Genomic DNA, 54,538 nt, shown 5'->3' on the forward strand with positions numbered 1-54,538 from the left:
CCCCCCCCCCCCCCCCCCCCCCCCCCCCCCCCCCCCCCCCCCCCCCCCCCCCCCCCCCCCCCCCCCCCCCCCCCCCCTCCGGGGGCGACGGCTGCGGAGGGGCGCGCCCTTCGGGCGGCGCGGTGAAGAGTCCGGGTTTCAGGGACCAGAGGTGGTCGCGAACCTCGGTGGTCAGGAGTGGAAGCGGACCTCGTCGCCCGGGGTCAGGTGGGCCAGGGCGTCGAGGGACGTCGAGGCGACGACGGCGAGGACGGGGTAGCCGCCCGTTGTGGGGTGGTCGGGGCCGAAGAGGACGGGGAGGCCCGAGGGCGGGAGCTGGATCGCGCCGTGGACCAGGGCCTCGCTGGGGAGCTCGGGGGCGTCGCCTGTGGGGAGGGGGGTGCCGGTGAGGCGGAGGCCGATGCGGTCGGCGGAGGGGCTGAGGTGCCAGGGGCCGGTGAGCAGGCGCTGCCACGTGCCGGGGGGCAGGAGGTCGAGGCGGGGGCCGGGGTGCACGCGCAGGACCGGGTCTCGGGGCGGGTCGAAGGGCCACCAGTCGGGGAGGAGGACCTCGCCGGCGTGGGTGCCGAACGCGAGCAGGTCGCGGGGGCGGAGGGGGGCCGGGCCGAGGGCGGAGAGGGTGTCGCGGGAGCGGGAGCCGAGGACGGGTGGCGCGGCGATGCCGCCGCGGACGCCGAGGGTGCGGCGCAGGCCCGTCGTCAGGGGGCCGAGTCGCAGGACCGAGCCCTCGGGGGCGAGCGTCGGCAGGACGCGGGCGAGGGCGGCGCCGTCGAGGGTCGCGGCTCCGGCGGCTCCGGTCAGGCTGATCCAGGCGGAGGTCTCGAAGCGGGCGGTGAAGCCGGCGCCGAGCAGTTCGAGCGCAGCCGCGTCCGGGGCGTTGCCGAGCAGGCGGTTCGCGAGGCGGAGAGCGCCGCGGTCCATCGCGCCGGAGCGTCCGACGCCGACGGCGGCGTGGCCGGGGCGGCCGTGGTCCTCGACGAGGGCCAGGGGGCCGGGGTCGAGGATGCGCAGGCTCACGGCAGTGCCCGGAAGCGGACCTCGTCGCCGGGGGCGAGCAGGGCGGGCGGCAGGCGCTCGATGTCCCAGAGCTCCGCGTCGGTCGAGCCGATCAGCTGCCAGCCGCCGGGGGAGGAGCGCGGGTAGACGCCGGAGTAGCCAGCTGCGAGGGCGACCGCGCCGGCGGGGACGCGGGTGCGCGGCTCGGCGCGGCGGGCGACCTCCGGCCAGGGGGTGAGCGCGACGAGGTAGGCGAAGCCGGGGGCGAAGCCGCCGAAGGCCGCGCGCCACGGGGTCGCCGTGTGGCGGCGGATCAGCTCGGCGGTCGTCCAGCCCAGGGCGTCCGCCGCCTCGGCGAGGTCGACGCCGTCGTAGCGGACGGCGATCTCGTGCCGGCGGCCGACGGTGCCCGGCACGTTCGGCTCCGTCGCCTCCGCGGTCCGCAGGATCCACGGGGACGCGGTCGCGACCGGCAGTGACTCGTCCAGCACGACGAGGACCGTCCGGGCGGCAGGGACCAGGTCGAGGACGCCCGCGGGCCGGGAGCGGTCGAGCGCCGCCGCGAGGGCGAGCGCCTCGTCGAGGCCGTCGACCTCGGCCAGCACGGCGCGGTCGCCGGAGGGCAGCAGCCGCACCGGGATCACGGCGCAGCGCTCACCAGGGTGACGCCCGCCTCGGAGAGGGCCGCGCGCACCGCCTCCGCCATCGCGACGGCGCCGGGGGTGTCGCCGTGGACGCAGAGGGAGTCGACGTCGAGCTGCAGGTCCTCGCCCGAGGCGGCCGTCACGGCGCCCTCGAGGACCATCCGCACGGCCCGGGCGGCGACGACCGCCGGGTCGGTCAGCAGGTCGCCCGGCTCGCCGCGGGGCACCAGCGTGCCGTCGGCGCGGTAGCCGCGGTCGACGAACGCCTCGCGGAGGAACGGCAGGCCGGCGCTCGCCGCCGCGCGCTCGACGGCGGAGGACCCGAGGCCGAGCAGGGGCAGTGCGGGAGCGGTGTCCCGGACGGCGGCGACCACCGCCTCCGCCTGCCGCTCGTCGTGCACGATGCGGTTGTAGAGAGCCCCGTGCGGCTTGACGTAGCGCACCTCCGTGCCCGCGGCTCGCGCGATCGCCTGCAGGGCGCCGAGCTGGTAGACGACGTCGGCGTGCAGCTCGGCCGGGTCGACGGGGAGGTCGCGGCGGCCGAAGCCGGCGAGATCCCGGTAGGCGACGTGGGCGCCGATCGCCACACCGCGCTCGGCGGCGGTGCGGCAGGTGGCGAGCATGATCGAGGGGTCGCCGGCGTGGAAGCCGCAGGCGACGTTGGCGCTCGTGACGATCCGGAGCATCGCGTCGTCGTCGCCGAGCGACCACACACCGAAGCCCTCGCCGAGGTCGGCGTTCAGATCGATCGTCCTCCGCATCCTCCGAGCCTACGGGCGGCGTCCAGCCGGGGCTCGCTAGCGTGGGTAGACGCGCTCGCGTTCCCACCCCCTCCGGACCACCGCTCGAGCGCGCCCCCACGAAGGAGAAAACATGCTGACCGTCAACGCCTACGCCGCCCCCTCCGCCACCGAGCCGCTCGTCCCCACCACGATCGAGCGCCGCGACGTCGGAGCGCACGACGTGCTCATCGAGATCGCCTACGCGGGCATCTGCCACTCCGACATCCACACCGTCCGCGGCGAGTGGGGCCCCGTCCAGTACCCCCTCACCGTCGGCCACGAGATCGTCGGCGTCGTCGCCGAGGTCGGCTCCGAGGTGACCAAGCACAAGGTCGGCGACCGCGTCGGCGTCGGCTGCATGGTCAACTCCTGCCGCGAGTGCGAGAACTGCCTCGCCGGCGAGGAGCAGTACTGCCTGAAGGGCAACACCGGCACCTACGCCTCCGTCGACCGCGACGGCACCGTCACCCAGGGCGGCTACTCCACCCACGTCGTCGTCGTCGAGGACTTCGTGCTCCGCGTCCCGGAGTCGATCCCCTACGAGGCCGCCGCGCCGCTGCTCTGCGCCGGCATCACCACCTACTCGCCGCTCTCGCACTGGGAGGCGGGCCCCGGCAAGCGGGTCGCCGTCGTCGGTCTCGGCGGGCTCGGCCACATGGCCGTCAAGTTCGCGCACGCGATGGGCGCCGAGGTCACCGTGCTCTCGCAGTCGCTGAGCAAGAAGGAGGACGGCCTCCGTCTGGGCGCCGACCACTACTACGCGACGAAGGACGAGGAGACGTTCTCCACGCTCAAGAACACCTTCGACATCATCATCAACACGGTCAGCGCGCCGCTCGACCTGGACGCCTACCTCGGCCTCCTGCGCCGCAACGGCACGATGGTGAACGTCGGCGCTCCGGCCGAGGCGCTGCCGCTGCACGTCTTCACCCTGTTCGCCGCGCGCCGCTCCTTCGCGGGCTCGGGCATCGGCGGCATCCGCGAGACCCAGGAGATGCTCGACTTCTGCGCGGAGAAGGGCATCGCGAGCGAGGTCGAGGTCGTCTCGGCGTCGCAGATCAACGAGGCCTACGAGCGCGTGCTCGCCTCGGACGTGCGCTACCGCTTCGTCATCGACATCGCGACGCTCACGAAGTAGCGGTTCCACCGGTCGCGGGGTCGGCTACGGTCGTTCGCATGAGCGAGCGCAGCCACCCCGCGGTCGACCGCGTCCTGGCCGATCTCGAGGCGCACGGGATGCGGCCGCCGGTCCGCTGGCTCGACGAGGCGGCGTCGACGGCGGCGCTCGCCGCGGCCGCCCTCGGCATCGAGGTCGGCCAGATCGCGAACTCGCTGGTCTTCCTCCTCGACGGGTCGCCGCTGCTGATCCTCACCAGCGGCGCGCACCGCGTCGACACCGACTGGCTGGGCGCTGAGCTCGGCGGGGAGATCACCCGCGCCTCGGCCGCGGTCGTCAAGGCCGCGACGGGCCAGACCATCGGCGGCGTCGCGCCGGTCGGTCACCCGACCCCGCTGCCCACCGTGGTCGACTCCGCCCTGGCCGAGTTCGACACCGTCTGGGCGGCCGCCGGCCACGCCCACACCGTCTACCCGACCAGCGCCGCGGAGCTCGTCCGCGTCACCGGAGGCGCTCTGCGCTCGGTCGTCCCGCCGGCGCCGGCCGAGTAGCCCGCTCCGCGTTTCGTGGTGAGGAAAAGGACGCGCCGCGCCCCTTCTCATGCTGGTCGAGTAGCCCCGCAGGGGCGTATCGAGACCCACCGCCCTCGACAGGGCGGGTCTGCAGACTCGCGTTCTGACGGTGGTGGATCTCGATACGCCGCGCTCCGCGGGCTACTCGATCAGCATGGTTCGCCCATGCCTACCAGGTGATCTCTCCTAGGAGATCGGAGGATCAGCGGACGCGGCCCGCGCCGTCGGCCGCGGTCACGAGGAAGAGCTCGGGCGTGCGGAAGCCCTTGTCGGCGAAGGCGGCGAGGACCGCCGCGCGGACCTCCTGCTCCTTCTCGACCGGGGTGAGCGCGATGGCGGAGCCGCCGAAGCCGCCGCCCGTCATCCGCGCACCGATCGCGCCGGCGCCGCGGGAGGCCTCGACGGCGGTGTCGAGCTCCGGGATCGAGATCTCGAAGTCGTCGCGGAGCGAGACGTGGCCGGCGTCGAGGAGCTCGCCGATCGCGCGCGGCCCCTGCTCGCGGAGGGTGCGGACGGTGGTGAGGACGCGGGCGTCCTCGGTCACCACGTGCTTCACCCGGCGGTAGGTCACGTCGTCGAGGAGCTCCTCGGCGCGCGGCAGGTCGTCCACCGACAGCTCGCGCAGCGACTCCACCCCGAGCGTCGAGGCACCGAGCTCGCAGGACGCACGGCGCTCGGCGTAGCCGCCGGTGGCGTGCGCGTGCTCGACCCGGGTGTCGATGACGAGGAGTACCAGCCCGGCCTCCTCGAAGCCGAGCGGCACGACCTCGGTGTCCAGGCTCCGGCAGTCGAGGAAGACGGCCGCGTCGCGCTCGCCGAACAGCGAGGCGGACTCGTCCATGATCCCGGTCGGCGCGCCGACGGCCACGTTCTCGGCGCGACGGCCCACGCGGGCGAGCGTCGCTCGGTCGAGCCCGAGCTCCCAGAGCTCGTTCAGCGCCACGGCCATCGCGCACATCAGTGCGGCCGAGCTGGAGAGCCCCGCGCCGACCGGCACGTCGGAGTCGACGAACGCGTCGAAGCCCGAGCGCGCGCCGAGGTCGACGCCGTACTCGGTGAGCGCCCAGACGACACCGAGCGGGTAGGCAGACCAGCCGTCGAGCGCGTCCGGCCCGAGGTCGTCCAGCGAGATCTCGACGTGCTCGGGGGAGAAGGCGCTCGAGATCCGGACGACCCGGTCCTCCCTCGGCGCGACGGCCATCGCGGTGGCGCGGTCGATGGCGAACGGGAAGACGAAGCCGTCGTTGTAGTCGGTGTGCTCGCCGATCAGGTTGACCCGGCCGGGGCCGGCCCAGACGCCGACGGCCGGGTGGCCGTAGGCGCGCTCGAAGTCCTGCGCGGCGCGCTCGGCGACGGCGTCGAGGGAGGCGGAGGTGGTCATCGGTTCTCCTCGGGGGTGGTGTCGGCGGCGGGGAGCGACGCGTCGGGGTTCGCGGCCGTCTCGGCGGCCAGGGTCGCGGCGTCGGCGCGCTCGATCGCCTCGCGCAGGGCGGCGGCGCTCGTCTCGGGGGCGATGTCGCCGATCCAGGCGCCCATCGCCGCCTCGCTGCCCGCCAGGTACTTGAGCTTGGTGGCGGCGCGGCGCGGCGACGTGATCTGCAGCATGAGCCGCACCTCGTCGCGCCGCTCGTGCACCGGCGCCTGATGCCAGGCGGAGATGTAGGGGGTGGGCGAGTCGTAGAGCGCATCGATCCCGCGCAGGAGCCGCTGGTAGACCACGGCGAGCTCGTCGCGCTCCTCGGGCGTCGTCTCGCTGATGTCGGCCACGTGGCGGTGCGGCAGCACGTGCACCTCGATGGGCCAGCGCGCGGCGAAGGGCACGAAGGCGGTCCAGTGCTCGCCGCGGACGAGCACGCGCTCGCCGGCCTGCTCGAAGGCGAGGATGTCGGCGAACATCCCGGGGCCGTAGGCGTCGAGCGACGCGAGCAGCCGCGTCGTGCGCGGGGTGACGTACGGGTAGGAGTAGATCTGGCCGTGCGGGTGGTGCAGGGTGACCCCGATCGCCTCTCCGCGGTTCTCGAACGGGAAGACCTGCTGCACCCCGGGCAGAGCCGACAGCGCGGCGACGCGGTCGGCCCACGCCTCCACGACGGTGCGGGCCCGCGAGGCGGAGAGGGTCGCGAACGAGCCCTCGTGCTCGGGGCTGAAGCAGACGACCTCGCAGCGGCCGACGCTCGTCAGGGTCCGTCCGAGGCCGAGCGTGCGGAGGTCCTCGAGGGACGCGGGCGCGTCCTCGTCCTCGAGCAGCGGCCCGAAGGACGGCGAGCGGTTCTCGAAGACGGCGACGTCGTAGACGCTCGGCACCTCCGACGGGTTCGTCGGCGAGGCCGGGGCGAGCGGGTCGAGCTCGGCGGGCGGCAGGAAGACGCGGTTCTGCCGGGAGGCGGCGATCGACACCCACTCCCCGGTGAGGACGTCCTGACGCATGCGCGCGGTCGCGGGGCGGGGATCGAGCTCGCGGGCGTCCGCCGAGCGCTCGGGAGGGAGGGACGTGTCCGCGTCATCGAAGTAGATGAGGTCGCGGCCGTCGGCGAGGACGTGCGGGCGCTTGACGACGCCGGCGGAGAGGGGGATCGCTTCGTTCATGGCACCGCCCACGATAGACCGCGACCTTCGGAAAGGAAAGCGTGGTTTCTCTTTGACAAGTCGATGGCGCGAAGGACACGATGGAGCGATGAGGACGGACGGGGAGCAGGAGGGCCGCTCGGCGCCCGAGCGCCGCTTCGAGATGCGGCTGCTCGCCGAGAAGCAGGGCTTCGTCTCCGTCGCGGACCTCTCCGACCGCCTCGGCGTCTCCGTCGTCACCGTGCGCTCCGACCTCGATCGGCTCGCCGGCGAGGGGACCGTCCAGCGCGTCCGCGGGGGAGCCGTGCCGACCGGCGAGCGCTCGGGGGAGCGCTCGTTCGAGGAGGGCCTCGCCTCCGCCTCCGACGAGAAGGCCGCGATCGGCCGCGAGGCCGCCGCCTCGGTCGTCTCCGGCGAGAGCGTGATCCTCGACGTCGGCACCACGACGCTCGCGATCGCCCACGCACTCGTGGCCCGCGACGACCTCCGCGACGTCACCGTCGTCACCAACGGCCTCAGCATCGCCCTCGCCCTCGAGCCCGCCATCCCGCGCTTCACCGTCGTCGTCACCGGCGGCACCCTGCGCCCGCTGCAGCACTCCCTCGTCGAGCCGCTCGCCTCCGAGGTGCTCGAGCGGATCCGCGCCGACGTCGTCTTCGTCGGCTGCACGGGCGTCCACCCGGAGGCGGGCGTGACCAACGTGAACCTGCCCGAGGCGACGCTCAAGCGCCGCATGCTGCACGCGGCCACCCGCCGCGTCGTGGTCGCCGACTCGAGCAAGCTCGGCGTCGTCGACCTCGGCCGGGTCGCCGGCACCGAGGAGTTCGACCGCCTGCTCACCGGTGCGTCCGCGGGCGACGCCGTCGTGGAGCGGCTCGAGGCGGCGGGCCTCGCCGTCGCCCGCTGCGGCACGCTCCGGCCCGGTCCGCAGGCCGACGGCGGTGCCGGTCCGTAGGATTCAGGGATGGCCGACTTCACTCCCGCCCCCGCAACCGGGCGCCAGTTCGCCCTCGACCTCACCGCCGAGGGACGCATCCTGCACGCCGTCGTCACGGAGGTGGCCGCAGGGCTGCGCCACCTCTCCGTCGACGGCGTCGAGATCACCGCCGGATACCCCGAGACCGTCGTCCCGCCGTTCGGCTCGGGCATCGTCCTGATGCCCTGGCCCAACCGCGTGAAGGACGGCCGCTGGCACCACGCCGGGCGCACCCAGCAGCTCGACATCACCGAGCCCAAGTACCACAACGCGATCCACGGCCTGCTGCGCAGCGCCTCCTACCGCGTCGTCGAGCAGGGCCCGTCCTTCGTCGAGCTCGCCGCGCCCGTCGTCCCGCAGGCCGGCTACCCGTTCCACCTCGAGACCACGGTCCGCTACGAGCTGCAGGCCGACGGCCTGAAGGTCGTGCACCGCGTCGTCAACGTCGGCGCCGATGAGGCACCCGTCGCGATCGGCACGCACCCGTTCCTCGCGATCGGCGACGTCCCGACCGACGAGCTCGAGATCACGGTCGACGCGGCCGTGCACATCGAGGTCGACGAGCGGCTCAACCCCACGGGTCAGAGCCCGGTCGACGGCACCGAGTGGGACCTCCGCCGCGGCCGCCGGATCGGCGAGCTCGAGCTCGACGACGCCTGGGCCGACGTCACGATCGTCGACGGCGAGAGCGTCCACGGCCTCCTCGCCGACGACGGCCGCCGCGTGCTGCTCTGGGCCGACGCCTCGCACAACTTCATCCAGGTCTTCATCACCCGGATCTTCCCCGACGGCGACGACGTCAAGACCGCCATCGCGGTCGAGCCGATGACCGCGCCCGCCGAGGCGCTCAACTCCGGTCAGGGCCTGCGCTGGCTCGAGCCCGGCGAGGAGTGGAGCGTCGCCTGGGGCATCCGCCACGAGGGATTCCCCGCCTCGTCATGACGACGAGCAGCACGAGCGCCGTCAGCACCGCCACGGCCGGAACCTCCGCGGGCCGCGACGACGAGGCGAAGCGCGCCGCACTCGTCGCGATGAAGCGGCTCGCCACCGGACTGCTGGTGCTGATGGCGATCGTGTTCGCCGTGTCCTTCGCGCTCCAGGACCGCTACCCCTGGCTGCAGTGGGTGCGCGCGGCGAGCGAGGGCGGCATGGTCGGCGCGCTCGCGGACTGGTTCGCGGTGACGGCGCTCTTCCGGCGGCCGCTCGGGCTGCCGATCCCGCACACGGCGATCATCCCGACCAAGAAGGACGAGATCGGCGCGAGTCTCGCCCAGTTCGTGGAGGAGAACTTCCTCCGCGGCGCGATCGTCCGCGAGAAGCTCGACTCCTTCGGCATCGCCCGCCGTGCCGGGCTCTGGCTCGCCGAGCCCGAGAACGCGCATCGCGTCGGCGGCGAGAGCGCGGCGGCGGTCCGCTCCGCGATCGCGCTGCTCGACGACTCCGACGTGCAGCGCGTGATCGAGGCGCTCGCCCGGCGCCACCTGCTCGACCCGCAGTGGGGCCCGCCGCTGGGCTCGCTCGTCGGCAGCGTCGTCGAGGCCGGGCACCACCGCCGGCTCGTCGACACGCTGGTCGAGCAGGCCGAGGTCTGGCTGATCGCGAATCCCGAGAGCTTCACGAGGATGGTCAGCGGCCGGCTCCCCAGCTGGCTGCCCTCCGCGGTCAGCCGGGCGGTCGACGAGCGGCTCTACCGCGAGGCGCTCGTCCTCGTCGAGACGATCCGCGACGACCAGGGCCACCCGTTCCGGATCGCGGTGGACGGCTACCTCGCGACGCTCGCGAAGGACCTCGGCAGCGACCCCGACCTGATCCTGCGCGTCGAGGAGATCAAGAACCGCGCCTTCGACAGCCCCCGGGTGCGCGAGCTGGCCGGGGACGCCTGGGAGTCGACGAAGTCGTCGCTGCTCGGCGCGATGGACGACCCCGAGAGCCCGCTGCGCGCGAGCATCGAGTCGATCGTCGTCGACCTCGGCCGCCGGCTCTCGACCGATCAGGCGCTCGCCTCGACCGTCGACACCTGGATCGGCACCGTCGCGGCGAACCTCGTCGACCGCTACCGGGGCGACATCGCCAGCATCATCGGCGAGACGATCGGCCGCTGGGACCCGCAGGAGACCTCCGAGAAGCTCGAGCTGCAGGTCGGCAAGGACCTGCAGTTCATCCGGATCAACGGCACCGTCGTCGGCTCGCTGGCGGGCCTGGTGATCTTCACCGTCGCCCACGCTCTCCTGGGCTCCTGACGCGGGACGCCCGCCGGATCGGGCGCGCGATCGGAACGGGTCGCCCGGGCCCGCTCCGCAAGCCCTCGCCGGTGTCGGTGGTCGGGCGTACGGTCGCAGCATGAGCGACGACATCCCCAACACCACCGATCCCGACGTCAAGACCGAGGGCGACGTCCTCGGCGCCCGTGCCGATGACGGCAGCGACACCAGCGCCAGCAAGGACCCGTCCGACTGGGTCACCGGCGACGAGCCGATGACCGGCCCGCAGCGCAGCTACCTCGACACCCTCGCCCGCGAGGCCGGCGAGACCCTCCCGGCCGACATCACGAAGGCGGAGGCGTCCGAGCACATCGATCGCCTGCAGTCCGCGACCGGCCGCGGCGACGGCAGCAAGTAGTCACCCGCACCACTCGCACCCGGGCGCACGACGGCTGAGCATTGCTGCCGTCGTGCGCCCCCGTGTCGGGGCCGTCAGGGCGCGCCCACCCTCTCTAGGGTCACGGGCATGGCGATGTCCCGGACCACGCAGACGGCTCTCGATCTCATCGACGCGGTACGGATCCCGGAGGGGATCGACCCGCGTCTCGCCCGCCAGGTCTCGCTCTCGCTGAGACTCCTCCTCGAATCCGACAGCTTCGGTCCGAGCGACCGGACGCTGCGCCGCCGCTCCCGCAGGCTGCGCGCCGGTCGCCTGGTCTGAGGGCTGTGGCTGGAGCGCCTGCGTGACCTCGCAGGGGGCAGACAGCGCGCGCGCAGCGGTCTAGAGTTCGGGTCATCCGGTCCGCCGGACGCCCGCGGGGCCGAGCACGGGGACGACGTCGTCTCACGAGCCGGGCCCGCCGTCCGCTCGCACGACGAGCGACCGCTCCCTGCCGACGCCCAGCGCCGACGCCGTCTCGATGAGGAGACCGTCATGCCGTCCTTCCGCTCCACCCTGCTCGCCCTCGCCGCCTCTGTCGCCCTCGTGGGCGCCGCCGCCACCCCCGCCCTCGCCGATCACAACGCCGGGGCCAACCTCGACGGCTACGCCTCGACCGACATCTCGTCGAACGGCTCCTGCTACTACGGCGCCCTGCTACCCGCCGCGCCCGGCTACAGCCTCCAGACGAAGGACTACCGCTTCGTCCGGTCCGGGACGTCGCTGACGCTCGTCTGCGTCTTCACCGGCATCCCCGCCTTCGTGCCCGCCGACGACACGGTCACCGGTGACGACTACACGGCGCCGACCCGGCTGACCCGGTACGTCTCCCTCGGCTCGTGCCTCCCGCCCGGCGTCGACTCCGCCTCCGAGCTCTACCCGGACTACGAGCGCGAGGTGCCGAGGGTCGACGCGGTCACCTACTCCTACCGCTCGACCACCACGATGGTCTGCCACTGGCGCGTCGACCCCACGCGCTGACCCGCAGGGGCGGCCGGCGGTGTCCCCTTCCGCCGGTCGCCCCGCCCCCGCGGCCACCCCTGCTGATCGCTCAGCCGCCATCGCAGGGCGATGAGGAGACCGAGGTTCATGGGGAGGTGGGTCTCGATACGCCCCTGCGGGGCTACTCGACCAGCAAGCTCTGCGCCCTCTCTTCCCAGTCGACCCGACTCTCGAGCAGCCCCTCCCCGCCACCGACTCATGCTGGTCGAGTAGCCGCCGCAGGCGGCGTATCGAGACCCGCCCACCGCCCGAGCAGCTCCACCAGGCGCCCCGCCACGACCCCGCCCCGACAGGACACCCCCGATGACCCACCGCCTCCAGCCCCACCAGAGCACGACCGTCCGCCTGGTCCGCTGGTTCCGCACCGTGGACGGCTGGCAGTCCGAGATCGTCCGCGGCCGCCTCCTCGAGCACCACGACGGCGTCTGGCGCCTGCTCTCGACCGAGGACGGCGAGGAGCGCGACTACCCCGACGCCGCCTGGTCCCTCTGCCACGAGTGATCTCGGCCGTCGGCGGGAAGGGCGTCGAGCGCTGCTGCTCCGCCGCGTCCACCGACGCACGTTCGCGGCGGTCGTGCTCGGGAGACGGCGGGAGGAGTGGGCCCCGTCGGGCTCGAACCGACGACCCGCGGATTAAAAGTCCGCTGCTCTGCCAACTGAGCTAGAGGCCCGCGGCATCCAGGGTAGCGCCCCCGCGCGCCCGGACCGGCGTCGGGCATACCTGCCCAGGCGCAGGCGTTACCCTCCTCGAACCCCCACGAAGCAGGACGCGTCCGCGCGTCCCGCCCGACCGCGGAAGGCGGCCCCATGACAGACGGCTTCCACAAGCCGACCAAGTTCCCCTCCCGCGTCTTCGAGGCGTTCCAGGGCGGGGAGGACCCGGCGCAGATCAGCCGGGTCGCCCATGAGACGGCGATCGCACTGCTCAGCCGGGTGCGCGAGGACCCGAATCCGGTGGTCATCGACCGCCTGGTCGAGTACACCGACCACAACGGCATCGACGCGCTCGCCGAGCTGTGGGCCCGCTCCAGCCCGTCCAGCCTCCCCGGCGCCCTCTGGCGCATCTACCTGCTGCGGCTCGTCATCCGGCAGGACCCGGAGAGCACGAGCTTCCTCTACCAGCGCGGGGTCGAGCTCTCGGCGACCATCGACCCGGTCGTCGCCGGCGCGGTCACGCCGACCGGACCGGCCGAGATCACCGAGCTGGCCGACCGCATCCTCCGCGGAGTGTTCGACGGCGACTTCGCCGTCGCCCTCGACCGCGCCGCGGCTTTCTGCCGGGTGAGCGCCTCCGGTGCCGCCTCGGTGGCCGACGACGTCGAGCTGATCGATGGACCGCGGGCGAGCCAGCTGACCACTCGCGCCCTCCGCCTCTCGACCACCGCGGCCGAGCTGGTGAGCTGCGCACGCCTCTGGCGCAGCGACTCACTCGAGTAGGAGCGGACTCCGCTACCCGATCGCGGCGCCCTGCGGCACACCGCGTTCTCGCTCCGCGAACGCCCCTCGCGGGCGTGCGGGGGACAGCCGGTACACTGGTCGGAGCCGGATCGCAGTAACCCCGGGCTCCACTTATAGCCGCTTCGAGCGGCCTCGCGCCGAGAGGCGTTTCTGCGATCCGGCCCCTTCTCCTCTCGACAGCATCCCCAGCGGATCCCGGCGGCGAGCGAGGGCCCAGTGGCGGGCGGTCCGAGGCGCGAGTCCTCCCCTCCCGGCAGAGTCCCCGACAGACAGGCGACATCCGGAATGAAGAACCGCAGGGCACTCCGGATCGGCGCGCGGTGGTGGGCCGGGACCGCCCTCCTGGTGATCGCCGTCCTCCTCTTCCTCTCCGCCCCCGGCGTGGACGACGAGATCGGTGCCCTCCTCGGCAACGGCGTCGTCTTCTCGCAGGGTGCCCTGATGCGCACGCTCGCCGTGCTCGACACGGCCGCCGCGCTCTGGGTGCTCGTCCGTCCGCGCAGCTCCGCCGGTCTGACCGCGGCCCTCGCCGCCGTGATCGGACTGTGGCTCGCCCCGCGGATGGGCGCCGCGGCGCTGGTCGACGTGGGCGGCTTCGCTCTCGACGTCCGCTTCGTCGTCCTCCCCCTCGAAGTGTCGGTCGTGATCGCGGGACTCGCCGTGACAGCCTTCTGGATGACCCGGAATCTGAAGTCCCGGGCACGAGCAGGGCAGGGCGCATGAGCGACGACACCACCGCCGAGGGCACCGCCCCCGACCTCGGCGCTCTCCTCGAGCGCATCGCCGCGGGGGAGCAGGCCGCGTTCTCGCAGCTCTACGACCTCGTCGCCTCGCGCGTCCTCGGACTGATCACGCGGGTCCTGGTCGACCGCGCCCAATCGGAGGAGGTGGCCCAGGAGGTCTTCCTCGAGATCTGGCAAACCGCTGGACGCTTCGCTCCGAATAAGGGAAGTGCGACGACCTGGATCCTCACGATGGCACACCGCAGGGCCATCGATCGGGTTCGCGCGGCCCAAGCGGGCCGTGATCGGGACGTCCGCATAGGAATCCGCGACCTCGGTCGCGACTACGACCAGGTCGCCGAGCAGGCGGAGGTGTCCCTCGAGCACGAGAAGGTCACCGCCGCCCTGGAGCGGTTGACCGAGCTCCAGCGGCAAGCGCTGCAGCTCGCGTACTACGGCGGCTACTCGCACAGCGAGATCGCCGGGATCCTGAACTGCCCCGTCGGTACCATAAAAACGCGCCTGCGCGACGGGATGATACGACTGAGAGAAGAGATGGGGGTGGCCCTGTGAACGACGTGCAACTCCCCGAAGATCCGCGCGAACTCGCAGCAGGACACGCACTCGGCATCCTCACCCCGGACGAGACCGCCCGGTACGAGAGATTCCTGGACGAGAATCCGGAGGCGCGCGGCGAGGCCGACGCGTTCTCGACCGTGGCCGACGCGCTGGCCGCCGACGCTCCGGCGGTCGCACCGTCGCCGGCCCTCAAGGCCGATCTGATGGCGCTGATCGCGACCACGCCCCAGCTGCCCCGCGACGACACCTCCGATGCTCCGGCCGAGGACCTCGCCGACCGGCGCGAAGCGGTCCCGACCCTGCGCGCCGTCGAGCCTTCCGCGGCCGCCGCGAGCGGGCCGTCGGCCGTTGCGCCGTCCGCCACCGCGACCTCCGGCCGTCACGGCGCCGAGGCCCGCGCCCGCGGACGCTGGTTCACCCGCCCCGCCGTCTACCTCTCCGCCGCCGCCGCCGCGGCCGTCATCGTGGTCGGGGGAGTGGCGCTCCCGCCGCTGCTCACGCCCGATGCCGGGCAGAGCCAGCAGCTGACCGCGCTCGAGCAGATCCGCAGCGCTCCCGACGTGCAGGAGACGGCCGGAGCCGTCGCGACCGGCGAGACCGCGACCCTGGTCTGGTCGGCCTCGCTCGGCCGCTCGGCGCTCGTCGTCGACGACCTCGCGCCGCTGCCCGACGACAAGACCTACGAGCTCTGGTACATCGGCTCGTCCGGCCCGGTCTCGGCCGGCACGTTCGACGGGGGTGACGGCCGCACGGTCGCACCGCTCGAGGGCACGCTCGCCGAGGGCGCCGTCGTCGCGGTGACCGTCGAGGACGCGGGCGGTTCCGAGGCGCCGACCACGGACCCGATCCTGGCCATCGCGACCGCCTGACACCGCCACAGCATCGAGGAGAGAAGAGCCGCATTCCCCGAGGGGGTGCGGCTCTTCTGCGCTCCCCACCGGGGGCCGCCGGCTGCAGGCGGCTCTCACGGGCTCCCGGACAGCAGAAGAGCCGCACCCCCGGGGGAGTGCGGCTCTCGTGCGTGCCGGCCGGAGGCTCAGCCGAAGCGGCCCGAGACGTAGTCCTCGGTCGCCTGGACGGACGGCCGCGAGAAGATCGTGGCGGTGTCGTCGTACTCGATGAGCTTGCCGGGCTTGCCGGTGCCCGCGATGTTGAAGAACGCGGTGCGGTCCGAGACGCGCGAGGCCTGCTGCATGTTGTGGGTCACGATCACGATCGTGTACTCGTTCTTGAGCTCCTCGATCAGGTCCTCGATCGCGAGGGTCGAGATCGGGTCGAGGGCCGAGCACGGCTCGTCCATCAGCAGCACGTCGGGGGAGACGGCGATGGCGCGGGCGATGCAGAGCCGCTGCTGCTGGCCGCCGGAGAGGCCGGAGCCGGGCTTCTCGAGCCGGTCCTTGACCTCGTTCCAGAGGTTCGCGCCCTGCAGCGACTTCTCGACGAGGTCGTCCGCGTCGGACTTCGAGATGCGGCGGTTGTTGAGCTTGACGCCGGCCAGCACGTTGTCGCGGATGGACATCGTCGGGAACGGGTTGGGGCGCTGGAAGACCATGCCCACCTGGCGGCGCACGAGCACCGGGTCGACACCCGGGCCGTAGAGGTTGTTGCCGTCGATCAGCACCTCGCCGTCGACGTAGGCGCCGGGGATGACCTCGTGCATGCGGTTGAGCGTGCGGAGGAAGGTCGACTTGCCGCAGCCGGAGGGGCCGATGAACGCCGTGACGGTGCGGGGCTCGATGGTGAGACCGACTCCCTCGACCGCGAGGAACTTGCTGTAGTAGACGTTGAGGTCGTTGACTTCGATGCGCTTGGACAACGGAGATCCTTAGGGTTAGCGGCCGAGCTTGGGGGCGAAGATGCGCGCGACCAGGCGAGCGAGCAGGTTGAGCAGCATGACGATCAGGATGAGGACCAGCGCGCCGGTCCAGGCCCGATCGATGTAGGCGGCGGCGTCGGCCCCCTGGTCGGCGTACTGGCGGAACACGAAGACCGGGAGGGTCATCATCCGGTCGTCGAACGGGTTGTAGTTCATCGACTGGGTGAACCCGGCGACGATGAGCAGCGGGGCGGTCTCGCCGATGACGCGGGCGATCGAGAGCATGACGCCCGTGACGATGCCGGCGATCGAGGTCGGCAGGACGATCTTCACGACGGTCAGCCACTTCGGCACGCCGAGGGCGAAGGACGCCTCGCGCAGCTCGTTCGGGACCAGGCGCAGCATCTCCTCGGTGGAGCGCACGACGACCGGGATCATCAGCACCGACAGCGCGATCGCGCCGCCGAAGCCCATCCGGATGCCGTCGCCGAAGAGGAGCACCAGCAGGGCATAAGCGAAGAGGCCGGCGACGATCGAGGGGATGCCGGTCATGACGTCGACGAAGAAGGTGATGCCGCGGGCGAGCGCGCCCCGGCCGTACTCGACGAGGTAGATGGCCGTCATCAGGCCGATCGGGATCGAGATGACCGCGGCCAGCGCCGTGATGATCAGCGTGCCCATGATCGCGTGCAGCGCTCCGCCGCCCTCGCCGACGACGTTGCGCATCGAGGAGGTGAAGAAGAGGATGTCGAAGCGCGCGGCGCCCGCGGTGACCGCGGTGTACATCAGCGAGATCAGCGGGATCAGCGCGACGACGAACGCGGCGGTGACCAGCGTGGTGACGACCCGGTCGGTGGCGCGGCGGGGGCCCTCGACCAGGCGGGCGAGGACGAAGACGGCGACCGTGTAGAGCACGGCGCCGAAGAAGACGGTGCCGACCACGTCGAAGCCCTGGGTGGTGCCGGTGACGGCGAGGAGGGCGTAGACGAGCGCCATCACGGCGATGCTGCCGACCAGGAGGGCGACGGGCGCCCACTTGGGCAGCTGGCCGCTGGTGAGCGTGTTGACCGGCGCAGGGACCGCGTCCTCGACGCGGCGCTGGCGGGGCGGAGTCATCGTGACCATCAGTTCGCTCCCGAGAAGGCCTTGCGGCGGTTGATGATGTAGCGCGCGAGCATGTTGACGAGCAGCGTGATGACGAAGAGCATCAGGCCGGAGGCGACGAGCTCGTTGACCTTCAGGCCGTAGGCCTCGGGGAAGCTCAGCGCGATGTTCGCGGCGACGGTGTTCGAGTTCGTCGACTGCAGCAGCGCGAAGTTCACGACGAAGGACGGCGAGAGCACGATGGCGACCGCCATCGTCTCGCCGAGTGCGCGGCCGAGGCCGAGCATCGACGCGGAGATGATGCCGGGGCGGCCGAAGGGCAGGACCGCCGTGCGGACCATCTCCCAGCGGGTCGCGCCCAGGGCGAGCGCGGCCTCCTCGTGCAGCGTCGGCGTCTGGAGGAACACCTCGCGCGAGATCGCCGTGACGATCGGCAGGATCATGACCGCGAGCACGAGGGCGACGGTGAGGATCGTGCGGCCGGTGCCGGAGACCGGGCCGTTGAAGAGCGGGAACCAGCCGAAGGCGTCCGTGAGGAACGCGTAGAACGGCTGGACGAAGGGGGCGAGCACCGTGATGCCCCAGAGGCCGAAGACGACCGACGGCACGGCGGCCAGCAGGTCGATCACGTAGCCGAGGCCCTGCGCGAGCTTGCGCGGGGCGTAGTGCGAGATGAAGAGCGCGATGCCGATCGCGATGGGGACGGCGATCACCATCGCGAGCCCGGCGGCGTAGACGGTGCCGAACACGAGCGGGCCGACGTAGGACCAGAAGCCCGCTCCGCCGGAGATCGTGTCGGGGGACGCCGTGAGAGCCGGGATCGACTGGACGACCAGGAAGAGGGCGACGGCGGCGAGGATGACGAGGATCAGCGCGCCGGAGGCGACTGCCGTTCCGGAGAAGATCCGGTCTGCGGGCCGCTGCTTCGCCTTGATGGCGCCGACGGGCCGCTCTGCGGTGGTCATGTGGGTGTCCCTGCGTTCGGTGTGGGGGTGGGGGCCGCGCCGTGCCGCGGCCCCGGACCGGCTGGGGTCCGGGGCCGCGTCATGAGGGGGAGGTTACTTGATCGACTCGATGGCCGTCGCGACCTGGGTCGACAGCTCGGACGAGAGCGGCGCGGCGCCGGCGGAGGTGGCGGCCTCCTGCTGGCCCTCCTCGCTGGTCACGTAGCCGAGGTACGCCTTGACGAGCTCGCCCGTCGCGGCGTCCTGGTACTCCTGGCAGGCGATGAGGTAGCTCACCAGGACGACCGGGTAGACGCCGGACTCCTCGGAGGCGTAGTCGATCTCGTAGACGATGTCGTTCTCGGGACGGTCGGTCGCCTCGGGGGACGCGTCGACGATCGCGGCAGCGGCCTCGGGCGAGTAGGCGACGAAGTCGTCGCCGACCTTCACCTTGGCGGTGCCCAGGCTGCCGGCGCGCGAGGCGTCGGCGTAGCCGATGGTGTTCTGGCCGTTGGTGACGGTGTCGATGACGCCCGAGGTGCCCTGGGCCGCCTCGCCGCCCTCGTAGGGCCAGACTCCGTCGGGCTCGGCGTCCCACACGGTGGGCGCGGTCGCGTTGAGGTACGCGGCGAAGTTCTCGGTGGTGCCCGAGTCGTCCGAGCGGTGCACGGCGGTGATGTTCGAGGACGGGAGCGTCGCGTCGGGGTTCAGCGCGGCGATCTCGGGGGCGTTCCAGGTGGTGATGGTGCCCTTGAAGATGCCCGCGATGGTGGCGGCGTCGAGGTTCAGCTCGTCGAGGCCCTCCACGTTGAAGACGATCGCGATCGGCGAGATGTAGGCCGGGACGTCGATGGCGGAGGTGCCGTCGGCGCACTTGCCGAAGGAGCCGTCGAGCTCCTCGAGCTTCAGCGCGCGGTCCGAGCCGGCGAAGTCGGCGCCGCCGGCGATGAAGGCCTCACGGCCCGCGCCGGAGCCGTCGGGGGAGTAGTTGACGGTGACGCCGGTGTTCGCCTGCTGGAAGGCGGAGACCCAGGCCTCCTGGGCGGAGCCCTGCGAGGAGGCGCCGATGCCGTTGAGGGTGCCCTCGAGGGTGCTGGCGGAGCCGGAGGAGGACGAGTCGCCGGTGGCGGCGGGCCCCTCGTTGGCAGCACAGGAGGTCAGCGTGATGGCTGCGACGGCGGCGATGACGGCCGCCTGGCCGAGACGCGAGAAACGCACAAGTATCCCTTTCGGGTAGGAAAGCAGGGGGATGGACGGGCTTGGTGCGGCCCGCCAGCGAGAGTACGGAGGGGTCGTGTCCTGGCCCCGTCCGCTCGGTGAACGCGCGGTGAACGACGGGCCGCCCTCAGGCGCCGCCGAGCGCGGAGGAGCAGTATTCGCGCGGCAGGTCTGCGTCCCGCGCGCGGGCTCACTCGAGCGGTGCGTGCGTCTCGATCGCGACGATGCCGGAGCCCGGGTGCTCGACCGAGAGGTGCACGACCGCGAAGCCGCCGGTCGGCAGGTCGGAGGCCTCCTCGAGGTACGGGCCGATCGGGGTCGCGGTGGCCAGTGCCAGCTCGCGCAGGATCTCGGGGATCACCGGACCGTGGCTGCAGAGCACGGCGCTCTTGCGCGCGCGGACCCGCTTGCCGACGACGGAGCGGACGTCGGCGGTGCCGTGCTCGTGCGCGTCCTGGCTGAGGTCCTCCGAGAGGCGGACCGGCCGCTTGAGCAGCGCGGAGAGCGGAGTGATCGTGGTGCGGCAGCGCTTCGCGGTGCTCGAGACCAGCCGGCGGGGCCGCCACGCGGCGACGGCGCGGCCGGCCGCGGCCGCCTCCTCCTCGCCGCGGCGGTTGAGGCGCCGGGTCGAGTCGCGACCGTCCCAGGAGGACGCGGGGACCGCCTTCGCGTGCCGGAGCACCACGACCGCGAAGGTGTCGTGGGTGCCGCGCGAGACGATCCGCGAGAACTCGTCGACGATCTCGATGTCGTGCGGGTAGGTCAGGTAGCTGCGGGCGCGCTTGATCGTGACCCACTCGAGGGCCTCGACCTCGCGGTTCGGCACGAAGTCCGAGGCGAGCACCGCCTTCTCGGTCACCCGTGCCGCCCAGTAGTGCACGGTCTTCGGTCGCCCGTTCGGCAGCGCGTACTGCACGGTGCCGAGCGGCACTCCGAGCGCGACCGCGAACCCGGTCTCCTCGCGGATCTCGCGCACCGCGGTCTCCGGCAGCGACTCGCCCGGATCGACCTTCCCCTTGGGCAGGCTGACGTCCTTGCGGTGCGGCCGGTGGATCACCAGGACGTGCAGACGCCCCTCGATGATCCGCCAGCACACGGCGCCGGCCGCGTAGACGGTCCCCGTCACGGCGTCAGCGGGTGGAGGCTCGGGAGCCGGTCCGCGTCGCCGTGCGCTTGCGATGCGTGATGTGCGCCATCAGCCGGTTCTGCAGATCGGAGAGGGGTGCGCCGTCCTCGTCGAGGTGGTGCCGCGTCCAGATCCCGTCCGGGCCGAGCCACCAGGAGGCCGTCTTCTCGTCCATCGCGCGGTCGAACATGTCGGCGATCTCGCTGAGGTGCGCGGGCTCGACGATCCGCACCAGCGCCTCGACGCGGCGGTCGAGGTTGCGGTGCATCATGTCGGCGCTGCCGATGAAGACCTCGGGCTCGCCGCCGTTGACGAAGCTGAAGATGCGGGAGTGCTCGAGGTAGCGCCCGAGGATGGAGCGGACGCGGATGTTCTCCGAGAGTCCCTCCTGCCCGGGCTTCAGACCGCAGATGCCGCGGACCCAGACGTCCACGGGCACACCGGCCTGGCTCGCCCGGTAGAGCGCGTCGATCACGGACTCGTCCACGATCGAGTTCATCTTGACCCGGATGCCCGAGGGGCGGCCGGCGCGGGCGTACTCGGTCTCGGCCGCGATCCGCTTCAGCAGTCCCTTGCGCAGGTGGCGCGGCGCGACCAGCAGGCGCTTGAACTTCTTCTCGATCGCGTAGCCGGAGAGCTCGTTGAAGAGGCGGGTGAGGTCCTTGCCGACCTCGGGGTCGGCGGTCAGGAGGCCGAGGTCCTCGTAGATCCGCGAGGTCTTCGGGTTGTAGTTGCCGGTGCCGATGTGGGAGTAGTGCCGCAGCACTCCGCCCTTCTCCTGGCGGATGACCAGCGCGAGCTTGCAGTGGGTCTTCAGCCCGACGAGGCCGTAGACCACGTGGACGCCGGCCTTCTCGAGCTTGCGGGCCCACGAGATGTTGGCCTTCTCGTCGAAGCGCGCCTTGATCTCGACGAGCGCGAGCACCTGCTTGCCGGACTCCGCGGCGTCGATCAGCGCCTCGACGATGGGGGAGTCGCCCGAGGTGCGGTACAGCGTCTGCTTGATCGCCAGCACGTCGGGGTCGGCCGCGGCCTGCTCGAGGAACGCCTGGACGCTCGTCGCGAAGGACTCGTAGGGGTGGTGCAGCAGCACGTCGCCGCGCGAGACCGCCTTGAAGATGTCCTGGCGCTGGTTCGGCTCGCTCGGCGAGAGCTGCACGGCCGTCGTCGGGACGTGGTTGGGGTACTTGAGGTCCGGTCGGTCGATCTTCTGCAGGCTGAACAGGCCACCGAGGTCGAGCGGCGCGGGGAGCTTGTAGACCTCCTGCGTGGTGATGTCGAGCTCGCGGACGAGGAGCCCGAGGGTCTCGTCGTCCATGTCGTCGGTCACCTCGAGGCGGATGGGCGGGCCGAACCGGCGGCGGAGGAGCTCCTTCTCGAGCGCCTTGATCAGGTTCTCGGTCTCGTCCTCGTCGACCTCGACGTCCTCGTTGCGGGTGACCCGGAAGACGTGGTGGTCGAGGATCTCCATGCCCGGGAAGAGGTCGTCGAGCTGGTTCGCGATCAGGTCCTCGAGCGAGATGAAGCGCATCGGCTCACCGGGAGCGGCGACGCCGGCGATCCGCACGAAGCGCGGCAGCATCTGCGGCACCTTGAGGCGGGCGAACTCGGTCTTCTGGGTCTTCGGGTTGCGCACGCGCACCGAGAGGTTGAGCGAGAGCCCCGAGATGTAGGGGAACGGGTGCGCCGGGTCGACGGCCAGCGGCATCAGCACGGGGAAGACCTGCGCCGAGAAGTAGTCGTCGAGCACCTCGCGCTCGGCGTCGCTGAGCTCGCTCCAGCGGACGATGTCGATCCCGGCGTCGCGGAGGGCCGGCTCGACGAGCTCCTTGAAGGCGCGCGAGTGCCGCTGCTGCAGCAGGTGCGCCTTCTCGGAGATGTCGGTCAGCACGTCGACCGGCACCCGGCCGATGTTGGTGGGCAGTGCGAGGCCGGTGAGGATGCGGCGCTTCAGCCCGGCGACGCGGACCATGAAGAACTCGTCGAGGTTGGACGAGAAGATCGCGAGGAAGTTGGCCCGCTCGAGCGCCGGGACCAGCGGGTCCTCGGCTAGCTCGAGCACGCGCTGGTTGAACGCCAGCCAGCTCAGCTCGCGGTCGAGGTAGCGGTCGTCCGGGAGCAGGGGGTCGGAGTGACCCTCCTCCTCCTCGTCGAAGTCGTCGTCGAGCTCGTCGCTCAGGCCGTCTTCGAGAATCAGGTTGTCGCCGTCCATGCGACCATCCTGGCACCGCGCCGGACGCGCCCGCGCCGCCCGTGGTGAATGCCGGGTGAACCCGCCCTGGGGAGGAGCCGCGGAGCCGGTGCGCCGCTCAGCGCACCGCGGGGCGGCGGTGCAGGTACTGCACGTCGACGGCCGCGTCGGTGAAGCCGAGCGAGCGGTACAGCGCCACGGCGGAGCGGTTCTCCGCCTCGACGTAGAGGTCCGCGACGGTGCAGCCGCGCTCGAGCATCCGGGCGAGTCCCGCCCCGAGGAGCGTCCGCCCCAGCCCGCGACCGGCGGTCTCGGGGGCCACGCCGAGGACGTAGATCTCGCCCGTCGTCGACTCCGGCTCGATCTTCAGCCAGTCGTATCCGACGAGCGCGCCGTCGGCGTCGCGGAGCAGGAGGAAGTCCCCGTCGTCGTACCAGGGCTCGGCCCGGCGCGCGGCCAGGTCGTCCTCGGTGATCCGGCCCTGCTCCGGGTGCGCGGCGAAGACCCGGGCGTTGAGGGCGACCCACTCGGCCGGGTCGAGGTCGCGGCCGTCGGAGAGCGCGAAGCCCTCGGGGACGCTCACCTCGGGGGCGACGAGCGGATCGAGCGCGAGGTGCAGCAGCGTCCGCACCGGCGCGAAGTCGTGCGAGGCGGCGAGGGCCCTGGCCGCCGGGTGGTCGCCGTGCGCCCAGGCCAGGAGCCCGGTGCGCCCGCTCGCGAGCACCTGATCGAGGACGGCGCGGCCGAACCCGACGCCGCGCCACTCCGGGTCGACGACGAACTCGAGCTCGCCCTGGCCGAGCACGGCGGCCGCCACCACGACGTCGGCGCGCAGGCCGACGACGAGCGTGCGCGACCCGGCCCGCGCGTCGATCAGGGTCTGATCGCTGAACGGGGGCCGGCCGTCGAACCAGGCGGCCCGGCCGATCAGGTGCTCGAGCCCCGCGGCGACGGCGGGATCGGCCAGGTTCTCAACCGAGAGATTGAGCGACTCGTTCATTGTCCTCTTCGTACACGTTGAAGCGGTATCCGACGTTGCGGACCGTCCCGATGAGCGATTCCAGATCGCCGAGCTTGGCGCGCAGGCGCCGCACGTGCACGTCGACCGTGCGGGTGCCGCCGAAGTAGTCGTACCCCCAGACCTCGCTGAGCAGCTGCTCGCGGGTGAAGACGCGCGACGGGTGCGTCGCGAAGAACCGCAGCAGCTCGAACTCCTTGAAGGTGAGGTCGAGCGGGCGCCCGTGCACCTTCGCGGAGTAGCTGGCCTCGTCGATCACGACGCCGGACGCCTGGATCCGCGACGTCGACTGCTCCTGCGCGAGCCGGCCGATGACCAGCCGGATGCGGGCGTCGACCTCGGCGGGGCCGGCAGAGTCGAGGATGACGTCGTTCACGCCCCAGTCCGCGGAGACCGCGGTGAGACCGCCCTCGGTGAGGATGAGGATGAGCGGGACGTTGATCCCGGTGGTGGTCAGGATCTTGCAGAGCGACTTCGCGCTGGCCAGGTCCTGCCGGGCGTCGACGAAGATGAGGTCGCAGCTCGGGGCGTTCACGAGGTGCGCCGGCTCCGCCGGGATCTGCCGGGTCTTGTGGCTGAGCAGGCCCAGTGCGGGGAGGACCTCCGAGCCACCGGCTGAGGTCAGTATCAACAACTGCGCCACGGATCCTCCAGGATTGGTCTCCGGCAATACTAGCGGCGGGTCGGAGAGGCCGATTCCCTGGGGCACAATTGAGGGATGGGCAGGGATCGCGCGGGAGTGGCAGCGGTCTGGGTGCTCGCGCTCCTCGGCTCCGTCGTCACCCTGGTGATCGCCCCGGCCGTCTCGCAGCAGCTCTGGCTGGCGCTGACCTTCGGCGGCTGCGTCCTCGCGACCTTCGCCGTCCAGCTCGCCGTGGCGAAGGCGGACGGCTATCTGGTGCGCACGATGACGAGCGTCGTCGGCGCGATGGTCGTCGTCGCGGTCGCCAGCGGCATCGCCGCCCTCACCTCGCTCTGATCGGGCCTCCTCCACCCCGTCGCGTCGGTGCCGCCGGATAGGATGGGGTCATGCTTCTCGCCCTCGAACTCTTCTATCTCGGACTGCTCGGGCTCGCCTCCCTCGCGATCGCGTGGGTCTCCGGCGTGGTCGTCTACAAGCTCTACCGCGGCCAGCGCTAGCCGCCGCCGGAGCAGGTTTGATCTCCCTCCCCTCGGGCCTCCCGCCCGAACTCGTCCCGCTCTCCTGGCTGCTCGGCGTCTGGGAGGGATCGGGTGTCATCGACTACGCCGTCGGCGACGACTCCGTGCAGGCCGAGTTCGGCCACCGCGTGAGCTTCAGCTACGACGGCCTGCCCTACCTCAACTACAGCTCGTACACCTGGCTGCTCGAGGACGACAGCGAGGTGGGCCACCGGCCGCTCGTGAGCGAGATGGGCTACTGGCGGCTCAGCCGCCCGCTCACCGACGCCGACGCCGGTCCCGCCATGCTGCCGGGCCGCGGTGCGCCCGCGTTCCCCGACGCCGAGTCGGTCGAGACGCTGCGCAACGGCGCGGGCGGATTCGACATCGAGGTGTCGCTGGTGCACCCCGACGGCGTCAGCGAGCTGTACCTCGGCCAGGTCAAGGGCCCGCGGATCGACCTCGCGACCGACGCCGTCATGCGCACCGCCGCCGCGAAGGACTACGCGGCCGCCACCCGCCTCTACGGCCTCGTCGACGACCACCTGCTCTGGGCCTGGGACATCGCCGCGCTCGGCCAGGGGCTCCGCACCCACTCCTCCGGAAGGCTCGCCCGTGTCGAATGAGACCGCGTCCTCGGAGCGCCTGCCGATCTCCCCGCTCCTGTCGGTCTCGGGCGCCGTCGTCGGGACCAGTGCGGCCGAGCCCGGCGTCGCCGCTCACTACGGCGAGCCGTTCCGCGAGCAGCGGGCGCTCGCCGCGGGCACCGCGATCGTCGACCTCTCGGGCCGCGGCGTCGTCACCGTCACCGGCCCGGACCGCCTCACCTGGCTCGACTCGCTGACCAGCCAGGCGCTCGCCCGCCTCGCCCCCGGAGACTCGGCCGAGACCCTGCTGCTGGACCCGTCCGGCCGGATCGAGCACCTCATCCGAGTCGTCGACGACGGCGAGACCGCCTGGCTCCTCCTCGACCGCGACGAGACGCCGGGGCTCGCGGCCTGGCTCGATCGGATGCGCTTCATGCTCCGCGTCGAGATCGCCGACCGGACCGCCGAGTTCGCAACCCTCGCGACCCTCGGCGACGGCCCTGCGACCGCGCTCGCCCTCCAGCAAGCGGGGGAGTCCGGCATCAGCTGGCTCGACCCGTGGGCGCAGGTCCAGCCCGGCGGCTGGCAGTACGCCACCGCTCCCACGCATCCCGCGGCCGGCTGGACCGCCCGCGAGACCCTCGTGCCGCGCGCGGCGCTCGACGGGCTCGAGGCCCGGGCCCGCGCGGCGGGCGTGGCGCTCGCCGGCTCCGACGCCCTCGAGGCGCTCCGCATCGCCGCCTGGCGCCCGCGGCACGCGACCGAGGTCGACGACCGCTCGATCCCGCACGAGCTGGACCTGCTCCGCTCCTCGGTGCACCTGGCCAAGGGCTGCTACCGCGGGCAGGAGACGGTCGCCAAGGTGCACAACCTCGGCCACCCGCCCCGCCGCCTCGTGCTGCTGCAGCTCGACGGCTCCGACTCGGCGCTGCCCGGCCACGGCGACGTCGTCACGGCGCTCAAGGGCGGCGAGCCGGTCGAGGTCGGCACCGTCACCGCGAGCGCCTGGCACTACGAGGAGGGCCCGATCGCCCTCGCCGTCGTCAAGCGCTCGGTCCCCGTCGACCTCGAGCTCACCGTGCTGGCCGGCGAGATCCGCGTCTCCGCCGCCCAGGAGGTCGTCGTGCCGCCGGGCGCCGGCGCCGAGGCGGGAGTGCCCCGCCTGCCCCGCCTCGGGGCAGCGACCAGGTAGGCCACGCCGTGGTGGCCGCAGGACCCGCTCGGCGGGACCGGGCGGCTGCGCGGATCCGGGCGCTCGTCCGCCTCGACGACGTCCGGCCCGGCCGGGGCGTCGCGCGCGCCGTGGCGTCGCTGCCCGCGGTGCTGCAGATCGTCCTCGCGGCGATCCTCGCCTACTCCGTCTCGCGCTTCGTCTTCGGGCACCCCGCCCCGGTGCTGTCGCTGACGGCGACCATCTCGAGCCTGGGCATCGCGCGCGACACCCGGCCGAAGCAGGTCGCCGAGACCGCGATCGGCATGCTGATCGGGATCACCGCGAGCGAGGTGCTGCTGCTGCTCTGGGGCACCGGCGTCTGGCAGCTGGCCGTCGTGCTCGGGATCGTCTTCACCGTGGGGCGGGCGCTCTCGCCGTCCCCCGGCTTCGCCGTCGCGGCCGGCACGCAGGCGATGCTGGTGATGATCCTGCCCGCGCCCGACGGGGGAGTGTTCACCCGGAGCCTCGACGGGCTGGTCGGCGGACTCGCCGCGCTGCTGTGCACCGCGATCGTGCCGCGCAACCCGCTCCGGGCGGCGCGCGCCGAGGCGCGGCGGCTGGTGTCGGCACTGGCGGAGACGATCGACGCGCTCGCCGACGCGCTCCGCCGAGGCGACCAGGCGGCCTCCGCGGCGGCGCTGGAGCGCGTCCGCGGCACGCAGCCGGTGATCGACGGTTGGACGGCCGCCCTCGACTCGGCGATCGGCGTCGCGCGGATCTCGCCGTTCGTCCGGCGGCACCGCGCCGAGCTGGAGCGGCAGCGCACGATGCTCGCCGCGCTCGACCTCGCGACGCGCAACCTCCGCATCGTCGCGCGGCGCACCGACTTCCTGGTCGGCGACGCCGTGCCGCGGCCGGCGCTCGCCGACGTCGTCGCGGACTTCGGCCCGGGGATCGCCCTGCTCGGCCGGGCCGTCACCGAGCCCGCGGTGCTCGCGCTCGCGCGTCAGGACCTCGTGCTGCTCGCGACGACCCTCGACCCGCAGGCGCTGATCCCCGAGGCGCGGCTGGCGGAGAAGACGCTGCTGGTCATCCTCCGCCCGCTCGTCGTCGACCTGCTGACGGCGACCGGGGCGAGCTCGGCCGAGGCGCGAGCCGCGCTGCCCGAGCTCGCCTGACCGGTCGGGCTCCTCCGGCGCTCACGCGTTGGTGGCGTCCTGCACCTCGCCCACGAGCTCCTCGATGATGTCCTCGAGGAAGAGGACACCGGTGGTGCGGCCCTCGGCGTCGACCACCCGGGCGAGGTGCGCGCCGGTGCGCCGGAGCGCGGCGAGCGCGTCCTCCAGCTCGTCGCCGGCCGAGACCGCGGCGAGCCGGCGGATCCGCTTGCGCGGCACCGGCATCTCGGTCGCGTCGAGGTCGGAGACGTCCTTGAGGTGCAGGTAGCCGCCGGGCAGTCCGTCGTCGTCCGCGAGCAGGTAGCGCGAGTAGCCGTGCTCGGCCACTGCGCGGCGCACGTCCGCGGGCGTGGCCTCTGCCGGCAGCAGCACCATCCGCTCGAGCGGTACCGCGACGTCCGCGACCCGCTTGGTCGTGAACTCGAACGCCGCTGTGACGGTGCCGGACGCGTCGACCAGCACGCCCTCGCGGGTCGACTGGCGGACGATCGCGGCGACCTCGTCGAGCGTGAAGGCGCTGGTCGCCTCGTCCTTCGGTTCCACCCGCACCAGGCGGAGGATGCCGTTGGCGACTGCGTTCAGCGACCAGATCACCGGCTTCACCAGGCGCGAGACGAGCACGAGCGGCGGAGCGAGGAGCAGCGCGGCCCGGGTCGGCACCGAGAACGCCAGGTTCTTCGGCACCATCTCGCCGAACACGACGTGCAGGAAGGTGACGAGCAGCAGCGCGGCGACGAACGCGATCACGCCGATCGCCTCCGCGGACAGCGCCGTGAAGCCGAGCGGGATCTCGAGCAGGTGGTGGATCGCCGGCTCGGAGACGTTGAGGATGACTAGCGAGCAGACGGTGATGCCCAGCTGGCTCGTCGCGAGCATCAGGGTGGCGTGCTCCATCGCCCACAGGGTGGTCTTCGCCGCGCGGCTGCCCGCATCCGCCCGCGGCTCGATCTGCGAGCGGCGCGCGGAGATGACGGCGAACTCGGCGCCGACGAAGAAGGCGTTGACGATCAGCAGGACCACGAGCCAGGCGATCCCCGGCAGGTACTCACTCATGGACGGCCCCCTCGGCTCGGAGCGCGGCGACGCCGACGGCATCGCCTCCGTCGGGACCGCCTTCGCCGGCGGCCGGGGTGAAGCGGACGCGGTCGACGCGGTGGGCGGCGACGCGGTCGACCCGCAGCACGCCGCCGGCCACGGCGACCTCGTCGCCGAGCTCGGGCACGCGTCCCAGCGTCGAGGCGAGGAAGCCCGCGACCGTGTCGTAGTCCTCGCCCTCGGGCACCACAGCGCCGAGGCGCTCGGCGACCTCGTCGGGGCGCAGCTCGCCGCCGAAGGTCGCCGAGCGGCCGGAGCGGACGACGCCGGCGCGGCTGCGGTCGTGCTCGTCCTCCAGCTCGCCGACGATCTCCTCGACCAGGTCCTCGAGCGTCACCACACCCGCGGTCCCGCCGTATTCGTCGACGACGACCGCGATCGCGAGGCCGCTGCCGCGCAGGGGAGCGAGCAGGGCGTCGGCGCGAGCGGTCTCGGGGACGCGCATCGGCGCGATCATCAGCGACTCCGCGGTCGCCTGCGCCCGGTCTTCCGGTGCCAGTGCGAAGGCGTGCTTGACGTGCAGGACACCGCGGACGTCGTCGGAGTCGCGGCCGATGACGGGGAAGCGCGAGAACCCGGTGCGGTTCGCGAGCCGGACCACGTCCTCCGCGGTGCTCGCGAGCGGGACGGAGGCCATCCGGACCCGCGGCGTCATCACGTCGGCGACGCTGCGGCTCGAGAAGCGGAGCGTGCGGTGCAGCAGGTCCGCGTGGTCGCGGTCGAGCGTGCCCTCGAGCACCGAGCGGCGCACCAGCGAGCCGAGCTCGTCGGCGCTGCGGGCGCCCGAGAGCTCCTCCTTGGGCTCGATGCCCATCGCGCGGATCAGAGCGTTGGCCGTGTTGTTGAAGAGCAGGATCACCGGCTTGAAGACCGTCGTGAAGAGGATCTGGAACGGCACGACGACCTGCGCCGTCTTCAGCGGCAGCGCCAGCGCGAAGTTCTTGGGGACCAGCTCGCCGATCACCATCGAGAAGACGGTGGCCAGCAGGACGCCGACGACCGTGCCGATGCCCGGCACGATCTCGGCCGGGATCCCGAGCGAGCGCAGCGGATCGCCGAGCAGCGAGCTGATCGCCGGCTCGAAGGTGTAGCCGGTGAGCAGCGTGGTGAGCGTGATGCCCAGCTGCGCGCCGGAGAGGTGGGTGGAGGTGATCCGCAGGGCGGAGATCGTCGGGTCGAGACGCTTCTCACCGCGGGCGCGGCGCTCCTCCAGCTCGTTGCGGTCGAGGTTGACCAGCGCGAACTCGGAGGCGACGAAGAGACCGGTGCCGACGGTGAGGAGGAGGCCGATGACGACGCCGAGCCATTCAGGCACCCGCGGCACCGCCGATCAGGGTCGAGGTCGGTGCGGCGGGCGAAGGTTCAGGGGGAGGGTCGTCCATGGGGCATGAGGGTAACGACCTTAAATATGAGAATGCTCACAGGAGCGACGGGGCCGGGTCGAGCGGAGCCACCGCCTCCCACGCGACGGTCACCTCCCCGAGCCGCCACCGCCGCCGGCCGCCGAGGATCGGCCACTCGCCGCGGAGCGACTCGACGGCGGCGATCCAGCGCTGCGTCGGCCCGTAGACGGCGAGCGGGGCGGCGTGCAGCCAGGCCCGCTCGAGCGCGAGCAGGAAGGCGTGCACCGGCTCGCCCGCGACGTTGCGGTGGATCAGCGCCTTCGGCAGCCGCTCCGCCGCGATCATCGGCGAGGGCGTGGCGCCGAGCCGGAGCGACAGCGTGAGCGAGCGCGGCCCCTCGGGACCGATCTCGATCCAGGTGCAGATCCGGCCGATCTCGTCGCAGGTCCCCTCCACCAGCACGCCGTCGGGGGTCAGCCGGTCGGTCATCGTCCGCCACGCCTCCGCGACCGCCGACTCGTCGTACTGCCGGAGCACGTTGAAGGCGCGGATCACGCTCGCCCGCTGCCGTCCGGGCAGAGGCACCTCGAAGCCGCCGCGCTCGAAGCGCACCCGGGCGTCGGCCGGGAAGGCGGTACCCCCTTGGCGGACCCGCTCCAGCTGCCGTCGCGCGGTCTCGACGCGGGCCGGCTCGATCTCGAAGCCGACCACGTCGACGCCGGGCGCTGCGCGGACGAGGCGGCGGTGCAGCTCGAGCGTGGTGACCGCGCTCGCGCCGAAGCCGAGGTCGACGACGACGGGCGCCCCGGTCATGCGCAGCACCGGCAGCTCGGCCAGCCGGCGGTCGACCCGGCGGAGGCGGTTCGTGCCCGTCGTGCCGCGGGTGACGGCTCCGATCGGCATGGTCTCCAGCGTATCCGTGGCCGCAGGGGCCGCCTCTAAGCTGGACGCATGTCCGAGACCTACACCCTCATCCTCGTGCGCCACGGCAACAGCGAGTGGAACCAGAAGAACCTGTTCACCGGCTGGGTCGACGTGCGGCTGACCGAGCAGGGCGTCGCGGAGGCGACTCGCGCCGGCGAGCTGCTGGTCGAGGCGGAGCTGCACCCCGACGTCGTGTACACCTCCCGCCAGACGCGTGCGATCCAGACCGCGAACATCGCGCTCGAGACGGCCGACCGCCTCTGGATCGACGTGAAGCGCTCCTGGCGCCTGAACGAGCGCCACTACGGCGCGCTGCAGGGCAAGGACAAGGCGCAGACCCTCGCCGAGTACGGTCCCGAGCAGTTCATGACCTGGCGCCGCTCGTTCGACGTGCCGCCGCCCCCCATCGACGACGAGGACCAGTACTCGCAGGCGCACGACGAGCGCTACGCCGACCTCGGCGACGACCTGCCCCGCACCGAGTCGCTCAAGCTGGTCATCGAGCGGATGCTTCCGTACTGGGAGTCGGACATCAAGCCGGATCTCGCCTCGGGCAAGACCGTCATGATCACCGCGCACGGCAACTCGCTGCGCGCCCTGGTGAAGACCCTCGACGGCATCTCCGACTCGGACATCGCCGAGCTGAACATCCCGACCGGCATCCCCCTCGTCTACACCCTCGACGAGAACTTCGAGCCGATCGGCGAGGCCCGCTACCTCGACCCCGAGGCCGCCGCCGCCGGCGCCGCCGCCGTCGCCGCCCAGGGCGCCAAGAAGTAGCCCACCCCTCGCACCCCCGCACGGCCCGCCGGAGTCCCGACTCCCGCGGGCCGTCCGCGTCCGCACCCCGTACTCGCCCGACGCTGGATCTCGATACGCACGCTGCGCGCGCTGCTCGATCAGCATGAATGAGCAGGTCGCGGAACGCGCCTCTTGCAGGGCGGCGCGACTCCATAAGCGTGGACGCGAGAGCGAGGTCGCGGAACGCGCCCCCATGCTGTGCAAAAGAAGGCCGCGGAACGCGCCCCTTCCCTGCTGGTCGAGTAGCCGCGGCACGCGGCGTATCGAGACCCCGCGTCCGTACGACGGTGGATCTCGATACGCGCGCCGCGCGCGCTACTCGATCAGCATGGAAGTGCGGGCGATCGACCAGCGAGGCACGGTAGCTGTCACTCGACGCCCGGGCGTTGAGCGTGCAGACCAGCCGCCCCCCACGAGGCGAACGGGCGAATCGCGTGCCAGCGATTCGTCATAGCCGTTCTCGCCCCGCTCCGCGGAACGCGCCCACGCGGTCTGCCGACCGCGGTCGATATCGCGCTCCGCGCGACATCGACGAATAAGCTCAGCCCCAGTCGCCCGAGATCAGGTACTGGACCTTCTTCGCGATGGACACCGCGTGGTCGGCGAAGCGCTCGTGGTAGCGGCTGGCGAGGGTGGCGTCGACGGTGTCGGCGGCCTGGCCCTTCCACGCCTCGCTGAGGACCTTGTCGAAGACGCTGACGTGCAGCTCGTCGATCTTGTCGTCCTCGTCGCGGATCTCCTCGGCGAGGCGGGGGTCCTGCGTGCGCAGCAGCTCGGTGAGCTTGTGCGCGACGACGACGTCGAGGCGGCCCATCTCGACGAAGGTCGGGCGCAGCGACTTCGGCACGACCTTGTCGGGGAAGCGGTAGCGGGAGAGCTGAGCGATGTGCTCGGCGATGTCGCCCATCCGCTCGAGCGAGGCGCTGATCCGCAGCGCGGACACGACGGTCCGCAGGTCGCGGGCGACGGGGCCCTGGCGGGCGAGGATGTCGATCGCGAGCTCGTCGAGGCTGATGGCCAGCTCGTCGATGCGGGCGTCGCTGGCGATGACCTCCTCGGCGAGGGACACGTCGGAGTGGTTGAACGCCTGGGTCGCCTTCTCGATCGCGATCTCGACGAGTCCGGAGATCTCGACGAGCCGATCCTGGACCTCGGCCAGCTCCTGCTGGAAAACTTCGCGCATCTTCTTCTCGACCCTCTCTGCGGCACGCACGGAGACCGGTGCCGATCCGCGCCGCGCACGGCGCTGCGACTGCACCAGTCCGGCGCAGGCGCAGCCATGATGACCACGGCAGGTTAACGAACGGTGCCGAGCGTTTGAACAGTACTCGACCCGCGACCCGTCGCCGGGCATCCGGTAGGGAGACGCGCGGTGGATGGATAGCCTGGGAGCGTGGATCCGGGCCTGATCGTCGTGCTGTCGCTCGTTCTCGGCATCGTCATCGGGATCGTCCTCACCAGCGTCGTCACCCTCGCCGCGCGCCAGGGCCGGATCGCCGCGGAGGTCGTCACCGTCGGCCTGCCCGAGGGCATCGGCGCGATCATCGACGCCGTCGGCGCTCCCGCGTTCGTGACCGACCCCTCCCACAACGTGCTGAAGGCCTCCGCCCGCGCGATCTCGCTCGGCCTCGTCTCCCAGGACACGCTCCTCCACCCGGACCTCGTCGCGATCGTCGACCGGGTGCGCCGCTTCGGCGACGACATCGAGCAGGACCTCGAGCTGGCGACGAGCCCGCTCTCGGACGCCGCGGTCACCCTCGTCGTGCACGCCACGCGGCTCGGCTCCCGCTTCGTCCTCGTCCTCGCCGAGGACCACACCGAGGCCCGCCGGCTGGAGGCGGTCCGCCGCGACTTCGTCGCCAACATCTCGCACGAGCTGAAGACGCCGATCGGCGCGGTCGGCCTGCTCGCCGAGGCTCTCGACTCCGCCGCCGACGACCCGAAGCAGGTCCGCCGGTTCGCGCACCGCCTCACCCAGGAGTCGCACCGCCTCGCGAAGATCACCCGCGAGATCATCGAGCTCTCCCGCCTGCAGTCGGCGGACGTCGCCGGTTCCGCCGAGGTCGTCCGCGTCGACGACATCGTGGTCGCCGCGCTCGAGACGACGCACGTGATGGCGGAGTCGCACGACGTCACCCTCGTCAAGGGCGGGATGAAGAAGGCGTACGTCGCCGGCCAGGAGAAGATGCTCGTCTCGGCGCTGCACAATCTGCTGGCCAACGCCATTCAGTACTCCCCGCCCGGCTCCCGCGTCGGGATCGGCGTCCGCTCCACCGGCGGCGTCGTCGAGATCGCCGTCACCGACCAGGGCATCGGCATCCCCGAGGAGGACCTCGACCGCGTCTTCGAGCGCTTCTACCGCGTCGACCAGGCCCGCTCCCGCCACACCGGCGGCACCGGGCTCGGCCTCAGCATCGTCAAGCACGCCGTGCAGAACCACGGCGGCGACGTCCGCGTCTGGTCCAAGCCGGGCCGCGGCAGCACCTTCACCATCCGACTCCCCGAAGTAGACCCGGCCAGGACGCCCTTCGCGTCCGCCGCCCCGATAGGAGACACCGCGTGACCAGCATCCTGCTCGTCGAGGACGAGAGCGCCCTCAGCGAGCCGCTCAGCTACCTGCTCGAACGCGAGGGCTACGACGTCACCGTCGCCGAGGACGGCCTGCGCGCCGTCGCCGCCTTCGACGAGGGCGAGTACGACCTGATCCTGCTCGACCTCATGCTCCCCGGCATGCCCGGCACCGAGGTGTGCCGCGAGATCCGCACCCGCTCCGCGATCCCGATCATCATGGTCACCGCGAAGGACTCGGAGGTGGACATCGTCGTCGGGCTCGAGCTCGGCGCCGACGACTACGTCACCAAGCCGTACTCGACTCGCGAGCTGCTCGCCCGCATCCGCGCCGTCCTCCGCCGCCGCACCGAGGACCCGGGGGAGGAGCGCATCGTCGTCGCCGGCCCCGTCCGCATGGACATCGAGCGCCACACCGTCGAGGTCGACGGCGTCGAGACCCCGATGCCGCTCAAGGAGTTCGAGCTCCTCGAGATGCTGCTCCGCAACGCCGGCCGCGTCCTCACCCGCGGCCAGCTGATCGACCGCGTCTGGGGCAGCGACTACTTCGGCGACACCAAGACCCTCGACGTCCACGTCAAGCGCATCCGCTCCAAGATCGAGAAGACGCCCAAGGAGCCGGTGCTCCTGGTGACTGTCCGCGGCCTCGGCTACCGCTTCGACGCCTGAGATCGCGGGGCCTGGCGGGGGCGTCTGCGGCGTTGTCGAGCAGGTGCGGTGGAACATGCTGGTCGAGTAGCCCCGCAGGGGCGTATCGAGACCCGCCGTCGCCGGCGCGCGGAGTATGCAGACCGGGCTTCTGATGCCGGTGGATCTCGATACGCCCGCTGCGCGGGCTACTCGATCAGCGAAGAGGAGCCAGTGCGCGGGACTACTCGATCAGCATCTGGTCGCACGACGAAGGGCCGCCCACCGAGGTGGACGGCCCTTCGCGGGAGCGGGTGCTACTCGGCCGGGGCGTCGACGCCGGGCTGCACGGTCGGGGTCGGCAGCGCCGTCTGTGCCGGGTTCGGCGTGGGCGTGAGGGTCGGGCTGGCCGACGGGGCCGGGGTCAGCGTGGCGTAGGCCTCGAGGGCGTTCGTCAGGATCGGGACGAGCAGCTCCTCGCCCTCCTCCGAGCCGTACTGGAAGTAGACGGGGAACAGGCTGCCGGGGATCGTGTCGAGGCCCTCCATGGTGACCGACTCGGTGCTGCCCGGGCGGACCTCCGTGCGACCGGGGACCGCGTCCACCGTGTCGCTGGTGCGGCCCGTGCTCGCCTCGTACTGCACCTCGACGCTCACCGTCTCGTCGGTGTCGTTGACCAGGGAGACGACCAGCGTGCCGGTCTCGCCGTCCTCGGAGATGATCATCGCGTTGCGGATGGCGAGATCGCCGATCGTCGCACCCACCCCGTCGCTCGGGTCGTAGATGGCCCGCGTCGCCTGCGGGGCGACCAGGTTGCAGCCGGCGGTGGCGAACGCGACGCCGACCGCGAGAACGACGGATGCAGCGATGCGCGCCTTCACGGGTTCCTCCAGATCATCGGCTCCGCCCGCCCCGGACAGGGCGGAATCGAGGTGCAGGAGCCGGAAAAAGACTAGCGCAGCCTCGTCGGCGTCCCGGCCGGGCTGCCCCCTCCTCCCGGCCGCTGCTACTGTGACCGGCGGCGAAAGGACGTCCCGTTGAACACCGTCTCCGGATCGGCGCCGACCGCGGCCGTCGTGATCGTCGCCGCCGGCAGCGGCACCCGTCTCGGGCGGGAGCTGCCCAAGGCCTACGTCGAGTGCGCCGGCGTCACGATCCTCGAGCGCAGCCTCCGCACGGTCCTCACCCTCGCCGAGCCGGTCCAGGTGGTCGTGGTGGCACCGGAGTCCCTCGTCGACGCGACCGTCGAGCTGTGCCGCCGCGCCTCCGGACCCGCCGTCGAGGTCCTCGTCACCGCCGGCGGATCGACCCGCCAGGACTCCGTCGCCCGCGGACTCGCCCTCCTGCACCCGGGAGTCGATACCGTCCTCGTGCACGACGCCGCCCGGGCTCTCACACCCGTCGCGCAGTTCGAGCGCGTCCTCGCGGCCGTCCGCTCGACCGGCGGCGGCGCGATCCCGGGCCTGCCCGTCACCGACACCATCAAGCTGGTCGGCGCCGATGCGGCGATCCTCGACACGGTCGACCGCTCGCAGCTCGCCGCCGTGCAGACGCCGCAGGGCTTCCCCCGCCGCCTGCTCGACGAGGCCTACGCCGCCGCCGGCCGGGAGTTCACCGACGACGCCGCCCTCCTCGCCGCTCACGGCCGCGGCTCCGTCGTCGTCCCCGGCGATCCGCTCGCCTTCAAGATCACCACGCCCTGGGACCTCGCCCGCGCGGAGCAGCTGCTCGCGCCGACGCCGCCGTCCGCGGTGCCGCGGGTCGGCATCGGCACCGACGTGCACGCCTTCGACGACGCGTCGCCGCTCTGGCTCGCCGGACTGCACTGGCCGGGGGAGCGCGGCCTCTCCGGGCACAGCGACGGCGACCCCGTCGCGCACGCGATCTGCGACGCCCTGCTCGCCGCCGCGAACCTCGGCGACATCGGCTCCCGCTTCGGCACCGCCGATCCGCGGTTCCAGGACGCGCACGGCGAGGTCTTCCTCCGCGCGACGCGCGAGCTCGTCGAGGCGGCCGGCTTCACGATCGGCAACGTGTCGGTCCAGCTGATCGGCAACCGCCCGAAGTTCTCCCCGCGGCGGGACGAGGCCCAGCAGCTGCTGTCCGCGCTCCTCGGCGCCCCGGTCAGCGTCGCCGCGACGACCTCGGACGCGCTCGGCTTCACCGGGCGCGGGGAGGGGGTCGCCGCGACGGCCACGGCACTCGTCCTCCCCACTCCCGGATCCGCGCACTGATCCACCGCGCCAGCCCGCCGCCCGGCCGCGCCCGCCCCGCCCGGTAAACTCGCGGCGTGACTCTGCGACTGCACGACTCGAAGGCCCAGGCCCTCGTCGACTTCGTCCCCCTCCGTGAGAACGAGGTCGGGATGTACGTCTGCGGACCCACGGTGCAGTCGTCGCCGCACATCGGGCACCTGCGCTCCGCCCTGGTCTACGACCAGCTGCGCCGCTGGCTGGCCTACCGCGGCTACCGGGTCACCCTCGTCCGCAACGTCACGGACATCGACGACAAGATCCTCGCGATCGCCGAGCAGGCCCGCCGCGCGGCCGGGGAGGACGAGCCCTCGGAGCAGTGGTGGGCGCTCGCCTACCGCGTCGAGCTCGAGTTCACCGCCGCCTACTCCGCGCTCGGCATCCTGCCGCCCACCTACGAGCCGCGCGCGACGGCGAGCATCGCCGAGATGGTCGCGCTCGTGCAGCGCCTGATCGAGCTGGGCCACGCCTACCCCGCTCCCGACGACTCCGGCGACGTCTACTTCGACACCCGCTCCTGGCCCGACTACGGCGCGCTCACGCACCAGCGCCTCGAGAGCATGGAGGCGGCGACCGACGCCGACCCGCGCGGCAAGCGCGACCCGCACGACTTCGCGCTGTGGAAGGGCATGAAGCCCGACGAGCCGGAATCCGCCTCCTGGGCCTCGCCCTGGGGGAGGGGCCGTCCCGGCTGGCACATCGAGTGCTCCGCCATGTCGACCAAGTACCTCGGCACCCAGTTCGACATCCACGGCGGCGGGCTCGACCTGCGCTTCCCGCACCACGAGAACGAGCTCGCCCAGTCGAGTGCCGCGGGCCACGCCTTCGCCAGCTACTGGCTGCACAACGGTCTCGTCTCGGTCATCGGGCAGAAGATGAGCAAGTCGCTCGGCAACTCCGTCTTCGCCTCCGAGCTGCTCGACTCCGCCCGTCCGCTGGTCGTCCGCTACTACCTCGGCTCCGCGCACTACCGCTCGACGCTCGAGTTCCACGACGGCGCGCTCGAGGAGGCCGAGGCGGCGCTCGAGCGGATCGAGGGCTTCCTCGACCGCTCCCGTCGGCGCCTCGAGGGCACCCGCTTCGCCGCCGTCGGCGAGCCGGTCGTGCCCGACGAGTTCGCCGAGGCGATGGACGACGACCTCTCGGTCCCGCAGGCCATCGGCGTGCTACACGAGACCGTGCGGGCCGGCAACGCCGCCCTCGACGCGGAGGATCTCGGCACGGTGTCCGCGCTGCGCACACAGGTCCTCGCCATGGCATCGGTCCTCGGGATCGACCCGGAGGCCCCCGAGTGGGCGCGCTCCGACGACGAGCCCACCTACCGGGCCCTCACCGTGCTCGTCGACCGCCTGGTCGCCGAGCGGCAGACCGCGCGCGAGCAGCGCGACTGGGCGGCCGCCGACCGCATCCGAACCGATCTCGCTGCTGCGGGAATCACGATCGAAGACACCCAGACGGGTGCGCATTGGAGTCTCGATGGCGAATAAGCCCGGCCGCCCAGGAGCGGTCCGCAAGAAGAGCAAGGGCAAGGCCGTCGGTTCCGGCGGTCAGGGCCGTCAGGCCCTCGAGGGCAAGAAGCCCACACCCAAGGCCGAGGACCGGCCGTACCACCCCGCGGGCAAGGCGAAGCTGGCGCGCGAGCGCTTCGTCGCCGCCGGCGGCAAGGGCCGACCCGGTGCGGCGCTGAACGGCGCGGCCCGCGGCCAGGGCCGTCCGGCCCCGTCGCGGAAGCCCAAGAGCGGCGACGAGTCCGAGATGGTCACCGGCCGCAACTCGGTCCTCGAGGTGCTGCGCGCCAAGATCCCCGCGACGACGCTCTACCTCGCGACGCGCATCGAGATGGACGACCGGGTCAAGGAGGCGCTCAAGCTCGCCACCGCCCGCGGCATCCCTGTCCTCGAGGTCATGCGCCCGGAGCTCGACCGCCTCGCCGGCCCGGACTCCGTGCACCAGGGCCTCGTGCTCAAGGTCCCGCCGTACGAGTACGCGCACCCGAGCGACCTGCTCGAGCGCAGCGTCTCGCGCGGCGTCGTCCCGCTGTTCATCGCGCTCGACGGCATCACCGACCCGCGCAACCTCGGCGCGATCATCCGCTCCGTCGCGGCCTTCGGCGGACAGGGCGTCATCGTGCCGCAGCGCCGCTCGGTCGGACTGAACTCCGCCGCCTGGAAGACCTCGGCCGGAGCCGCCGCGCGCGTGCCCGTCGCGATGGCGTCCAACCTCACCGCGATGATCAAGGACTACAAGCGCGACGGCGTCTTCGTCATCGGCCTCGACGGCGACGGCGACACCATGCTGCCGGGCCTCGAGCTCGCCGACCGGCCGCTCCTCGTCGTCGTCGGCAGCGAGGGCAAGGGCCTCTCCCGCCTCGTCACCGAGCAGTGCGACGCCGTCGTCTCCATCCCGATCAGCGCCGCCACCGAATCGCTCAACGCCGGCATCGCGGCGTCGGTCGCGCTCTACGAGATCTCCAAACTCCGCGCCGCCTCCGAGTAGCGCGGGCAGCGCGGGCGCCGGCACGGCGATCTGCGGTGTTGTCGTCGGGCGCGATACCGCCGGTATCGCTTCCTCCTCCGCCTTGCAGCTCACCGCGCCGGTGCCCGCGCTGACGTCGGGGGAGGGGGAGGGGGCGCCGCCTTCGGCGAGCGAGGGCGCGGGCTGATCGGTCACCACCGGCCAGGGGGCGCTTCATGCTGATCGAGTAGGCCGCGGAGCGGGCGTATCGAGATCCGCGTCGGCACGCGCCGTAGACGATGGAGGGCTCACCCCGGATCCGGGATCCGCACGAGCCCTCCGGTGGGCCGGGTCAGACGTTCTTCATCCAGTCGACGTCGGCGTCCTCGTCGGTCAGCTCCGCGTCGCCGGCACCGTCGATGACGAGGTTCGGCAGGGTGATCGCCTCGGTCGGCGGGGCGATGATCGTCGCCTCGTCGCGGCGGTGCCGCAGGATGTCGTTCACGTAGGCGGTGACCGCCTCGGCCAGCGGCACGTCGCGCGCCTGCTGCTGCGACATGAACCAGCGGTGCTCGAGCAACTGGTGGAACATCTCCGCAGGCTCCAGCCGCCCCTTCAGGTCGCGCGGGATCGAGCGGATGACCGGCTCGAACACCTGCGCGAGCCACTCGTGGGCGACCATCTCCTCGTCCAGCCCCTGCTTGTCGTAGGTGGCCGTGTACGAATCGAGGTCGTTGAGCAGGCGGCGCGCCTGGTTCTCCTGCGCGTCCAGCCCGGTCAGCCGCAGCAGGCGGCGCTGGTGGTGACCCGCGTCGACGACCTTCGGCTGGATCCGCACCGTGGAGCCCGCCTCGTCGGTCTTGATCGCGAGCTCCTCGATGTCGAAGCCCAGCTCGTTGAGCCGGTTCACCCGGTCGTTGATGCGCCAGCGCTCGGAGGTCGAGAACGACTCCGCGCCGGTCAGCTCCTTCCAGAGACTGCGGTACGCGGCGACGATGCCGTCGGACACCGTGATCGGGTCGAGGTCGTCGTCGACGCGCCCGCCCGCCTCGAGGTCCAGCAGCTCGCCGGCGATGTTGACCCGGGCGATCTCGAGGTCGTTCTCGCGCTGGCCGTTGGAGAGGCCGCCCGAGTAGAGCTGCCCGGTCTCCGCGTCCACGAGGTACGCCGCGAAGGCGCCCGCGTCGCGCCGGAAGAGCGTGTTCGAGAGCGAGACGTCGCCCCAGAAGAAGCCGATGACGTGCAGGCGCACCAGCAGCAGCGCCAGCGCGTCGACGAGGCGGGTGGCAGTGTCGGGACGCAGCGTCTGCGAGAACAGCGCGCGGTAGGGCAGGGAGAACTTGAGGTGCCGGGTGACCAGCACGGCGGGCAGCTCGTCGCCCTCGTCGTCGGTGCGGTTCGTGATCACGGCGCCCGGCACGACGCACGGGACGTCGAGCCGCTGCAGGGTCTTGAGCATCTCGTACTCGCGCCGCGACATCTCCGCCGTCGTCTCCTTCACGGCGACGACGTGGCCGGAGAGGTGCGCGAAGCGGACCGTGTGCCGCGAGATGCCCTTGGGCAGCGCGGCGATGTACTCGTCGGGCCAGTCGTTCAGCCGCAGGTTCCACGGCAGGTCGAGAAGGGCGGGGTCGACCGTGGCCGAGGTGATGTTGAGGGAGCCGGACATAGCGCGCCGTTCGTGTCGGGAGTCGGACGGTGGAGGGGCCCGGACGAACGCTGCCGCCGCCTCGGAGGAGACGGCGGCAGCGTGTGCGCGGGGGCGGAGCCTAGGAGAGGCGCAGTCCCGACTCGCCGTCGAAGATGTGCACGCGGTGGTTCGCGGTCACGTAGACGCGGTCGCCCGCAGTCGGGTGCACGCGGCCGTCGACGCGCGCGACGATGTCGGTGCGGCGACCCTCGACCTCGGTGTGGCCGTAGAGGTAGCCGTCCGAGCCGAGCTCCTCGATCAGGTCGACCTCGATCGGCAGGCCGCCGGGCTGGGTCGAGACGGTGACGTCCTCGGGGCGCACACCGAGCGTGACGACCTTCTGGGTGGTCTTCGCGAGCGCCTCGCGGGCGATCGGGAGGACCGTGTCGCCGAACTTGACGCCGCCGTCGGTGACGTCCGCGTGGAACAGGTTCATCGCGGGCGAGCCGATGAAGCCGGCCACGAAGACGTTGTTCGGGTTCTCGTAGAGGTCGCGGGGCGTGCCGACCTGCTGGAGCAGTCCGTCCTTGAGGACCGCGATGCGGTCGCCCATGGTGAGCGCCTCGGTCTGGTCGTGGGTGACGTAGACGGTGGTGATGCCCAGGCGGCGCTGGAGCGTGCCGATCTGCGTGCGGGTCTGGACGCGGAGCTTGGCGTCGAGGTTCGACAGCGGCTCGTCCATGAGGAACACCTGCGGCTTGCGGACGATGGCGCGACCCATCGCGACGCGCTGACGCTGGCCACCCGAGAGGGCCTTCGGCTTGCGGTTGAGGTAGGGCTCGAGGTCGAGCATCTTCGCGGCCTCGAGGACCCGCGCGGCGCGCTCGTCCTTGTTGATGCCGGCGATCTTGAGCGCGAAGCCCATGTTCTCGGCGACCGACATGTGCGGGTAGAGCGCGTAGTTCTGGAAGACCATCGCGATGTCGCGGTCCTTCGGCGGAACGTCCGTGACGTTGCGGTCGCCGATCAGGATGCGGCCCTCGTTGACCTCTTCGAGGCCGGCGAGCATGCGCAGGGAGGTGGACTTGCCGCAGCCGGAGGGGCCGACGAGGACGAGGAACTCGCCGTCTCCGACCTCGAGGTTCAGCTTGTCGACCGAGGCACGCGTGGCCCCGGGGTAGACGCGGGACGCGTTGTCATAGGTTACGGACGCCATTGTTCTTGCTCCTTCACCGGCAGGTACGTGCCGGACGATCCGAGTGAATGGAAGTGACGGTCGTCGTCGCGTGGGCGACTCCGACCAACCGTCACAGTATGCCACGCGCCACTGGACGGGGGGAGCCGCGGTCCGACGGCGGGCGCCGGGACCCGGCGGTATCCGTCGTTTGGAGGTTTCCCAGGGCTCGCGCGTAGGATTCCGGCGAGTCGCAGCCCGGCGGCACTTCTTCCTCTCTCATTCGGAGCGTTCTTGTCATGACCATCGGCGGAGCCAACGACCGTCTCTCGAAGAACCAGCGTCGAGAGGCCGCCCGCGAGAAGGCCCGCCGACTCCGCGAGCAGCAGAAGCGCCGCGATCGCGTCAGCCGCTTCGCCCTGCAGGGCGGTCTCGCGATCGTGGTGATCGCCATCGTCGCGGTCGTCGTCTTCGCCGTCACCTCGAGCATCCGCCCGGCCGGCCCCGGCCCCGCCAACATGGCGAGCGACGGCGTCCTCGTCACCGAGGGTCTGGTCGCCTCGACCACCCCGGCGATCCCGGCCGACGGCACCCCGACCCCGAGCGTGCTCGACACCTCCACGGGCACCGTCGACATCCGGGTCTACCTCGACTACCTCTGCCCGTACTGCGGCCAGTTCGAGCAGACCAACGGCGACCAGATCAAGGAGTGGGTCACCAGCGGTGCCGCGACGGTCGAGATCCACCCGATCGCCATCTTGACCACCCGCTCGAACGGCACCAAGTACTCGGAGCGCGCGGCCAACGCCGCGGCCTGCGTCGCCGACCGGTCGCCCGACTCCTTCTTCGACTTCAACGCGGCGCTGTTCGCCGAGCAGCCGGCGGAGGGCACCGACGGCCTCTCCGACGACCAGCTCAAGCAGGCCGCCGCCGACGCGGGCGTCGAGGACACCGCCGCGGTGAACTCCTGCATCGACGACCAGTCCTTCGTCAGCTGGGTGCGCGCGGCCACCGAGCGCGCGACCTCCGGCCCGCTGCCGGGCACCGAGGTCGCGTCCGTCTCGGGCACCCCGACGGTCCTCGTCAACGGCGAGGCCTACACCGGCTCGCTGACCGACGCGGACGCCTTCAGCTCCTTCGTGCTCTCGGCCGCCGCCGACACCTACTCCTCGGCCACGCCGACCCCGACGCCCGCCGCGGGCTAGACCGCGAGCCCGCTGAGACGGGTCGGAACACACGAAGGGCCCCGGGAGACCGGGGCCCTTCGTCGTGCTCCTCGGGAGGCCTGAGCCCGGTCGCCACGGGGACGCGCTGCGGGACGGAGGACGGTCCACGATCGCGCGACAGCCGATTCCGCGCCTCCGCGTCGGCTATTCGCGCTCGTGGATAGGCTCACCCGATCTCTCCGGGGGGCCCCATGACCACGCCGCACATCGTGACGCCGACGACCGCCGGCACACCGATCGTCGAGGGCGTCCAGGCCCTGCGCTTCGTCGCGGCTCTCCTGGTCGTCATCGCGCACGCGACGTTCTACGCGCACGAGCGCCTCGACGACTCGATCGCCGTCTGGAACGGTGCCGCAGCGGGTGTCGACGTCTTCTTCGTCGTCTCCGGCTTCGTGATGGCGGTCACCGCGGGTCCCTTCGAGGTGCGGGGCGGCTGGCGGTTCTTCGCCGTCCGCCGCGTGATCCGGATCGTCCCGCTGTACTGGATCGCCACGACCCTGAAGATCGCGTCGCTCCTCGTCCTGCCCGGGGCAGTGCTGCACGCCGCCCTCACCCCGTGGTCGGGAGTCGCGTCCTACCTCTTCCTGCCCGCGCGCAACCCCGACGGCGCTGTGGAGCCGCTCCTCGGCGTCGGGTGGACCCTCACCTACGAGACGGCCTTCTACGCGGTCTTCACTCTCGGGCCGCTCCTGCGGCGGAACGTCCTCGTGTTCGCGTCGACGGTCGTGCTCGTCGTCGCGTCGGGCCATCTCCTCCGCCCCGCCGAGGACTGGCCGGCCTGGGCGGTCTACTTCGACCCGCTCGTCCTGTACTTCGCGGTCGGCATGGCGATCGGAAGGATCGCCGGGCTCCCGCGCGCGCGCCGCGGCCTGCTCCTCGCGCTGGGCGCCGCCGCCGTGTTCACCGTCGTCGCGGCTCTCGCGCCGGAGGGGATCTCCTGGGAGCGCGACGCGCTCTTCCGGAAGGGGATCGTCACCGCCGCGTTCGTCGCGGTGGTCCTGGCCGAACCGCTCTTCCGGCGACTGGCATCGCGTCGTGGCGCGAACCGCGTCCTCCGGCGACCGCTGCTCGCCCTGGGCGAGGCGTCCTACAGCCTGTACCTCTTCCATCCCTTGATCGGGCCGGTCGTGCCCGCCGTCCTGGCACTGATCGGCCTGCGATCGGGAGTGCTCTCCGCCGCGGGCACGATCGCCGTCTCGCTGGTCGCCGGGATCGTCATCCACCGCTGGCTCGAGAAGCCGATCACGCGGAGGCTGCGAGGACTGCCGTACGCCGGGCTGCCGCCGGACGGCCGGACGCAGCAGGGGGTCGCGGGGGAGCGGGTGGTCGATCGGCTGCTCACGAGGCCGCCTCGGAGCCGACGACGGGACTTGAACCCGTAACCGCCCGATTACAAGTCGGGTGCGCTACCAATTGCGCCACGTCGGCAGGTGCGTCACCGCACCGGGCCACCCTATCGCGGGGCCGGAAGCCGCCTCGGCTCCGGCCCGCGCGGGCGGATCACGGCTCGAGGATGCTCAGGTGCCGCTCGGCCGGCGTCGGCCGCTTCGGCCCGCCGATCTTGCCGTCGGGCCGGCCGACGTACAGCCAGCCGAGGAGCTCCTCGCCCTTCTCCAGGCGGTGCGCCTTCCGCACGGCCTTGGCGCGGGTGTACGAGCCGGTGCGCCAGAAGACGCCCCACCCGGCCTCGTCGAGCAGCAGGCTGAGCAGGTGCGCGACACCCGAGGCGACGGCCTCCTGCTCCCAGGCCGGGACCTTCGACTTCTTCACGCTCACGACGACCGCGAGGAGGAGGGAGGCGCGGTGCGTCTTCTCGATGTGCTTGCGCGCGTCCTTCTTGTCGCCGGACGCGGCGGCGAAGCTGCGCCCGATGCGGTCGCGCGCCGCCCCGCGGATCTCGATGACCCGCCAGGGCCGGAGCGAGCTGTGGTCGGCGAGCCGCGAGGCGGCCGAGACGTACGCCGCGATCTCCTCGTGCCCCGGCGCCTCCGCGGTCACCTTCGAGCGGGAGCGCCGGGCCAGGACGGCCTCGAGCACGGGAGTCGCGGACACGGTCACTCGCCCTCGGTCGTGAAGTTCATCGCGATCGAGTTCATGCAGTAGCGGTCTCCCGTGGGCGTGCCGAAGCCGTCCGGGAAGACGTGGCCCAGGTGCGAGCCGCAGTTGGCGCAGCGGACCTCGGTGCGGACCATGCCGAGGGTGCTGTCCTCGATGAGCTGCACCGCGTCGGGGCGGATGGACTCGTAGAAGCTCGGCCAGCCGCAGCCGGAGTCGAACTTGGTGCCGCTCTTGAACAGCTCGGCGTGGCACGCCGCGCAGGTGTAGAGCCCCTCGCGGTGCTCGTCGAGCAGCTCGCCGGTCCACGGGCGCTCGGTGGCGGCCTGGCGCAGCACGGAGTACTGCTCGCGGTCGAGCTCCTCGCGCCACTCGGCGTCGGTCTTGTTGACGGAATACGACGACATGGGTCTCCCTAGGAATCCTGGTCAGTGTACGGGGGAGGGCGCTCCCCTTACCTCTCGTAAACTCTCCGCCGTGCAGCTGAATTCCGTGATCTCGAAGGCGTGGAGCGAACTCACGACCGAGGAGGTCTACGCGTTCGCGCGGCTGCGGACCGACGTGTTCCTGCGCGAGCAGCGGGTCGACGACGAGGAGCTCGACGGCCGCGATCTGGAGCCGACGACGCGGCACTGGTGGATCGCCGACGAGCGCGGCACGGCGGCCTACCTCCGCACCCTCCGGGACGAGCGGCCCGAGCACCGCGACGCCCACCGGGTGATCGGGCGGGTGGTGACCCGGGCCGACCGGCGGGGCGAGGGCCTCGCGCACCGGCTGGTGAGCGCGGTCCTGGAGCGCCACGGGGACGAGCCGCTCCTGCTCCACGCGCAGTCGTACATCGCGGGTCTCTACGCGCGGTCGGGCTTCGAGCCGTTCGGCGACGAGTTCGACGAGGCGGGCATCCCGCACATCGGCATGTACCGGAGCGCCTCAGCCGCCGCCGAGCCGTCCCTCCCTACTGTGGAGGGATGAGCAGGGCCACGGACGTCGAGCGCAGCACGGGCGCCGTCCTGTCCGAGCGGGACCGCCGCGTCCTCGAGTTCGAGGGCGAGTGGACGGCCCGCGCCGGGGACAAGGACGACGCGATCCGGGAGAGGTTCGGCCTCTCGGTCGCCCGCTACTATCAGGTGCTCAGCGCGGTTCTGGCCTCACCGGCCGCCCTCGCGCACGACCCGATGCTCGTCAAGCGGCTGCAGCGCATCCGCGACGGGCGCGCCGGCGCCCGCGCCGCGCGCCGCCTCGGGCGCCCCGAGTAGACGAGCTGCTCGGGCCCACTGACGGAAGGCCGGCCGTACCGACGATGACCACCACCGCTCCGAAGGACCGCTTCGACGAGATCCCGGCCACCGAGGGCCGCGTCGGCGCCCACCGTCGCCCGCCCGCCCCGCACGCCCGGGCCGTCGCCCTGGCCTGGGCGGCGCTGGCGACCGGAGTGGTCGTGCTGCTCGGGTTCATCGGACTGCTGGTGATCGACAACCGGGTGCAGTTCAACGACGTCTTCACACCGCCCACCGGCATCGCCGAGACGGAGGCGACCCCGGCGGTGACGCCGACCGTCGACCCGACCCTCGCGCTCGCGGTCCTGAACGGAACGGCGACGGCGGGCCTCGCCGCGAACGCCGGGGAGGCGCTGGCCGCTGCGGGCTGGAGCGTGCCCACGGTCGCGAACGCGAACACCGAGGACGAGGCGGCCACCACCGTCTACTACACCGACCCGCGACTCGAGGGAGCGGCGCTCGGCGTCGTCCAGTCGCTCGGCGTCGGGACGATCGTCCTGACCGCGGACTTCGTCGAGACCGGCGCCGTCGTCGTCGTGCTCGGCTCGGACTACCCGACGCCGTAGCGAGAGGCCGCGAGCACCCCCGGAACACGGTCGTCGAGCCGCTCTCCGGGGGTGCTCTGTTTCCGGCACGTTTAATTCATGTTGAATCCCGGACAACTCTTTCCCCCGGGCGCTTTCCGCCCCATTCCGGGCCGAAACGCTGGCTTATGCTCCCTAGTCAGGCACCTGCGCATCGCTCGTGTCGCAGGCAGCACAGCACTTTGGGAGTGAGAGATGGCGAACGGAACCGTCAAGTGGTTCAACTCTGAGAAGGGCTACGGCTTCATCACGGTCGACGGCGGCGGACAGGACGTGTTCGTCCACTACTCCGCCATCGACATGTCGGGATACAAGGTCCTCGAAGAGGGCCAGCACGTCGCGTTCGAGGTCGGCACCGGGTCCAAGGGTCCGCAGGCCGAATCGGTGCGCGTGGTCTGAGGCCCCCGCCCTGCCTGGAGCCGTCGTCCGCCTCGTGCGGACGGCGGCTCCTCGCGTTGCGCCAGGCGCCGACGTCACTTGCACTCCTCCCGGGTGAGTGCCAGAATCGCTGTTGGCACTCGCTCCAGTCGAGTGCCAACGACGGAATTCCCCTGACGTCCGGGAGGGACGAAGAACACACATGGCCAAGATCATTGCTTTTGACGAAGAAGCCCGCCGCGGCCTCGAGCGTGGACTCAACACCCTGGCCGATGCGGTCAAGGTGACCCTCGGCCCGCGCGGCCGCAACGTCGTGCTCGAGAAGAAGTGGGGCGCCCCCACCATCACGAACGACGGCGTCTCGATCGCCAAGGAGATCGAGCTCGACGAGCCGTACGAGAAGATCGGCGCCGAGCTCGTCAAGGAGGTCGCCAAGAAGACCGACGACGTCGCCGGCGACGGCACCACCACCGCGACCGTCCTCGCCCAGGCGCTCGTCCGCGAGGGCCTGCGCAACGTCGCGGCCGGCGCCGACCCGATCAGCCTGAAGAAGGGCATCGAGAAGGCCGTCAAGGCCGTCACCGCCGAGCTCGTCGCCGGTGCCAAGGCGATCGAGACCAAGGAGGAGATCGCGGCCACGGCCTCCATCTCCGCTGCGGACCCCGAGATCGGCGCGATCATCGCCGAGGCGATCGACAAGGTCGGCAAGGAGGGCGTCGTCACCGTCGAGGAGTCGAACACCTTCGGCACCGAGCTCGAGCTGACCGAGGGCATGCGCTTCGACAAGGGCTACCTGTCGCAGTACTTCGTCACCGACCCCGACCGCCAGGAGGCCGTGTTCGAGGACCCGTACATCCTGATCGTCAACTCCAAGGTCTCGAACATCAAGGACCTCCTCCCCGTCGTCGACAAGGTGATCCAGGCGGGCAAGCAGCTGCTGATCATCGCCGAGGACGTCGACGGCGAGGCGCTGGCGACCCTGGTCGTCAACAAGATCCGCGGCATCTTCAAGTCGGTCGCCGTCAAGGCCCCCGGCTTCGGCGACCGTCGCAAGGCGCAGCTCCAGGACATCGCGATCCTCACCGGCGGCCAGGTCATCTCCGAGGAGGTCGGCCTCAAGCTCGAGAACGTCACCCTCGACCTGCTCGGCTCGGCCCGCAAGGTCGTCATCACCAAGGACGAGACCACGATCGTCGAGGGTGCCGGCGACGCCGAGGCCATCGCCGGTCGCGTCGCGCAGATCCGCGGCGAGATCGAGAACACCGACAGCGACTACGACCGCGAGAAGCTCCAGGAGCGCCTCGCGAAGCTCGCCGGTGGCGTCGCGGTCATCAAGGCCGGAGCCGCGACCGAGGTCGAGCTCAAGGAGCGCAAGCACCGCATCGAGGACGCCGTCCGCAACGCGAAGGCCGCCGTCGAGGAGGGCATCGTCGCCGGTGGTGGCGTCGCCCTCATCCAGGCCGGCAAGCTCGCCTTCGAGAAGCTCGAGCTGGTCGGAGACGAGGCGACCGGCGCGAACATCGTCAAGGTCGCCATCGATGCGCCGCTCAAGCAGATCGCGCTGAACGCCGGTCTCGAGCCCGGTGTCGTCGCCGCCAAGGTCCGCGAGCTGCCCACCGGACACGGCCTCAACGCCGCGACCGGCGAGTACGTCGACCTGATCGCCGCCGGCATCATCGACCCGGTCAAGGTCACGCGCTCCGCTCTGCAGAACGCCGCCTCGATCGCCGGTCTGTTCCTCACCACGGAGGCCGTCGTCGCCGACAAGCCCGAGCGGAACCCCGTCGCCGCAGGCGGAGACCCCACGGGTGGCATGGACTTCTAGTCCGACCCGAACGACGCAGAAGGCGGTTCCCCTCCGGGGGAGCCGCCTTCGGCGTTCCCGGGCGGCGTCCTCGGCCCGCAGACGGTCGAGGACGCCGCCCGCGGGTCAGAACGCGAACAGGCGCGCGTTGGCCTCCTCGGTCTCCGCGTACTGCTGCCCCGCCGCCCCCAGGGCGAGCGCGATCGACTCGAGCCCGTCGTCGACCTGCCCCTGCGTGGTCCGCCAGAGGCCGACCACCCCCTGGAACGCGGTCGAGGCCTGCCCCGTCCACGAGCTCTCGAGGCCGGTGAGCAGGCCGAGCATGCCGGCCACCTCGGCGCGGATGCGGTCCGCGGAGCCGTGGATCGAGCCGCTCGCGGTGCTGATCGCCTCGATGTCGGTCTGGAAGTGGGTCATGTCAGGTCCTCTCACTTGTCCGCGCCGTTCGGCGCGTGGGAGAGAACCTAGGGCGGACCGCGTCGGCCGCGCGGGCCGTCAGGCCGCAGCTGGGGACGGATCGCCGTCCGGGTCGACGGTGAGGAGAGGCAGGGCGACCCGGAAGGTGGCGCCGCCGCCCGGAGTCTCGACGACGTCGACACGGCCCTTGTGCGCCGCGACGATGGAGGAGACGATCGCGAGCCCCAGGCCGCTGCCGCCGGTCTCGCGGGTGCGCGAGGTGTCGGCGCGCCAGAAGCGCTGGAAGATCTTCTCCCGGATCTGCGGCGGGATGCCCTCGCCGTGGTCGATGACCTCGAGGAACGCCAGCCTCCGCGCGCGGTCGACGGCGACGCCGACCTCGATCGGGGTGTCCTCGGGGGTGTAGCGGACGGCGTTGCCGATCAGGTTGGTCAGCACCTGGCGGATCTTGTTCTCCTCCGCCATCACGAGCGCCGGGACGCCGACCTGCTCGGGCTCGGGCGCGGTGCCCGCGGCGAGGTCCTCGGCCGGCACGCGGCGGGGGCGGCGGCGGAAGCGCGCGAGGCGCGCGCCGGCGGCCGCGATCGGGCCGGTGAGCCCGGCGGCGGCCGGAACCTCCATGGTCTGCGTCGCGGTGCCGGACGGCTCGTCCATCTCGAGCGCGGGCGTCTCGACGGGGGTGTCGTCGCGGGTCTCGACGCCGAAGTCGCGGTCCGGCCAGGAGGCCATCGCGTCCATGGCGGCGTCGCGGGCGAGGGGCATCAGGTCGACGGGGGAGAGGGCGAGCGGCTTGGTCTCGTCGAGGCGGGCGAGCTCGAGGAGGTCCTCCACGAGGCCGCCCATCCGGATCGCCTCCTTCTCGATGCGCTCCATCGCCTGGCCGACCGCCTCGGGCGTCTGCAGCGCGCCCATCCGGTAGAGCTCGGCGTAGCCGCGGACGGAGACGAGGGGGGTGCGCAGCTCGTGGCTCGCGTCGCCGACGAAGCGGCGCATCTGGTCGATGGTGCGGGCGCGATCGCGGAAAGCGCTGTCGATGCGCACCAGCATCGCGTTGAGCGAGCGGTTGAGGCGGCCGACCTCGGTGTTCGGCGTGGTGCCGTCCAGGCGCTGGCTGAAGTCGCCGTCGGCGATGGCGGCGGCGGTCTGCTCGACCTGGCGCAGGGGAGCGAACGTGGTGGTGACGAGCAGCCGCGTCAGCATCGCGCCGATGACGACGATCGCGACGCCGAACCCGAGGAAGATCGTCAGGTAGATCGTCATGATGTTGTCGATGTCGCGGGTCGACGTGGCGAGCAGCAGCGTCTGGTAGTCGTTCCCGCGGGAGTAGACCGTCGAGACGGCGTGGTACTCGATCCGGTCGTTGACGCTCATCAGCGTGTTCGGCTCGCTGGAGGCGTTCAGGGCCTCCTCGATCGTGTAGCGCGAGGGGAAGGCGGGGTCGGTGCCCTGCGCAGCGTTGGAGTAGACGAGCGTCCCCGAGGAGTCGTACACGGCGCCGTAGTAGTCGTCGGACTCGGAGAACTGCGAGACCCCCTGTGCCGACAGGTCGGTCGCCACCTTCTGCACCTTGTCCGCGAGCTGCGCGTCGAGCTGGGAGATCAGCTGCGGCTTCAGCATCGTCATCGTGCCGATGCCGGAGACCAGCAGGCCGAGCGTCAGCAGGAGGACGGTGACGGCCGTGATCTTCGTGCGCAGCGAGATGGAGTTCCACCGCTCGGCCAGACCCTGGTGCATGGCGGTGGAACTCCCTCGAGATCGTGCGGGCGCCCGCCCCCTCACGGGGCCGGCGCCGGGGCGGCGGAGGTCAGACCTTCGCGACCTTCAGCATGTATCCGAATCCTCGCTTGGTCTGGATGAGCGATTCCTCCGAATGCGTGTCGAGCTTACGTCGCAGGTAGGAGATGTAGGACTCGACGATGCCCGCATCGCCGTTGAAGTCGTACTCCCAGACGTGATCGAGGATCTGCGCCTTGCTGAGCACCCGGTTGGGGTTGAGCATCAGGTAGCGCAGCAGCTTGAACTCGGTCGGGCTCAGCTCGACCGGCTCGTCGCCGACGAGGACCTCGTGCGTGTCCTGGTCCATCGTGAGCTCGCCGGCGCGGATGACCGCGTCCTCCTCGGCGTGCATCGTGCGGCGGAGGATCGCCTTGATGCGCGCCACGATCTCGTCGAGGCTGAACGGCTTGGTGACGTAGTCGTCGCCGCCGACGGTGAGACCGGTGATCTTGTCCTCGGTGTCGTCCTTCGCCGTGAGGAAGAGGATCGGCGAGGTGTAGCCGGCCGAGCGCAGGCGCTTGGTGACGCCGAAGCCGTTCATGTCCGGCAGCATCACGTCGAGGATGATGAGGTCCGGCTCCTCCTCGAGGACTGCGGAGATCGCCTGGGCGCCGTTGCCCACCGCGCGCACGGCGAAGCCGGCGAAGCGGAGGCTCGTGGTGAGCAGGTCGCGGATGTTGGGCTCGTCGTCGACGATGAGAATGCGGGGTCCGTCCATGCGGACAGTATCTGCGCGTGGCCTGGATGAAGTCTGGGAGTCGCGTGACCGGTTGCTCGTCGAGGGCTCGGCACGGCCGGAGAGGTCTCCGCTAGGAGGAACGGCGGCGGCGGACGCCGACCACGAGCATCGCGATCATCATGAGGAACGCGATCGGCAGGCCGACGAGCGGCAGCGCGAGGACGAACTGCCAGAGGCTCCCGCTGTAGTCGCGGACGCCCATCATCGGCGCGACGAGGACGGCGATGAACGCGATGACGGTCACGACGATGATCGCGACGAACATGTAGGCGAGCACGCGCTCCGCGCGTCCGATGCCCGCGGGCTGCTGTGGCTTCACGGGTCAAGGATAGGGCGGGTGCCGTCCTCTAAACTGATGGCTGCTTCATTTCCAGGAGGGGTTCTGCATGCCTACCGGCAAGGTCAAGTTCTACGACGAGGAGAAGGGCTTCGGCTTCATCAGCACTGATGACGGCCAGGAGGTCTTCCTGCACGCTTCCGCGCTGCCCTCCGGGACCGCGGTCAAGGCCGGCACCCGCCTCGAGTTCGGCATCGCCGACGGCAAGCGCGGTGCGCAGGCCCTCTCGGCCCGGATCATCGACACCCCGCCCAGCATGGTCAAGCTCAGCCGCAAGTCGGCCGACGACATGTCCGTGATCGTCGAGGACACGGTCAAGCTGCTCGATGGCATCGGCACCGGCCTCAAGCGCGGCCGCTACCCCGACAAGGCCCACGGGCGCACCATCGCGACGCTGCTGCGCCGGGTCGCGGACGAGCTCGATGCCTGACGCCGGCGAGACGACCGGCGATCCTTCGCCCGAGACCGACGAGACTCCGGACACCGGGTCCGAGGCCACGACCGAGGGTCCCGTGGACTCGCAGGACGGCGTCCCGGCGTTGCGCACTCCCGTGCCGGCGGTCTGGAGCGACGAGATCGACGAGGAGGACGAGGACGACTCCGACGAGGACTCCGACGACGGAGGAGACCCGGACGCCGGGTCCGCAGCGGCCGCCGGAGAGCTGGAGCCCGCGCCCGTGTACGAGCTCGACGCCGTCCTCGCCGGCTCGGAGGACCGAGCGCGCGAGGCGCTCCTCGACATCACGACCGCCGACACGATCGGCGACCTGGTCGCGACGCTCGCCCAGGGCGAGCACGTGGTCTCGCTGCAGTTCACGAATCTGATGCGCGGCTACCCGGGCTGGCTCTGGACGGCGACGCTGTCGAGGATCGACGAGTCCGGGGACGTCAACGTCCTCGAGGTCGAGCTGCTGCCGGGCGAGGGCTCGGTGCTCGCGCCCGACTGGGTGCCGTGGTCGGTCCGGCTCGCGGACTACCGCGCGGCGCAGGACGCCAGCGGTGAGCGCGACGAGACCGAGGACGACGAGTACGACGACGACACCGTCGTCGACGGCGACGCGGCGGAGGCGGACGAGGACGAGATCCTCGACGACGACGAGGCTGACGACGACTCGGACGAGGACGACTCGGACGACGACGACGACGACGACTCCGACGACTCCGACGAGGACGACTCCGACGACGACGACGACTCCGATGAGGACGACTCGGACGGCCAGGACTCCGGCGCCGAGGACGGGTCGGTGGCCTCGGCCGCCGGACGACGCGGCGGCAGCGGTCGCGGACGACGGCGCCGCCGCCGGTGAGGACCCGGCCGAGCGGGGACGCCCTCGCTCGGCCACGGCGCCGACCTCGCGCACCACGCGCGCGGACGCCGGTGGATCAGCGGCGGTTGCGACTGTAGAACAGGCCGATCGTGCCGAGGACGACGCCGATCACGACGGTCGACAGGACGAGCGGCGGTACGGACGCGCCGGCCGCCACGGCGATCAGCACGCCGACGAGGGCGAGCACCCAGACGATGCAGCCTGCGAGGAGCGCCGTCGCG

The 54,538-nt window shown here is 71.9% G+C and carries 59 protein-coding genes and 2 tRNA genes (1 of these 61 cut by a window edge); 32 read left to right on the forward strand and 29 right to left on the reverse strand.

The genetic code is table 11. The features are described 5' to 3' along the window. Positions 1–171: 171 nt before the first annotated feature. The 3 genes from MT355_RS04590 to MT355_RS04600 are packed head-to-tail and all read right to left on the reverse strand — an operon-like array spanning position 172 to position 2,401. Positions 172–1,017, reverse strand: coding sequence for a biotin-dependent carboxyltransferase family protein (locus tag MT355_RS04590; RefSeq protein WP_243598717.1), 846 nt, complete (start codon positions 1,015–1,017; stop codon positions 172–174). Further along, positions 1,014–1,640 carry an allophanate hydrolase subunit 1 gene (locus MT355_RS04595; protein WP_243598718.1) on the reverse strand — a complete coding sequence of 209 codons (627 nt, stop codon included), beginning with the start codon at positions 1,638–1,640 and terminating at the stop codon, positions 1,014–1,016. Before MT355_RS04595 ends, MT355_RS04590 begins: the two co-directional genes overlap by 4 nt. Then, positions 1,637–2,401 carry a LamB/YcsF family protein gene (locus MT355_RS04600; RefSeq protein ID WP_243598719.1) on the reverse strand — a complete coding sequence of 255 codons (765 nt, stop codon included), beginning with the start codon at positions 2,399–2,401 and terminating at the stop codon, positions 1,637–1,639. Before MT355_RS04600 ends, MT355_RS04595 begins: the two co-directional genes overlap by 4 nt. Before the next feature lie 112 nt (positions 2,402–2,513). Between MT355_RS04600 and MT355_RS04605 the strand changes: the two genes are divergently transcribed. Beyond that, positions 2,514–3,560 carry an NAD(P)-dependent alcohol dehydrogenase gene (locus tag MT355_RS04605; RefSeq protein ID WP_123735082.1) on the forward strand — a complete coding sequence of 349 codons (1,047 nt, stop codon included), beginning with the start codon at positions 2,514–2,516 and terminating at the stop codon, positions 3,558–3,560. Between the two features lie 38 nt (positions 3,561–3,598). Continuing rightward, on the forward strand, positions 3,599–4,090 hold the full coding sequence (locus MT355_RS04610) for a YbaK/EbsC family protein (protein WP_243598720.1): 492 nt from the start codon (positions 3,599–3,601) through the stop codon (positions 4,088–4,090). 223 nt (positions 4,091–4,313) lie between these two features. Here the strand turns inward: MT355_RS04610 and galK are convergent, their stop codons facing one another. Both galK and galT read right to left on the reverse strand, forming a co-directional pair. Continuing rightward, positions 4,314–5,492: a galactokinase gene (galK, locus tag MT355_RS04615; protein ID WP_243598721.1), complete on the reverse strand. Its 1,179-nt coding sequence runs from the start codon at positions 5,490–5,492 to the stop codon at positions 4,314–4,316. Continuing rightward, positions 5,489–6,697 (reverse strand): galactose-1-phosphate uridylyltransferase, encoded by a 1,209-nt coding sequence (galT, locus tag MT355_RS04620; RefSeq protein ID WP_123702214.1) that lies wholly within the window; start codon positions 6,695–6,697, stop codon positions 5,489–5,491. Before galT ends, galK begins: the two co-directional genes overlap by 4 nt. Positions 6,698–6,785: 88 nt before the next feature. On the opposite strand from galT, the gene MT355_RS04625 reads away from it, so the two are divergent. The 7 genes from MT355_RS04625 (at position 6,786) to MT355_RS04655 (ending at position 11,795) form a co-directional block, all read left to right on the forward strand. Further along, positions 6,786–7,631 carry a DeoR/GlpR family DNA-binding transcription regulator gene (locus tag MT355_RS04625; protein WP_243598722.1) on the forward strand — a complete coding sequence of 282 codons (846 nt, stop codon included), beginning with the start codon at positions 6,786–6,788 and terminating at the stop codon, positions 7,629–7,631. A 9-nt stretch (positions 7,632–7,640) separates the two neighbouring features. After that, a complete protein-coding gene (locus MT355_RS04630; protein ID WP_243598723.1) occupies positions 7,641–8,594 on the forward strand; it encodes an aldose 1-epimerase family protein in 954 nt (317 codons plus the stop codon). Further along, positions 8,591–9,892 carry a DUF445 domain-containing protein gene (locus tag MT355_RS04635; protein WP_243598724.1) on the forward strand — a complete coding sequence of 434 codons (1,302 nt, stop codon included), beginning with the start codon at positions 8,591–8,593 and terminating at the stop codon, positions 9,890–9,892. The genes MT355_RS04630 and MT355_RS04635 overlap by 4 nt, the downstream gene beginning before the upstream one ends. A 100-nt stretch (positions 9,893–9,992) precedes the next feature. Further along, positions 9,993–10,271 carry a DUF3072 domain-containing protein gene (locus MT355_RS04640; RefSeq protein ID WP_123445134.1) on the forward strand — a complete coding sequence of 93 codons (279 nt, stop codon included), beginning with the start codon at positions 9,993–9,995 and terminating at the stop codon, positions 10,269–10,271. A gap of 108 nt (positions 10,272–10,379) precedes the next feature. Next, complete coding sequence (locus MT355_RS04645; RefSeq protein ID WP_123445135.1) at positions 10,380–10,574, forward strand: hypothetical protein; 195 nt, start codon at positions 10,380–10,382, stop codon at positions 10,572–10,574. Between the two features lie 213 nt (positions 10,575–10,787). Next, entirely contained in the window at positions 10,788–11,273 is a 486-nt protein-coding gene (locus tag MT355_RS04650) for a hypothetical protein (protein WP_123445136.1), read from the forward strand. A gap of 324 nt (positions 11,274–11,597) precedes the next feature. Further along, positions 11,598–11,795, forward strand: a complete 198-nt coding sequence (locus tag MT355_RS04655) for a hypothetical protein (RefSeq protein WP_243598725.1) — start codon at positions 11,598–11,600, stop codon at positions 11,793–11,795. Positions 11,796–11,892: 97 nt separating this feature from the next. Here the strand turns inward: MT355_RS04655 and MT355_RS04660 are convergent. Further along, a tRNA-Lys gene (locus tag MT355_RS04660) sits at positions 11,893–11,965 on the reverse strand. Positions 11,966–12,101: 136 nt separating this feature from the next. Here MT355_RS04660 and MT355_RS04665 point away from each other — a divergent pair. The 4 genes from MT355_RS04665 to MT355_RS04680 all read left to right on the forward strand — a co-directional run bounded on the left by MT355_RS04665 (position 12,102) and on the right by MT355_RS04680 (position 14,922). After that, complete coding sequence (locus MT355_RS04665; RefSeq protein WP_243598726.1) at positions 12,102–12,731, forward strand: DNA-directed RNA polymerase subunit beta; 630 nt, start codon at positions 12,102–12,104, stop codon at positions 12,729–12,731. Positions 12,732–13,037: 306 nt separating this feature from the next. Continuing rightward, the gene (locus MT355_RS04670; RefSeq protein WP_243598727.1) at positions 13,038–13,475 is read left to right on the forward strand and encodes a hypothetical protein; all 438 of its coding nucleotides are present in this window, start codon (positions 13,038–13,040) and stop codon (positions 13,473–13,475) included. Beyond that, positions 13,472–14,047: an ECF RNA polymerase sigma factor SigK gene (sigK, locus tag MT355_RS04675; protein ID WP_123445139.1), complete on the forward strand. Its 576-nt coding sequence runs from the start codon at positions 13,472–13,474 to the stop codon at positions 14,045–14,047. Before MT355_RS04670 ends, sigK begins: the two co-directional genes overlap by 4 nt. A 5-nt stretch (positions 14,048–14,052) precedes the next feature. Beyond that, positions 14,053–14,922: an anti-sigma factor gene (locus MT355_RS04680; RefSeq protein ID WP_243598728.1), complete on the forward strand. Its 870-nt coding sequence runs from the start codon at positions 14,053–14,055 to the stop codon at positions 14,920–14,922. 167 nt (positions 14,923–15,089) lie between these two features. Here MT355_RS04680 and pstB read toward each other — a convergent pair whose 3' ends face one another. From pstB to MT355_RS04720, 8 genes are all read right to left on the reverse strand, one after another. Next, a complete protein-coding gene (gene pstB, locus MT355_RS04685) occupies positions 15,090–15,869 on the reverse strand; it encodes a phosphate ABC transporter ATP-binding protein PstB (RefSeq protein ID WP_132435969.1) in 780 nt (259 codons plus the stop codon). Positions 15,870–15,884: 15 nt separating this feature from the next. Continuing rightward, a complete protein-coding gene (pstA, locus tag MT355_RS04690) occupies positions 15,885–16,994 on the reverse strand; it encodes a phosphate ABC transporter permease PstA (RefSeq protein ID WP_374204637.1) in 1,110 nt (369 codons plus the stop codon). After that, the gene (gene pstC, locus MT355_RS04695; protein WP_123445142.1) at positions 16,994–17,938 is read right to left on the reverse strand and encodes a phosphate ABC transporter permease subunit PstC; all 945 of its coding nucleotides are present in this window, start codon (positions 17,936–17,938) and stop codon (positions 16,994–16,996) included. Before pstC ends, pstA begins: the two co-directional genes overlap by 1 nt. Positions 17,939–18,031: 93 nt before the next feature. Further along, on the reverse strand, positions 18,032–19,135 hold the full coding sequence (locus tag MT355_RS04700) for a phosphate ABC transporter substrate-binding protein PstS (protein WP_243598730.1): 1,104 nt from the start codon (positions 19,133–19,135) through the stop codon (positions 18,032–18,034). Between the two features lie 190 nt (positions 19,136–19,325). Beyond that, positions 19,326–20,261 carry an NUDIX domain-containing protein gene (locus MT355_RS04705; protein WP_243598731.1) on the reverse strand — a complete coding sequence of 312 codons (936 nt, stop codon included), beginning with the start codon at positions 20,259–20,261 and terminating at the stop codon, positions 19,326–19,328. A gap of 4 nt (positions 20,262–20,265) precedes the next feature. Next, a complete protein-coding gene (locus MT355_RS04710) occupies positions 20,266–22,473 on the reverse strand; it encodes an RNA degradosome polyphosphate kinase (protein ID WP_243598732.1) in 2,208 nt (735 codons plus the stop codon). Between the two features lie 97 nt (positions 22,474–22,570). Then, the gene (mshD, locus tag MT355_RS04715; protein ID WP_243598733.1) at positions 22,571–23,452 is read right to left on the reverse strand and encodes a mycothiol synthase; all 882 of its coding nucleotides are present in this window, start codon (positions 23,450–23,452) and stop codon (positions 22,571–22,573) included. Further along, positions 23,424–24,113 carry a winged helix-turn-helix domain-containing protein gene (locus tag MT355_RS04720; protein ID WP_123445147.1) on the reverse strand — a complete coding sequence of 230 codons (690 nt, stop codon included), beginning with the start codon at positions 24,111–24,113 and terminating at the stop codon, positions 23,424–23,426. The genes mshD and MT355_RS04720 overlap by 29 nt, the downstream gene beginning before the upstream one ends. 75 nt (positions 24,114–24,188) lie before the next feature. Between MT355_RS04720 and MT355_RS04725 the strand changes: the two genes are divergently transcribed. From MT355_RS04725 to MT355_RS04740, 4 genes are all read left to right on the forward strand, one after another. After that, positions 24,189–24,449, forward strand: a complete 261-nt coding sequence (locus MT355_RS04725; RefSeq protein ID WP_133671854.1) for a hypothetical protein — start codon at positions 24,189–24,191, stop codon at positions 24,447–24,449. A 178-nt stretch (positions 24,450–24,627) separates the two neighbouring features. Further along, positions 24,628–25,236, forward strand: a complete 609-nt coding sequence (locus MT355_RS04730) for an FABP family protein (protein ID WP_123702239.1) — start codon at positions 24,628–24,630, stop codon at positions 25,234–25,236. Beyond that, positions 25,226–26,389 carry a folate-binding protein YgfZ gene (locus MT355_RS04735; protein WP_374204638.1) on the forward strand — a complete coding sequence of 388 codons (1,164 nt, stop codon included), beginning with the start codon at positions 25,226–25,228 and terminating at the stop codon, positions 26,387–26,389. The genes MT355_RS04730 and MT355_RS04735 overlap by 11 nt, the downstream gene beginning before the upstream one ends. Before the next feature lie 8 nt (positions 26,390–26,397). Continuing rightward, positions 26,398–27,528 carry an aromatic acid exporter family protein gene (locus tag MT355_RS04740; RefSeq protein ID WP_132435963.1) on the forward strand — a complete coding sequence of 377 codons (1,131 nt, stop codon included), beginning with the start codon at positions 26,398–26,400 and terminating at the stop codon, positions 27,526–27,528. Positions 27,529–27,549: 21 nt separating this feature from the next. Here MT355_RS04740 and MT355_RS04745 read toward each other — a convergent pair whose 3' ends face one another. The 3 genes from MT355_RS04745 to MT355_RS04755 form a co-directional block, all read right to left on the reverse strand. After that, a complete protein-coding gene (locus tag MT355_RS04745) occupies positions 27,550–28,581 on the reverse strand; it encodes a hemolysin family protein (protein WP_243598734.1) in 1,032 nt (343 codons plus the stop codon). Next, complete coding sequence (locus tag MT355_RS04750) at positions 28,574–29,938, reverse strand: hemolysin family protein (RefSeq protein ID WP_243598735.1); 1,365 nt, start codon at positions 29,936–29,938, stop codon at positions 28,574–28,576. Before MT355_RS04750 ends, MT355_RS04745 begins: the two co-directional genes overlap by 8 nt. Before the next feature lie 103 nt (positions 29,939–30,041). Next, entirely contained in the window at positions 30,042–30,869 is an 828-nt protein-coding gene (locus MT355_RS04755; protein ID WP_243598736.1) for a class I SAM-dependent methyltransferase, read from the reverse strand. Between the two features lie 48 nt (positions 30,870–30,917). Here MT355_RS04755 and MT355_RS04760 point away from each other — a divergent pair, with 48 nt between their 5' ends. Beyond that, positions 30,918–31,670 (forward strand): phosphoglyceromutase, encoded by a 753-nt coding sequence (locus MT355_RS04760; RefSeq protein WP_123735101.1) that lies wholly within the window; start codon positions 30,918–30,920, stop codon positions 31,668–31,670. 562 nt (positions 31,671–32,232) lie between these two features. On the opposite strand, the gene phoU is transcribed toward MT355_RS04760, so the two are convergent. Beyond that, the gene (gene phoU, locus MT355_RS04765) at positions 32,233–32,874 is read right to left on the reverse strand and encodes a phosphate signaling complex protein PhoU (RefSeq protein WP_123445152.1); all 642 of its coding nucleotides are present in this window, start codon (positions 32,872–32,874) and stop codon (positions 32,233–32,235) included. 210 nt (positions 32,875–33,084) lie between these two features. On the opposite strand from phoU, the gene MT355_RS04770 reads away from it, so the two are divergent. Continuing rightward, positions 33,085–34,254, forward strand: coding sequence for a cell wall metabolism sensor histidine kinase WalK (locus MT355_RS04770; protein ID WP_123445153.1), 1,170 nt, complete (start codon positions 33,085–33,087; stop codon positions 34,252–34,254). Then, complete coding sequence (locus tag MT355_RS04775) at positions 34,251–34,928, forward strand: response regulator transcription factor (protein WP_123445154.1); 678 nt, start codon at positions 34,251–34,253, stop codon at positions 34,926–34,928. Before MT355_RS04770 ends, MT355_RS04775 begins: the two co-directional genes overlap by 4 nt. A gap of 275 nt (positions 34,929–35,203) precedes the next feature. On the opposite strand, the gene MT355_RS04780 is transcribed toward MT355_RS04775, so the two are convergent. Further along, positions 35,204–35,767, reverse strand: a complete 564-nt coding sequence (locus MT355_RS04780) for a hypothetical protein (RefSeq protein WP_123445155.1) — start codon at positions 35,765–35,767, stop codon at positions 35,204–35,206. Between the two features lie 156 nt (positions 35,768–35,923). Here MT355_RS04780 and ispD point away from each other — a divergent pair, with 156 nt between their 5' ends. Genes ispD through rlmB form a run of 3 tightly spaced genes read left to right on the forward strand, consistent with a single transcriptional unit; the run spans position 35,924 to position 39,634 of the window. Beyond that, positions 35,924–37,120 carry a 2-C-methyl-D-erythritol 4-phosphate cytidylyltransferase gene (gene ispD / locus MT355_RS04785; protein ID WP_243598737.1) on the forward strand — a complete coding sequence of 399 codons (1,197 nt, stop codon included), beginning with the start codon at positions 35,924–35,926 and terminating at the stop codon, positions 37,118–37,120. Between the two features lie 56 nt (positions 37,121–37,176). Next, complete coding sequence (cysS, locus tag MT355_RS04790; RefSeq protein WP_243598738.1) at positions 37,177–38,625, forward strand: cysteine--tRNA ligase; 1,449 nt, start codon at positions 37,177–37,179, stop codon at positions 38,623–38,625. After that, positions 38,615–39,634 (forward strand): 23S rRNA (guanosine(2251)-2'-O)-methyltransferase RlmB, encoded by a 1,020-nt coding sequence (gene rlmB, locus MT355_RS04795; RefSeq protein ID WP_243598739.1) that lies wholly within the window; start codon positions 38,615–38,617, stop codon positions 39,632–39,634. Before cysS ends, rlmB begins: the two co-directional genes overlap by 11 nt. 310 nt (positions 39,635–39,944) lie before the next feature. Here rlmB and MT355_RS04800 read toward each other — a convergent pair whose 3' ends face one another. Next, a complete protein-coding gene (locus tag MT355_RS04800) occupies positions 39,945–41,261 on the reverse strand; it encodes a DUF4032 domain-containing protein (RefSeq protein ID WP_123445159.1) in 1,317 nt (438 codons plus the stop codon). Positions 41,262–41,361: 100 nt separating this feature from the next. Next, the gene (locus MT355_RS04805; RefSeq protein ID WP_123702257.1) at positions 41,362–42,438 is read right to left on the reverse strand and encodes an ABC transporter ATP-binding protein; all 1,077 of its coding nucleotides are present in this window, start codon (positions 42,436–42,438) and stop codon (positions 41,362–41,364) included. A 257-nt stretch (positions 42,439–42,695) separates the two neighbouring features. On the opposite strand from MT355_RS04805, the gene MT355_RS04810 reads away from it, so the two are divergent. Next, positions 42,696–43,601, forward strand: a complete 906-nt coding sequence (locus MT355_RS04810) for a thioredoxin domain-containing protein (protein WP_123445161.1) — start codon at positions 42,696–42,698, stop codon at positions 43,599–43,601. Positions 43,602–43,813: 212 nt separating this feature from the next. After that, positions 43,814–45,004 (forward strand): acyltransferase, encoded by a 1,191-nt coding sequence (locus tag MT355_RS04815; protein ID WP_243598740.1) that lies wholly within the window; start codon positions 43,814–43,816, stop codon positions 45,002–45,004. Here MT355_RS04815 and MT355_RS04820 read toward each other — a convergent pair. The 3 genes from MT355_RS04820 to msrB form a co-directional block, all read right to left on the reverse strand. After that, positions 44,978–45,050, reverse strand: a tRNA-Thr gene (locus tag MT355_RS04820). The two genes, MT355_RS04815 and MT355_RS04820, sit on opposite strands and share 27 nt — an antisense overlap. A 72-nt stretch (positions 45,051–45,122) precedes the next feature. Then, positions 45,123–45,680: a nitroreductase family protein gene (locus MT355_RS04825; protein WP_123733794.1), complete on the reverse strand. Its 558-nt coding sequence runs from the start codon at positions 45,678–45,680 to the stop codon at positions 45,123–45,125. Then, positions 45,677–46,084: a peptide-methionine (R)-S-oxide reductase MsrB gene (gene msrB / locus MT355_RS04830; protein ID WP_123445164.1), complete on the reverse strand. Its 408-nt coding sequence runs from the start codon at positions 46,082–46,084 to the stop codon at positions 45,677–45,679. Before msrB ends, MT355_RS04825 begins: the two co-directional genes overlap by 4 nt. Positions 46,085–46,154: 70 nt before the next feature. Between msrB and MT355_RS04835 the strand changes: the two genes are divergently transcribed. From MT355_RS04835 to groL, 5 genes are all read left to right on the forward strand, one after another. After that, positions 46,155–46,649: a GNAT family N-acetyltransferase gene (locus tag MT355_RS04835; RefSeq protein WP_243582848.1), complete on the forward strand. Its 495-nt coding sequence runs from the start codon at positions 46,155–46,157 to the stop codon at positions 46,647–46,649. Beyond that, positions 46,646–46,933: a DUF3263 domain-containing protein gene (locus MT355_RS04840; protein WP_123445166.1), complete on the forward strand. Its 288-nt coding sequence runs from the start codon at positions 46,646–46,648 to the stop codon at positions 46,931–46,933. The genes MT355_RS04835 and MT355_RS04840 overlap by 4 nt, the downstream gene beginning before the upstream one ends. Positions 46,934–46,977: 44 nt before the next feature. Then, the gene (locus MT355_RS04845) at positions 46,978–47,520 is read left to right on the forward strand and encodes a LytR C-terminal domain-containing protein (protein ID WP_243598741.1); all 543 of its coding nucleotides are present in this window, start codon (positions 46,978–46,980) and stop codon (positions 47,518–47,520) included. 213 nt (positions 47,521–47,733) lie between these two features. Then, the gene (locus MT355_RS04850; RefSeq protein ID WP_123445168.1) at positions 47,734–47,937 is read left to right on the forward strand and encodes a cold-shock protein; all 204 of its coding nucleotides are present in this window, start codon (positions 47,734–47,736) and stop codon (positions 47,935–47,937) included. Positions 47,938–48,118: 181 nt separating this feature from the next. Next, entirely contained in the window at positions 48,119–49,741 is a 1,623-nt protein-coding gene (groL, locus tag MT355_RS04855; protein WP_123445169.1) for a chaperonin GroEL, read from the forward strand. A 105-nt stretch (positions 49,742–49,846) separates the two neighbouring features. Here groL and MT355_RS04860 read toward each other — a convergent pair whose 3' ends face one another. The 4 genes from MT355_RS04860 to MT355_RS04875 all read right to left on the reverse strand — a co-directional run bounded on the left by MT355_RS04860 (position 49,847) and on the right by MT355_RS04875 (position 52,971). Beyond that, positions 49,847–50,137, reverse strand: coding sequence for a WXG100 family type VII secretion target (locus tag MT355_RS04860; protein ID WP_123735107.1), 291 nt, complete (start codon positions 50,135–50,137; stop codon positions 49,847–49,849). Positions 50,138–50,215: 78 nt separating this feature from the next. Continuing rightward, the gene (locus tag MT355_RS04865) at positions 50,216–51,871 is read right to left on the reverse strand and encodes a cell wall metabolism sensor histidine kinase WalK (RefSeq protein WP_243598742.1); all 1,656 of its coding nucleotides are present in this window, start codon (positions 51,869–51,871) and stop codon (positions 50,216–50,218) included. 70 nt (positions 51,872–51,941) lie between these two features. Beyond that, positions 51,942–52,631 carry a response regulator transcription factor gene (locus MT355_RS04870; RefSeq protein WP_085475163.1) on the reverse strand — a complete coding sequence of 230 codons (690 nt, stop codon included), beginning with the start codon at positions 52,629–52,631 and terminating at the stop codon, positions 51,942–51,944. Between the two features lie 91 nt (positions 52,632–52,722). Further along, positions 52,723–52,971, reverse strand: a complete 249-nt coding sequence (locus tag MT355_RS04875) for a hypothetical protein (RefSeq protein ID WP_243582849.1) — start codon at positions 52,969–52,971, stop codon at positions 52,723–52,725. A gap of 67 nt (positions 52,972–53,038) precedes the next feature. Between MT355_RS04875 and MT355_RS04880 the strand changes: the two genes are divergently transcribed. Together MT355_RS04880 and MT355_RS04885 are read left to right on the forward strand one after the other, a co-directional pair. After that, a complete protein-coding gene (locus MT355_RS04880; RefSeq protein WP_123445172.1) occupies positions 53,039–53,419 on the forward strand; it encodes a cold-shock protein in 381 nt (126 codons plus the stop codon). After that, on the forward strand, positions 53,412–54,296 hold the full coding sequence (locus MT355_RS04885) for a DUF3027 domain-containing protein (protein WP_243598743.1): 885 nt from the start codon (positions 53,412–53,414) through the stop codon (positions 54,294–54,296). Before MT355_RS04880 ends, MT355_RS04885 begins: the two co-directional genes overlap by 8 nt. Before the next feature lie 76 nt (positions 54,297–54,372). Here the strand turns inward: MT355_RS04885 and MT355_RS04890 are convergent, their stop codons facing one another. Then, positions 54,373–54,538, reverse strand: the 3' portion of a protein-coding gene (locus MT355_RS04890) for a DUF2530 domain-containing protein (protein ID WP_243598744.1). It continues 62 nt past the right edge of the window; 166 of the gene's 228 nt are visible here — the last part of the coding sequence; its start codon lies beyond the right edge, outside the window; the stop codon is at positions 54,373–54,375.

Source organism: Rathayibacter sp. VKM Ac-2929 (genome assembly GCF_022815495.1).
GTDB classification, from domain to species: Bacteria; Actinomycetota; Actinomycetes; order Actinomycetales; family Microbacteriaceae; genus Rathayibacter; species Rathayibacter festucae.

Coding starts and splice junctions, on each gene's coding strand:
- MT355_RS04600 (WP_243598719.1), bottom strand. CDS start 2,401: ATGCGGAGGACGATCGATCTGAACGCCGACCTCGGCGAGGGCTTCGGT.
- MT355_RS04605 (WP_123735082.1), top strand. CDS start 2,514: ATGCTGACCGTCAACGCCTACGCCGCCCCCTCCGCCACCGAGCCGCTC.
- MT355_RS04610 (WP_243598720.1), top strand. CDS start 3,599: ATGAGCGAGCGCAGCCACCCCGCGGTCGACCGCGTCCTGGCCGATCTC.
- galK (WP_243598721.1), bottom strand. CDS start 5,492: ATGACCACCTCCGCCTCCCTCGACGCCGTCGCCGAGCGCGCCGCGCAG.
- galT (WP_123702214.1), bottom strand. CDS start 6,697: ATGAACGAAGCGATCCCCCTCTCCGCCGGCGTCGTCAAGCGCCCGCAC.
- MT355_RS04625 (WP_243598722.1), top strand. CDS start 6,786: ATGAGGACGGACGGGGAGCAGGAGGGCCGCTCGGCGCCCGAGCGCCGC.
- MT355_RS04630 (WP_243598723.1), top strand. CDS start 7,641: ATGGCCGACTTCACTCCCGCCCCCGCAACCGGGCGCCAGTTCGCCCTC.
- MT355_RS04635 (WP_243598724.1), top strand. CDS start 8,591: ATGACGACGAGCAGCACGAGCGCCGTCAGCACCGCCACGGCCGGAACC.
- MT355_RS04640 (WP_123445134.1), top strand. CDS start 9,993: ATGAGCGACGACATCCCCAACACCACCGATCCCGACGTCAAGACCGAG.
- MT355_RS04645 (WP_123445135.1), top strand. CDS start 10,380: ATGGCGATGTCCCGGACCACGCAGACGGCTCTCGATCTCATCGACGCG.
- MT355_RS04650 (WP_123445136.1), top strand. CDS start 10,788: ATGCCGTCCTTCCGCTCCACCCTGCTCGCCCTCGCCGCCTCTGTCGCC.
- MT355_RS04655 (WP_243598725.1), top strand. CDS start 11,598: ATGACCCACCGCCTCCAGCCCCACCAGAGCACGACCGTCCGCCTGGTC.
- MT355_RS04665 (WP_243598726.1), top strand. CDS start 12,102: ATGACAGACGGCTTCCACAAGCCGACCAAGTTCCCCTCCCGCGTCTTC.
- MT355_RS04670 (WP_243598727.1), top strand. CDS start 13,038: ATGAAGAACCGCAGGGCACTCCGGATCGGCGCGCGGTGGTGGGCCGGG.
- sigK (WP_123445139.1), top strand. CDS start 13,472: ATGAGCGACGACACCACCGCCGAGGGCACCGCCCCCGACCTCGGCGCT.
- pstA (WP_374204637.1), bottom strand. CDS start 16,994: ATGGTCACGATGACTCCGCCCCGCCAGCGCCGCGTCGAGGACGCGGTC.
- pstC (WP_123445142.1), bottom strand. CDS start 17,938: ATGACCACCGCAGAGCGGCCCGTCGGCGCCATCAAGGCGAAGCAGCGG.
- MT355_RS04710 (WP_243598732.1), bottom strand. CDS start 22,473: ATGGACGGCGACAACCTGATTCTCGAAGACGGCCTGAGCGACGAGCTC.
- mshD (WP_243598733.1), bottom strand. CDS start 23,452: ATGAACGAGTCGCTCAATCTCTCGGTTGAGAACCTGGCCGATCCCGCC.
- MT355_RS04725 (WP_133671854.1), top strand. CDS start 24,189: ATGGGCAGGGATCGCGCGGGAGTGGCAGCGGTCTGGGTGCTCGCGCTC.
- MT355_RS04745 (WP_243598734.1), bottom strand. CDS start 28,581: ATGAGTGAGTACCTGCCGGGGATCGCCTGGCTCGTGGTCCTGCTGATC.
- MT355_RS04755 (WP_243598736.1), bottom strand. CDS start 30,869: ATGCCGATCGGAGCCGTCACCCGCGGCACGACGGGCACGAACCGCCTC.
- MT355_RS04760 (WP_123735101.1), top strand. CDS start 30,918: ATGTCCGAGACCTACACCCTCATCCTCGTGCGCCACGGCAACAGCGAG.
- phoU (WP_123445152.1), bottom strand. CDS start 32,874: ATGCGCGAAGTTTTCCAGCAGGAGCTGGCCGAGGTCCAGGATCGGCTC.
- rlmB (WP_243598739.1), top strand. CDS start 38,615: ATGGCGAATAAGCCCGGCCGCCCAGGAGCGGTCCGCAAGAAGAGCAAG.
- MT355_RS04800 (WP_123445159.1), bottom strand. CDS start 41,261: ATGTCCGGCTCCCTCAACATCACCTCGGCCACGGTCGACCCCGCCCTT.
- MT355_RS04805 (WP_123702257.1), bottom strand. CDS start 42,438: ATGGCGTCCGTAACCTATGACAACGCGTCCCGCGTCTACCCCGGGGCC.
- MT355_RS04810 (WP_123445161.1), top strand. CDS start 42,696: ATGACCATCGGCGGAGCCAACGACCGTCTCTCGAAGAACCAGCGTCGA.
- MT355_RS04815 (WP_243598740.1), top strand. CDS start 43,814: ATGACCACGCCGCACATCGTGACGCCGACGACCGCCGGCACACCGATC.
- msrB (WP_123445164.1), bottom strand. CDS start 46,084: ATGTCGTCGTATTCCGTCAACAAGACCGACGCCGAGTGGCGCGAGGAG.
- MT355_RS04840 (WP_123445166.1), top strand. CDS start 46,646: ATGAGCAGGGCCACGGACGTCGAGCGCAGCACGGGCGCCGTCCTGTCC.
- MT355_RS04845 (WP_243598741.1), top strand. CDS start 46,978: ATGACCACCACCGCTCCGAAGGACCGCTTCGACGAGATCCCGGCCACC.
- MT355_RS04850 (WP_123445168.1), top strand. CDS start 47,734: ATGGCGAACGGAACCGTCAAGTGGTTCAACTCTGAGAAGGGCTACGGC.
- groL (WP_123445169.1), top strand. CDS start 48,119: ATGGCCAAGATCATTGCTTTTGACGAAGAAGCCCGCCGCGGCCTCGAG.
- MT355_RS04860 (WP_123735107.1), bottom strand. CDS start 50,137: ATGACCCACTTCCAGACCGACATCGAGGCGATCAGCACCGCGAGCGGC.
- MT355_RS04865 (WP_243598742.1), bottom strand. CDS start 51,871: ATGCACCAGGGTCTGGCCGAGCGGTGGAACTCCATCTCGCTGCGCACG.
- MT355_RS04870 (WP_085475163.1), bottom strand. CDS start 52,631: ATGGACGGACCCCGCATTCTCATCGTCGACGACGAGCCCAACATCCGC.
- MT355_RS04880 (WP_123445172.1), top strand. CDS start 53,039: ATGCCTACCGGCAAGGTCAAGTTCTACGACGAGGAGAAGGGCTTCGGC.
- MT355_RS04885 (WP_243598743.1), top strand. CDS start 53,412: ATGCCTGACGCCGGCGAGACGACCGGCGATCCTTCGCCCGAGACCGAC.